The sequence below is a fragment of the Pseudomonas fluorescens genome, assembly GCF_902497895.1.
Classification (GTDB): Bacteria; Pseudomonadota; Gammaproteobacteria; order Pseudomonadales; family Pseudomonadaceae; genus Aquipseudomonas; species Aquipseudomonas fluorescens_BP.
Genome location: NZ_CABVHQ010000024.1, coordinates 1 through 57671 on the forward strand (window position 1 = coordinate 1; position 57671 = coordinate 57671).

50 protein-coding genes and 1 pseudogene (1 of these 51 running past the window's edge) are annotated in these 57671 nt (G+C 60.4%); 23 read left to right on the top strand and 28 right to left on the bottom strand.

The window, feature by feature from the left end:
- Positions 1–280 precede the first annotated feature (280 nt).
- A complete protein-coding gene (locus tag F8N21_RS13975) occupies positions 281–1465 on the bottom strand; it encodes a porin (RefSeq protein WP_150642694.1) in 1185 nt (394 codons plus the stop codon).
- A 408-nt stretch (positions 1466–1873) separates the two neighbouring features.
- Positions 1874–2908, bottom strand: a complete 1035-nt coding sequence (locus tag F8N21_RS13980; RefSeq protein ID WP_150642695.1) for an Ldh family oxidoreductase — start codon at positions 2906–2908, stop codon at positions 1874–1876.
- Between the two features lie 143 nt (positions 2909–3051).
- Here F8N21_RS13980 and F8N21_RS13985 point away from each other — a divergent pair, with 143 nt between their 5' ends.
- The 10 genes from F8N21_RS13985 (at position 3052) to F8N21_RS14030 (ending at position 12471) form a co-directional block, all read left to right on the top strand.
- A complete protein-coding gene (locus tag F8N21_RS13985) occupies positions 3052–3927 on the top strand; it encodes a MurR/RpiR family transcriptional regulator (protein ID WP_150642696.1) in 876 nt (291 codons plus the stop codon).
- Positions 3928–3939: 12 nt separating this feature from the next.
- Positions 3940–4695 (top strand): transporter substrate-binding domain-containing protein, encoded by a 756-nt coding sequence (locus tag F8N21_RS13990; protein ID WP_150642697.1) that lies wholly within the window; start codon positions 3940–3942, stop codon positions 4693–4695.
- A 112-nt stretch (positions 4696–4807) separates the two neighbouring features.
- Positions 4808–5527 carry an ABC transporter permease gene (locus F8N21_RS13995; protein WP_150642698.1) on the top strand — a complete coding sequence of 240 codons (720 nt, stop codon included), beginning with the start codon at positions 4808–4810 and terminating at the stop codon, positions 5525–5527.
- Positions 5524–6234 carry an ABC transporter permease gene (locus F8N21_RS14000; protein WP_150642699.1) on the top strand — a complete coding sequence of 237 codons (711 nt, stop codon included), beginning with the start codon at positions 5524–5526 and terminating at the stop codon, positions 6232–6234. The genes F8N21_RS13995 and F8N21_RS14000 overlap by 4 nt, the downstream gene beginning before the upstream one ends.
- A 49-nt stretch (positions 6235–6283) precedes the next feature.
- Complete coding sequence (locus F8N21_RS14005) at positions 6284–7525, top strand: NAD(P)/FAD-dependent oxidoreductase (RefSeq protein ID WP_150642700.1); 1242 nt, start codon at positions 6284–6286, stop codon at positions 7523–7525.
- A gap of 17 nt (positions 7526–7542) precedes the next feature.
- The gene (locus F8N21_RS14010) at positions 7543–8331 is read left to right on the top strand and encodes an amino acid ABC transporter ATP-binding protein (protein ID WP_150642701.1); all 789 of its coding nucleotides are present in this window, start codon (positions 7543–7545) and stop codon (positions 8329–8331) included.
- Between the two features lie 203 nt (positions 8332–8534).
- Positions 8535–9275, top strand: coding sequence for a response regulator (locus tag F8N21_RS14015; RefSeq protein WP_150642702.1), 741 nt, complete (start codon positions 8535–8537; stop codon positions 9273–9275).
- Positions 9272–10579, top strand: a complete 1308-nt coding sequence (locus F8N21_RS14020; protein WP_150642703.1) for a sensor histidine kinase — start codon at positions 9272–9274, stop codon at positions 10577–10579. The genes F8N21_RS14015 and F8N21_RS14020 overlap by 4 nt, the downstream gene beginning before the upstream one ends.
- Before the next feature lie 247 nt (positions 10580–10826).
- Positions 10827–11708, top strand: a complete 882-nt coding sequence (locus F8N21_RS14025; RefSeq protein ID WP_412071646.1) for a DUF692 domain-containing protein — start codon at positions 10827–10829, stop codon at positions 11706–11708.
- Positions 11701–12471 carry a DUF2063 domain-containing protein gene (locus F8N21_RS14030; protein WP_150642704.1) on the top strand — a complete coding sequence of 257 codons (771 nt, stop codon included), beginning with the start codon at positions 11701–11703 and terminating at the stop codon, positions 12469–12471. Before F8N21_RS14025 ends, F8N21_RS14030 begins: the two co-directional genes overlap by 8 nt.
- A 118-nt stretch (positions 12472–12589) precedes the next feature.
- On the opposite strand, the gene F8N21_RS14035 is transcribed toward F8N21_RS14030, so the two are convergent.
- Both F8N21_RS14035 and F8N21_RS14040 read right to left on the bottom strand, forming a co-directional pair.
- The gene (locus tag F8N21_RS14035; protein WP_150642705.1) at positions 12590–13339 is read right to left on the bottom strand and encodes a hypothetical protein; all 750 of its coding nucleotides are present in this window, start codon (positions 13337–13339) and stop codon (positions 12590–12592) included.
- A 425-nt stretch (positions 13340–13764) separates the two neighbouring features.
- Positions 13765–14778, bottom strand: coding sequence for an AraC family transcriptional regulator (locus F8N21_RS14040; RefSeq protein WP_150642706.1), 1014 nt, complete (start codon positions 14776–14778; stop codon positions 13765–13767).
- A 225-nt stretch (positions 14779–15003) separates the two neighbouring features.
- On the opposite strand from F8N21_RS14040, the gene F8N21_RS14045 reads away from it, so the two are divergent.
- From F8N21_RS14045 to F8N21_RS14055, 3 genes are read left to right on the top strand one after another with little or no spacing between them, the layout of a single operon-like run.
- Positions 15004–16188, top strand: a complete 1185-nt coding sequence (locus tag F8N21_RS14045; protein ID WP_150642707.1) for an acetyl-CoA C-acyltransferase family protein — start codon at positions 15004–15006, stop codon at positions 16186–16188.
- A gap of 18 nt (positions 16189–16206) precedes the next feature.
- Positions 16207–17058: a 3-hydroxybutyryl-CoA dehydrogenase gene (locus F8N21_RS14050; RefSeq protein WP_150642708.1), complete on the top strand. Its 852-nt coding sequence runs from the start codon at positions 16207–16209 to the stop codon at positions 17056–17058.
- Positions 17045–17662, top strand: a complete 618-nt coding sequence (locus F8N21_RS14055) for a TetR/AcrR family transcriptional regulator (protein ID WP_150642709.1) — start codon at positions 17045–17047, stop codon at positions 17660–17662. Before F8N21_RS14050 ends, F8N21_RS14055 begins: the two co-directional genes overlap by 14 nt.
- A 229-nt stretch (positions 17663–17891) precedes the next feature.
- Here the strand turns inward: F8N21_RS14055 and F8N21_RS14060 are convergent, their stop codons facing one another.
- Positions 17892–18704: a class I SAM-dependent methyltransferase gene (locus F8N21_RS14060; RefSeq protein WP_150642710.1), complete on the bottom strand. Its 813-nt coding sequence runs from the start codon at positions 18702–18704 to the stop codon at positions 17892–17894.
- 91 nt (positions 18705–18795) lie between these two features.
- A complete protein-coding gene (locus tag F8N21_RS14065) occupies positions 18796–19068 on the bottom strand; it encodes a DUF4242 domain-containing protein (RefSeq protein ID WP_150642711.1) in 273 nt (90 codons plus the stop codon).
- A gap of 238 nt (positions 19069–19306) precedes the next feature.
- On the opposite strand from F8N21_RS14065, the gene F8N21_RS14070 reads away from it, so the two are divergent.
- Both F8N21_RS14070 and F8N21_RS14075 read left to right on the top strand, forming a co-directional pair.
- Positions 19307–20290, top strand: coding sequence for an AraC family transcriptional regulator (locus F8N21_RS14070; protein WP_150642712.1), 984 nt, complete (start codon positions 19307–19309; stop codon positions 20288–20290).
- Positions 20291–20322: 32 nt separating this feature from the next.
- Complete coding sequence (locus F8N21_RS14075; protein WP_150642713.1) at positions 20323–20703, top strand: VOC family protein; 381 nt, start codon at positions 20323–20325, stop codon at positions 20701–20703.
- A gap of 140 nt (positions 20704–20843) precedes the next feature.
- Here the strand turns inward: F8N21_RS14075 and F8N21_RS14080 are convergent, their stop codons facing one another.
- The gene (locus F8N21_RS14080; protein ID WP_150642714.1) at positions 20844–21635 is read right to left on the bottom strand and encodes a substrate-binding domain-containing protein; all 792 of its coding nucleotides are present in this window, start codon (positions 21633–21635) and stop codon (positions 20844–20846) included.
- A gap of 389 nt (positions 21636–22024) precedes the next feature.
- On the opposite strand from F8N21_RS14080, the gene F8N21_RS14085 reads away from it, so the two are divergent.
- Together F8N21_RS14085 and F8N21_RS14090 are read left to right on the top strand one after the other, a co-directional pair.
- Positions 22025–22519: a GNAT family N-acetyltransferase gene (locus F8N21_RS14085; RefSeq protein ID WP_150642715.1), complete on the top strand. Its 495-nt coding sequence runs from the start codon at positions 22025–22027 to the stop codon at positions 22517–22519.
- A gap of 138 nt (positions 22520–22657) precedes the next feature.
- Positions 22658–26194 carry a hypothetical protein gene (locus F8N21_RS14090; protein ID WP_150642716.1) on the top strand — a complete coding sequence of 1179 codons (3537 nt, stop codon included), beginning with the start codon at positions 22658–22660 and terminating at the stop codon, positions 26192–26194.
- Positions 26195–26463: 269 nt separating this feature from the next.
- Here F8N21_RS14090 and F8N21_RS14095 read toward each other — a convergent pair whose 3' ends face one another.
- The 4 genes from F8N21_RS14095 to F8N21_RS14110 are packed head-to-tail and all read right to left on the bottom strand — an operon-like array spanning position 26464 to position 29966.
- Entirely contained in the window at positions 26464–27072 is a 609-nt protein-coding gene (locus F8N21_RS14095) for a membrane integrity-associated transporter subunit PqiC (RefSeq protein WP_150642717.1), read from the bottom strand.
- Positions 27073–27077: 5 nt separating this feature from the next.
- Positions 27078–28751 carry an intermembrane transport protein PqiB gene (locus tag F8N21_RS14100; protein WP_150642718.1) on the bottom strand — a complete coding sequence of 558 codons (1674 nt, stop codon included), beginning with the start codon at positions 28749–28751 and terminating at the stop codon, positions 27078–27080.
- Entirely contained in the window at positions 28744–29358 is a 615-nt protein-coding gene (locus F8N21_RS14105; RefSeq protein ID WP_150642719.1) for a paraquat-inducible protein A, read from the bottom strand. The genes F8N21_RS14100 and F8N21_RS14105 overlap by 8 nt, the downstream gene beginning before the upstream one ends.
- Positions 29355–29966 (bottom strand): paraquat-inducible protein A, encoded by a 612-nt coding sequence (locus F8N21_RS14110; RefSeq protein WP_150642720.1) that lies wholly within the window; start codon positions 29964–29966, stop codon positions 29355–29357. The genes F8N21_RS14105 and F8N21_RS14110 overlap by 4 nt, the downstream gene beginning before the upstream one ends.
- A 504-nt stretch (positions 29967–30470) precedes the next feature.
- Here F8N21_RS14110 and F8N21_RS14115 point away from each other — a divergent pair.
- Positions 30471–31679, top strand: coding sequence for a serine hydrolase domain-containing protein (locus tag F8N21_RS14115; protein ID WP_150642760.1), 1209 nt, complete (start codon positions 30471–30473; stop codon positions 31677–31679).
- Positions 31680–31855: 176 nt separating this feature from the next.
- On the opposite strand, the gene F8N21_RS14125 is transcribed toward F8N21_RS14115, so the two are convergent.
- The gene (locus F8N21_RS14125; RefSeq protein WP_150642721.1) at positions 31856–34141 is read right to left on the bottom strand and encodes a helicase C-terminal domain-containing protein; all 2286 of its coding nucleotides are present in this window, start codon (positions 34139–34141) and stop codon (positions 31856–31858) included.
- Complete coding sequence (locus tag F8N21_RS14130; RefSeq protein WP_150642722.1) at positions 34138–35790, bottom strand: VRR-NUC domain-containing protein; 1653 nt, start codon at positions 35788–35790, stop codon at positions 34138–34140. The genes F8N21_RS14125 and F8N21_RS14130 overlap by 4 nt, the downstream gene beginning before the upstream one ends.
- Before the next feature lie 220 nt (positions 35791–36010).
- On the opposite strand from F8N21_RS14130, the gene F8N21_RS14135 reads away from it, so the two are divergent.
- Entirely contained in the window at positions 36011–36235 is a 225-nt protein-coding gene (locus F8N21_RS14135; RefSeq protein WP_150642723.1) for a YgdI/YgdR family lipoprotein, read from the top strand.
- Between the two features lie 512 nt (positions 36236–36747).
- Here F8N21_RS14135 and F8N21_RS14145 read toward each other — a convergent pair.
- Positions 36748–37206 (bottom strand): REP-associated tyrosine transposase, encoded by a 459-nt coding sequence (locus F8N21_RS14145; RefSeq protein ID WP_150642724.1) that lies wholly within the window; start codon positions 37204–37206, stop codon positions 36748–36750.
- Between the two features lie 311 nt (positions 37207–37517).
- On the opposite strand from F8N21_RS14145, the gene F8N21_RS14150 reads away from it, so the two are divergent.
- On the top strand, positions 37518–37790 hold the full coding sequence (locus F8N21_RS14150) for a DUF1652 domain-containing protein (protein ID WP_150642725.1): 273 nt from the start codon (positions 37518–37520) through the stop codon (positions 37788–37790).
- Between the two features lie 133 nt (positions 37791–37923).
- Here the strand turns inward: F8N21_RS14150 and F8N21_RS14155 are convergent, their stop codons facing one another.
- Positions 37924–40398 carry a UvrD-helicase domain-containing protein gene (locus tag F8N21_RS14155; protein WP_150642726.1) on the bottom strand — a complete coding sequence of 825 codons (2475 nt, stop codon included), beginning with the start codon at positions 40396–40398 and terminating at the stop codon, positions 37924–37926.
- Between the two features lie 273 nt (positions 40399–40671).
- On the opposite strand from F8N21_RS14155, the gene F8N21_RS14160 reads away from it, so the two are divergent.
- Positions 40672–41367: a pirin family protein gene (locus F8N21_RS14160; RefSeq protein WP_150642727.1), complete on the top strand. Its 696-nt coding sequence runs from the start codon at positions 40672–40674 to the stop codon at positions 41365–41367.
- Between the two features lie 263 nt (positions 41368–41630).
- Here F8N21_RS14160 and pgm read toward each other — a convergent pair whose 3' ends face one another.
- The 4 genes and pseudogenes from pgm to F8N21_RS14180 form a co-directional block, all read right to left on the bottom strand.
- Entirely contained in the window at positions 41631–43277 is a 1647-nt protein-coding gene (pgm, locus tag F8N21_RS14165; protein WP_150642728.1) for a phosphoglucomutase (alpha-D-glucose-1,6-bisphosphate-dependent), read from the bottom strand.
- A gap of 105 nt (positions 43278–43382) precedes the next feature.
- Positions 43383–44786: pseudogene (locus F8N21_RS14170) on the bottom strand (PLP-dependent aminotransferase family protein).
- 94 nt (positions 44787–44880) lie between these two features.
- Complete coding sequence (locus F8N21_RS14175) at positions 44881–46383, bottom strand: hypothetical protein (RefSeq protein ID WP_191624324.1); 1503 nt, start codon at positions 46381–46383, stop codon at positions 44881–44883.
- A 670-nt stretch (positions 46384–47053) separates the two neighbouring features.
- Positions 47054–48076, bottom strand: coding sequence for a zinc-dependent alcohol dehydrogenase family protein (locus F8N21_RS14180; protein ID WP_150642729.1), 1023 nt, complete (start codon positions 48074–48076; stop codon positions 47054–47056).
- Between the two features lie 284 nt (positions 48077–48360).
- Here F8N21_RS14180 and F8N21_RS14185 point away from each other — a divergent pair, with 284 nt between their 5' ends.
- Together F8N21_RS14185 and F8N21_RS14190 are read left to right on the top strand one after the other, a co-directional pair.
- Entirely contained in the window at positions 48361–49275 is a 915-nt protein-coding gene (locus F8N21_RS14185) for a LysR family transcriptional regulator (RefSeq protein ID WP_150642730.1), read from the top strand.
- Positions 49276–49386: 111 nt separating this feature from the next.
- A complete protein-coding gene (locus F8N21_RS14190; RefSeq protein WP_150642731.1) occupies positions 49387–50718 on the top strand; it encodes an amidohydrolase in 1332 nt (443 codons plus the stop codon).
- A gap of 137 nt (positions 50719–50855) precedes the next feature.
- Here the strand turns inward: F8N21_RS14190 and F8N21_RS14195 are convergent, their stop codons facing one another.
- The 9 genes from F8N21_RS14195 to F8N21_RS14235 all read right to left on the bottom strand — a co-directional run.
- A complete protein-coding gene (locus F8N21_RS14195) occupies positions 50856–51149 on the bottom strand; it encodes a GYD domain-containing protein (protein ID WP_150642732.1) in 294 nt (97 codons plus the stop codon).
- A 113-nt stretch (positions 51150–51262) separates the two neighbouring features.
- Positions 51263–52090, bottom strand: a complete 828-nt coding sequence (locus F8N21_RS14200; RefSeq protein ID WP_150642733.1) for a 3-keto-5-aminohexanoate cleavage protein — start codon at positions 52088–52090, stop codon at positions 51263–51265.
- A gap of 84 nt (positions 52091–52174) precedes the next feature.
- A complete protein-coding gene (locus F8N21_RS14205; protein WP_150642734.1) occupies positions 52175–52960 on the bottom strand; it encodes a 1,6-dihydroxycyclohexa-2,4-diene-1-carboxylate dehydrogenase in 786 nt (261 codons plus the stop codon).
- Entirely contained in the window at positions 52957–53973 is a 1017-nt protein-coding gene (gene benC / locus F8N21_RS14210) for a benzoate 1,2-dioxygenase electron transfer component BenC (RefSeq protein ID WP_150642735.1), read from the bottom strand. Before benC ends, F8N21_RS14205 begins: the two co-directional genes overlap by 4 nt.
- Before the next feature lie 34 nt (positions 53974–54007).
- Positions 54008–54493, bottom strand: coding sequence for a benzoate 1,2-dioxygenase small subunit (gene benB / locus F8N21_RS14215; protein ID WP_224788219.1), 486 nt, complete (start codon positions 54491–54493; stop codon positions 54008–54010).
- The gene (gene benA, locus F8N21_RS14220; protein WP_224788222.1) at positions 54480–55817 is read right to left on the bottom strand and encodes a benzoate 1,2-dioxygenase large subunit; all 1338 of its coding nucleotides are present in this window, start codon (positions 55815–55817) and stop codon (positions 54480–54482) included. Before benA ends, benB begins: the two co-directional genes overlap by 14 nt.
- A 220-nt stretch (positions 55818–56037) precedes the next feature.
- Positions 56038–56952, bottom strand: coding sequence for a dioxygenase (locus F8N21_RS14225; RefSeq protein WP_150642738.1), 915 nt, complete (start codon positions 56950–56952; stop codon positions 56038–56040).
- Positions 56953–56979: 27 nt separating this feature from the next.
- Positions 56980–57105: a muconolactone Delta-isomerase family protein gene (locus F8N21_RS14230; protein WP_150642739.1), complete on the bottom strand. Its 126-nt coding sequence runs from the start codon at positions 57103–57105 to the stop codon at positions 56980–56982.
- 11 nt (positions 57106–57116) lie between these two features.
- On the bottom strand, positions 57117–57671 hold the 3' end of the coding sequence (locus F8N21_RS14235) for a muconate cycloisomerase family protein (RefSeq protein WP_224788220.1). 669 nt of this gene lie beyond the right edge of the window; 555 of the gene's 1224 nt are visible here — the last part of the coding sequence; its start codon lies beyond the right edge, outside the window; the stop codon is at positions 57117–57119.

A 57671-nucleotide genomic window follows, 5' to 3' on the forward strand; every position in this document is an offset into this window, starting at 1 on the left:
CACCCTACCTGTGGCGAGGGGGCTTGCCCCCGCTGGGTCGCGAAGCGGCCCTAAAACCGGCAATCTCGGTTTTCCAGGTAGAACGCATCCGCCGGTTTTACGACTGCTGCGCAGCCGAGCGGGGGCAAGCCCCCTCGCCACAGTATTCGGCAGCCCTTAAAAGATGCGTAGATACCTATGCCCCTTGGGGAGAGGGTTGGGGTGAGGGGTGGATTGCGGATCAGCACACAGGACCCAGCCCACACCGCGATGCGCGCAGCGCGGGCGGATCCGGCGGGGGTTACCAGGTCAGCACGGCGCCGAGGGCGACGGTGTCGGTGTTTTCATTCTGGGCGACGGTGTCGTGGCCTTCGATTTCAAACTGGTTGTATTCGGCCACCAGCTTGAGGTTGTCATTGACGTCATGGAACAGCGCGATCCCGCGGGTTTCATAATCCGCGCCGCTGCCGACCACGCCGTTGCCGTCGTCCTTGGTCTTGCCGTAGGACAGCGCCAGGCGGTTTTTGCCGAGTTTGTAGGAGCCCTGCACCAGGTAGCCGTCGCTGTCGACTTCACGCAAGGTCGCTTCGCCGGCGTTGTTGGTGAAGAACGGGTTGATGCCCTTGGCCTGGAAACCCGAACCGGTCAGCGAGAAGCCGCCCATTTTCGCCTGCACGCCGTAGCCGACGCCTTTGGAGGTGATCGACTGCACGCTGGAGTCGGTGTTTTCCGAAGTCTGGTAGCTGCCGTTGACCCAGCTGTAGATCTTCGCGCCACCGACGTCGAACTGGTAGGTGATCTCGCTCTCGGTCCGCGGGTTTTCCTGGTAGGCCTTGCCCAACGCGCTGTCATCGTTGGTGTCCACCGGATCCATGATCCCCACCGCGATGCGCAGGCCTTCCATGACCGGTGTGCGGTAGGTGATCTGCGAGGTCGGGAACGGGTACGGGTAGCCGGTGCCGATGTTGCCGAACGACACCCCGCCGCCATCCACCAGCCCCAGGGTGTCGCTGACCTGGCCATAACCGGCGAGCATCTCGTCGAGCAGGATGTTGGAGCGGGCGAACAGCCCGAAGTCTTTACCAATCAGCACTTCGCCCCAGCCCGGATTGCCCACGGTGCCGTAGAACTGCCGCACATCAATGGCGGTGTCGGTGCCGTTGGTTTCACTGTCGTTGATGGTCACCCAGAACGATGCCCGCGCACCGAGCTTCAAGTCTTCGACTTGCTTGCCCATGTTGAAACCCAGGTAGTTGGGCAAGAAGCCCATCTTGACCCGTGCCTGCCGACGGTCGAACTGCTCGCCCTCACGGTCGACGTCGCTGTTGACGTAGAAGGCGTTGATATAGCCATCGGTGGAGAAAGTGGTCTGATCCTTGTCGTACAGCATGATTTCGGCCTGGGCCATGGAACTCATGCCAAGGGCCGACAGACTGGCAATCAACGCAGGCAAGAAACAGTGCTGGAAATTCTTATTGTTGTGCATGGCGCGCTCCGCAACCGGGGGACTTGATGTCGGAGGCGATTATCGAAAGGCCGGGTCGTGCCTGACATGCTGCCTTGGCGGCAATTGGCAGCTGCTTTAGGTTGGCGAGAGTGACCCGGCAAGTTCGGTGTAAGACCAGACTGCTACGAGGTGCGAAACTTAAGGCTTACGAGCGTGGGTCGATGGGATGATCGACCCGTCCGCCTCCTACATCTCCCGTAGCAGCTGCCGAAGGCTGCGTTCGGCCGCGAAGCGGTCGCAATATGGCAAACCGCGTCTGTGCTGGAGGAATGGGGCTGCAGGTTTTACGACTGCTTCGCAGCCCGAACGCAGCCTCGCAGGCTCGGCAGCTGCTACACGAGCCGAACGCAGGCTGCGCCAGCTGCTACGAAGCGCGTTGTACCTGAGTCACTGCGCCAGTTCACGCAACTTTTTCAGTTCCGCAGCAGCCAGGGGAATACCTGTGCTGCGGGATTTTTCCCGGGTCAGATAACGCCTGTCACCGGGCATGCGCTCCAGCCCGACGGCGTGCATCTGCCGCACCAGTTCTGCGCTGCGGCTGGCGAAGCTGTTGTTGCCGCCGGCCTTGCTCGGGTCGATCAGGATCAGCAGCTGACCGGTCCAGGGGGTTTGCGCGCCGGGGTGTTTCGACCAGTCGAATTCGAAGGAAAAATTGCCTCCGGTCAGCGCCGCGGCCAGCAGTTCAACCATCATCGACAGCGCCGAGCCCTTGTGTCCGCCAAAGGGCAGCAAGGCACCCCCCGCAAGGATCGCCTGCGGGTCTTGGGTCGGTTGGCCCTGGCTGTCGACGCCCATGCCCGGCGGCAATTGTTCGCCTTTGCGCGCAGCGATCTGCACATCGCCATGGGCAATGGCGCTGGTGGCCAGGTCGAAAACAATCGGCTCGCCGCTGGCACGGGGCGCGGCAAAGGCAATCGGGTTGGTGCCGAACAACGGCCGCTGCGCGCCATGGGGCACCACGCAGGTCATGCTATTGACCACACTCAGGGCCACCAGCCCCTGCCTGGCGAAGGGTTCGACGTCTGGCCACAACGCGGCGAAATGATGCGAGTTGCGAATCGCCAATACCGCGATCCCGGCGCTGCGGGCCTTTTCGATCAGCAGCTCACGGGCGGCAGCCAGTGCCGGCTGGGCAAAACCATTGGCGGCATCCACCCGCACGAAACCCGAGGCCAGATCTTCGACAATCGGCTGCGCCTGGCCATCGACCCAACCACTGGCCAGCGACGACAAGTAACCGGGAATGCGAAACACCCCATGACTATGGGAGCCATCACGCTGCGCCCTGGCGCAGTTGTCGGCGAGGATCCGGGCGACCTCGGTGGAGGTGCCGTGGCGCTCGAAGACCTGTTGCAGCAACTGGCTCAACTCGGCCAGACCAAGATGCTCTACCTCGGGCGATACAGGGGCGGATTGGGACATTGCGAAGCTCCGGAGACATTGTTATTGGGAGTGGGCTATAGCGGCCTGACTATCCAGTCATGCCAGTTATCTGTCAAATATTGACTTAATGACAGAAAACATTCACCTTCTGCTCAAGCGCTGAATAACAATAGGAAACAGCCTTGAGCCAGCCCATCAAACAACGTCTTGAAAGCAGCTTGTCGACCGCCGCCGCCTCGGGCCGGGCGATCGCCAATTACATGCTGGCCAACCTCTACGAATTGCCCTTCCAGACCTCGGCGGATATCGCCGCCAAGCTGGGCGTCAGCGAGTCCACCGTCGGGCGCTTCTGCCGCTCCATCGGCTACAGCCACTTCAAAGACCTGAAAAACGACCTGAAAACCGATCTGGGCGAAGGTCCGTGGCTGGTCGGTGAGCGTTTGCAGGAATTCCGCCAGCAGTCCAACCAGAGCCCCCAAGGCTTGCCGCGCAGTTTCGAGCTGGAAGTCGGCGCGCTGATGAAAGTCTACGAATACAGCCTGACCCCGACCTGGCAAACCGTCAGCCAGCGCCTGGCCACAAGGCGCAAGGTGTTTGTCGCCGGTTTCCAGACCGAACGCGGTATCGCCGCATCCATGGTGCATCTGCTGCAGTACCTGCGCGATGGCGTGCAGTTGGTGGATGGCGCCGCCGGGCATTACGCCGACGTGTTGCTGAGCAACCCCGAGGAGTGCGCGCTGGTGGTGTTCGAAGCCCGGCGTTATTCCCGTCACGCCCTGAATCTGTGTCGCAAGGCTCGCGAAGCCGGGATCCCGGTGACTCTGGTCACCGACACCTTCTGCGACTGGGCCGAACAGAACGCCGATGAAGTGTTCCGCGTGCCCACCGAGTTCAACCTGTTCTGGGAGTCCACGGCGGCGATGCTGTCGCTGGTGCACCTGCTGGTCAACGAGGTGTGCAAGCAGCTGGGCCCCGAAGTCGAAAGACGTCTTGAAGCAACCGCTGCCTTACATAACGAGTTCGTTGGATATACATCCTCACCAGGACCAAAACAATAATCGAGGTGTCACTTGAAAAACGTCATTCACTTTGCAGCTACCTGCGCAATGGTTATCGCCGGAATCTCGGGGGCCCAGGCTGAGGTGCTGAAAATCGCTACCGAAGGCGCTTACCCACCGTTCAACTATGTGGACTCGGACAATAAGCTGCACGGCTTCGACGTCGATATCGCCAACGCCCTGTGCGAACGCATGAAAGTCGAGTGCACGATCGTCGCCCAGGATTGGGAAGGCATCATCCCGGCGCTGATGGCGAAGAAATACGATGCGGTAATCGCCTCAATGATTGCCACCGATGAGCGCAAAAAGAAGATCGCCTTTACCAATCACTACTACCGTACCCCGCTCTCGGTCGCGGTGGCCAAGGACTCGGCCATCACCGACGCCCAGACCCGATTCAAAGGCCTGACGGTCGGCGCCCAGTCGTCTTCGACCCAGGCGATCTACGCCGAAGATCATTACGCCCCGGCCGGTGCCGACGTGAAGTTCTACCCAACGCTGGACGAAGCCAACAGCGACCTCGCCGCCGGCCGGCTGGACGGGGTGATTGCTGACAAGTTTCCGCTGCTGGCCTGGGCCGAAAGCACCGGCAAGGATTGCTGCAAGATTATCGGCGACGTCAATGGCACCACCGCCGACGCCTCGATCGCCGTGCGCCAGGAGGACAACGCCCTGCGTGAGCGGCTGAACAAGGCCCTGGACGAGATCGTCGCCGACGGCACCTACAAAAAGATCTCCAGCCGCTACTTCGCTTTCGATATCTACTGAGCCCTCGGGTCCGCGGCACTGGCCCCGGACCTTCTTTCCTGACATCCCTGCCCCGCGTTCGCCTTGAGCGCGGCGGCGGCGTGCAGGCTTAATTTCGCGAGAGGGTTCGGGCATGTTCGAACATCTGTCACTGTTATCTTTCGCCAGCGGCGGCTGGGGCTCGGCCTTGCTGGCCGGTGCCCTGGTGACCATCGCCCTGGCCCTCAGCTGCGTGCCGATCGGCTTGCCGCTGGGTCTCGGCGTGGCCCTGGCAGCCCGCTCCAAACGCCGCTGGTTGCGGACTTCGGCCACGGTATTCTCCACGGTGTTCCGTGGACTGCCCGAGCTGCTGACCCTGCTGATCATTTACTACGGTTGCCAGATCGCTGCGCAGAAAATCCTCGCCGCCATGGGCTACCAGACCGAGGTGACGATCAATACCTTCGTCGCGGCAATGATCGCCTTCAGCCTGGTGTTCGCCGCGTTTTCCAGCGAAATCTGGCTGGGCGCCTTCAAGACTGTGCCCAAGGGCCAGTTCGAGGCCGCCGCGGCGCTGGGTTTGTCCAAGGGCACGACCTTTCGCAAGGTGGTCCTGCCACAACTGGCGCGCATTGCCCTGCCGGGCCTGTCGAATAACTGGTTGTCGCTGCTCAAGGACACCTCGCTGGTGTCGACCATTTCCCTGGTGGACCTGATGCGCCAGACCAACCTGGCAGTCAGCGTGACCAAGGAACCGATGTTCTTCTATGCCGTGGCCTGCTTCGGTTACCTGTTTTTCTCGGCATTGTCCGGTCGTTTGTTCCATTTTCTCGAACAGTACTTCAGCCGCCATCAACGGAGTGCCCGGCCATGAGCTTCGATGATCTGTTGAATCTGTTCCTCAGCCCCGAGCTGCTCGAACGCTACGGCCCGCGCTTTATCGACGGCTTGCTGGTGACCGGCAAGTTGGTGGCGATTTCCTTCACCCTCGGCGCCCTGCTCGGCCTGCTGATCGCTCTGGGCCGGTTGTCGAGCAACCGGTTTTTGCGCAGCTTCACCGGCGCTTATGTGTACTTTTTCCGTGGCTCGCCGCTGCTCGCCCAGTTGTTTATGCTGTATTACGGCCTGGGTTCATTCAAAGGTTTCTGGCAGGACGTCGGCCTCTGGTGGTTCTTCCGCGATGCCTGGTTCTGCACCCTGCTGGCCTTCACCCTGAACACCGCGGCCTATCAGGCCGAGATCCTGCGCGGCGCCCTGCTGGCCGTTGCCCAGGGCCAGCGCGAGGCGTCGATAGCCCTGAGCCTGTCGCGCTGGACCACGTTTCGCAAAGTCATCCTGCCGCAGTCGTTGCTGGTGGCCATCGGGCCGCTGGGCAACGAGCTGATCCTGATGATCAAGGCCAGCGCCATTGCTTCGCTGGTGACCATCTATGACTTGATGGGCGTGACCAAGCTGGCCTTCTCCCGCAGCTTCGACTTCCAGATCTACCTGTGGGCCGCCGTGCTCTACCTGCTGATCGTCGAAGTGGTGCGCCGCAGCCTGAAACTGATCGAAGGCCGTCTCGGCCGTCATCTGAACTGATCCGATTTTACCGGGCCGCCCAGGCAGCCCACGTACCAGGGATTTACCCATGCATTGCGAAACCATCGTTCTCGGCGCCGGGATTGTCGGCGTCAGCACCGCCCTGCAATTGCAGGCCCGCGGCCGCAAAGTGGTGCTGCTCGACCGCGAGCAACCGGGCAACGGCACCAGCCATGGCAACGCCGGGCTGATCGAGCGTGCCAGCGTCATCCCCTATGCCTTTCCGCGCCAGCTCACCAAGCTGCTGCGTTACGGCCTCAATCAACAGTCGGATGTGCGCTACAGCCTGCGCTACCTGCCCAAGGCCGGCCCGTGGCTGTTGCAATACTGGCGCCATTCCGGGCCCAAAGGCCTGGCTGCGGCGACCCGCGCCATGTTGCCGCTGGTGGAACGCTGCGTCAGTGAGCACGAGCTGCTGGCTGAACCGGCGGGCATGAATGGCCTGATCCAGGGCGGCGGCTGGATCGAAGCCTTCAACGATCAGGCGGCATTCGAACAAGCCCGGCAGGACGCGCTGGACCTGAGCGAGTACGGATTGAATTATGCGGTGCTCGACCGGCAGCGGATTCACCAACTCGAGCCCGGATTGCACGCCGATGTGGTGGGAGGCCTGCACTGGCTGGACCCCAAGACCGTCAGCGATCCCGGTGGCCTGACCCGTGGTTACGCCGAACTGTTCCAGAAGCGCGGCGGGACTTTTGTCCTCGGCGATGCCCTGAGCCTGCGCCAGAACAATGGTCAATGGCAGGTGCACAGCGAGCAAGGACTGATCACCGGCAATGAAGCGGTGGTCGCCCTCGGGCCACAGGCCCGGGGCATTTTCGAACCTCTGGGCTATCGTATTCCGCTGGCGATCAAGCGCGGCTACCACATGCACTACGCGGCCAAACCCGGGGTCCGGATGCAGCATCCGATTCTCGACCCAGTCGGCGGTTACGTCCTGGCGCCGATGGTGCAAGGCATTCGTTTGACCACCGGCATCGAATTCGCCGACAGCGATGACCCCATCAACGAAATCCAGCTGCGCCGCTGCGAAGAACTGGCGCTGCATTTCTACCCGCTGGGTGAGCGCCTGGATGCCGAACCCTGGCTCGGTCGCCGGCCGTGTCTGCCGGACATGTGCCCGGTGATTGGCCCGGCCAGTCGCCATCCCGGATTGTGGTTCAACTTCGGCCATGCACACCACGGCCTGACCCTGGGCCCTGTCAGCGGGCGCCTGCTGGCCGAGATGATGACCGGCAGCCTGCCGTTTACCGACCCGACACCCTACAGCGCCGAGCGCTTCCACTGATCGCTGGAGAGACAAGCATGCAATCTGCCACTGCCCTGCTGCAAACCCCGACGATCGCCGCCCCTGACACGCGCAAGGTGGTGGTCGATATCGCCGGCCTGAACAAGTTCTACGGCGCCTTCCATGTGCTGCATGACATCGACCTGCAAGTCCGCGAAGGCGAACGCATCGTGCTCTGCGGCCCGTCCGGCTCCGGAAAATCGACGCTGATCCGTTGCATCAATCGCCTGGAAATCGCCGAGAAAGGCCGGATCCTGATCGACGCCACCGACCTCTCGCAGAACACCCGACAGGCCGCCAAAGTCCGCAGCGAAGTGGGCATGGTGTTCCAACACTTCAACCTGTTCCCGCACATGAGTGTGCTCGACAACTGCACCCTGGCGCCGATCTCGGTCCGCGGTCTGCCGCGCAAGAAGGCCGAAGAACTGGCGCGTCATTACCTGAACAAGGTCGGCATCGAAAACCAGGCCGACAAATACCCCAGCCAACTCTCCGGCGGTCAGCAACAACGGGTGGCCATCGCCCGGGCGCTGTGCATGGAACCGAAGATCATGCTATTCGACGAGCCGACCTCGGCGCTGGACCCGGAAATGGTCAGTGAAGTGCTGGATGTGATGGTCAAGCTCGCCGGCAGTGGCATGACCATGCTCTGCGTCACCCACGAAATGGGCTTCGCCCGGCAAGTGGCCGAACGGGTGCTGTTTCTCGATGGCGGGAAAATCATCGAGGATGCGCCGCCGAACGACTTCTTCGGCGCGCCGAAAAGTGCCCGGGCCAAAGCCTTTCTTGCGCAGATAGTGCATTAAGGTCGGAACACTGGACAGTTTGCGGTGATCCGGATAGCTGCCGCAGGTAGCGGTTCCTGCGGCGAAATTCGGCACACAAACCGGATTTTTGCATGCTTATGTATCCACGGCGAGCTGGATACATTGCAATACAAAGGCCTGAGGGCAAGCCCGGCGAGGCTCGATATGCTGTGTCACCACCAGACACAGACAGGGCTGAGCAGATGGAACATGTCGATCACATTCTGATAGTCGATGATGATCGCGAGATCAGAGAACTGGTGGGCAACTACCTGAAGAAGAACGGTCTGCGCACCACGGTGGTCGCCGATGGGCGGCAGATGCGCAGCTTCCTCGAATCGACTCCGGTCGATCTGATCGTGCTCGACATCATGATGCCCGGCGAAGATGGCCTGATGCTCTGTCGCGAACTGCGGGCCGGCAAGCACAAGAACACCCCGGTGCTGATGCTCACCGCCCGCAGCGATGAAACCGACCGCATCATCGGCCTCGAGATGGGCGCCGACGACTACCTGGTCAAGCCCTTCGCCGCCCGTGAGTTGCTGGCGCGAATCAATGCGGTGCTGCGGCGCACGCGGATGCTGCCACCGAACCTGGTGGTCAGCGAAAGCGGGCGCTTGCTGGGTTTCGGGCGCTGGCGTCTGGACACCTCGGCCCGCCACCTGCTCGATCAGGACGGTACCCTGGTGGCCCTGAGTGGCGCCGAATATCGTCTGCTGCGGGTATTTCTTGATCATCCGCAGCGGGTGCTCAGTCGCGACCAATTGCTCAACCTGACCCAGGGCCGCGACGCCGACCTGTTCGACCGTTCCATCGACCTGCTGGTCAGCCGCCTGCGCCAGCGCCTGCTGGATGATGCCCGGGAACCGGCGTGCATCAAGACCGTGCGTAGCGAGGGCTATGTGTTCTCACTGGCGGTGGAAGTCCTCGGGGCGCCAGCATGAGATTCTCCTTGAGCTGGCCGCGCACCCTGGCGTCGCGGCTCTCGCTGATTTTCCTGGTCGGGCTGATTCTCGCTCAGGGGCTGTCGTTCGGCGCGCAGTTCTATGAACGCTACCAGAGCGCGAAATCGACCATGCTGGGCAATCTGGAAACCGATGTCTCGACCTCCATCGCCATCCTCGACCGCTTGCCGGCGGCCGAGCGCGCGGACTGGCTACGGCGTCTGGACCGGAACAACTACAGCTACTTGTTGCACGCGGGCGAATCCGGCGCACCCATGGAACGGGCTGACGCGCCGGTCGCGGCGCGTTCGATCGAGGACGCCATCGGCCATGATTACCCACTGGTATTTACCGATATCCCCGGCCCGCAGAAACATTTCCAGGCGCACCTGCGCCTCGCCGACGACAGTCCGATCACCATTGACGTCAGGCCGGCGATCATGGCGCTCTCTCCCTGGCTGCCATTTGTCCTGCTCGGCCAACTGGCCCTGTTGATCGGCTGTACCTGGCTGGCCGTGCGGATCGCCATCCGCCCGTTGACGCGGCTGGCCCGGGCCGTGGAAACCCTCGACCCTAACAACCACGCCATCCACCTGGATGAAACCGGGCCCACCGAGGTCGCCTACGCCGCGGCCGCCTTCAACGCCATGCAGGAGCGCATCGCTGCTTATCTCAAGGAACGCATGCAACTGCTGGCGGCAATCTCCCATGACCTGCAAACCCCCATCACCCGCATGAAGCTGCGGGCCGAATTCATGGAGGACTCCCCCGAGAAGGACAAGCTTTGGCAGGACCTGGGTGAAATCGAACATTTGGTTCGCGAAGGCGTGGCCTATGCCCGTAGCATCCACGGCGCTACCGAAGCCAGGTGCCGGATCGATCTGGATTCATTTCTCGACAGTCTGGTGTTCGACTATCAGGACATGGGCCAGGCGGTGCAACTGAGCGGGAAAAATGCCGCGGTGATCGATACCCGGCCCCATGCATTGCGCCGGGTGCTGGTCAATTTGCTGGACAACGCGCTGAAGTTCGCCGGAGCCGCGCAAATAGAGATCCGCACCAGGGCCGACCGGAGTCTGTCGATCCAGGTGCTGGATCGCGGCCCGGGGATAGCTGAACAGGAACTGGCCCAGGTGCTCAAGCCTTTCTACCGAGTGGAAAGCTCGCGCAATCGAAGCACCGGCGGCACCGGACTGGGCCTGGCCATCGCCCAGCAACTGGCCCAGGCCATCGGCGGCTCGCTGACCCTGCGCAACCGCGAAGGCGGTGGCCTGTGTGCGGAGCTTGAACTGGGCGGTCGGTAACAATGAATACGAGCAGGCCGTACATTCCACGTAGGACCGCATTTCACACCTAAACGACGTCTCCCCCGAGCAGGCGCCTCCCACAGGTTTGTATCGGACTGTGTATGAACCGCTGCTGATACATCTGCTTTAGTTCGCGCCGCCACAGGACACAGACCGGATACACCCCTGGGATTAACTCTGTCTACCGGCTGAGGTGTTTAGTCGGGCGCACCTCCCTGACACTGGATCAAAGGACACCACGCACATGCAGACCCATCGCTCTTCGTCCGTGCAGCAGACATCCATCGAACCTGCGCTCTCCTCCTCCCAGGCAACCGTAGGGCTTGGCTTGCGGCGTTCGCTGCTGAACCAGTTGCGGGATGCCCCCGCCGGGAATTTCGATTTTCTGGAAGTCGCGCCGGAAAACTGGATCGGCATCGGCGGTGCCCATGGCGCTGCGCTGCGGTCGCTGGCCGAACGTTATCCGTTGTCCTGTCACGGGCTGTCCCTTTCCCTGGGCGGCACCGCGCCACTGGACGTGGCTTTCCTGGAGGAAGTGCGGGTGTTTCTCGACCAGTACAAGGTGCCGCTCTACAGCGAGCATTTGAGCTACTGCAGTGACGACGGCCATCTCTACGATTTGCTGCCGCTGCCCTTCACTGAAGAGGCGGTGCATCACGTCGCGGCCCGCATTCGCCAGGCCCAGGATGTTCTGGGTCGACGCCTGGCGGTGGAAAACGTGTCCTACTATGCCGCGCCGCAACAGGATATGGACGAACTCAGCTTTACCAATGCCGTGCTCCAGGAAGCTGATTGCGACCTGCTGCTGGACGTCAACAATGTCTATGTAAACTCGGTGAATCATCGTTTCGATCCCCAGGCCTTCCTCGCAGGAATCGCCCCCGACAGGGTGGTCGCCATGCATGTCGCGGGGCACTACGACGAATCCGACGAGCTGAAAATCGACACCCATGGCGCTCCGGTCAAACCAATGGTGTGGGCATTGCTGGCGCAGGCATACGCACGGTTCGGGGCTAAACCGACCTTGCTCGAACGGGATTTCAACTTCCCGGCCTTCGACGTGCTGGTGGCCGAGCTGAACATCATTCGCCAATTGCAAACCGGTCAGGTGGTGGCCCATGGTTAATCCAGTTGCAAACTTGCATCATCAACAACTGTCACTGACCCGCTATCTGCGCGATCCCGATAGCTGCCCGCCACCGGAAGGGATGGAGCTGGCACGGGTGCAGATCTATCGCGATCTGGTCCTGGAAAACCTGCTGTCGCTGCTGAGCGGGACCTTTGCGGTATTGGTGAGCATCCTCGGCGATACCGACTGGCGAGTTCTGGTCAGGACGTTCTTGCGCGATTACCGCTCGCCCACACCGAAATTTGGCGAAATCGCCAAAGAGTTCGTGGTCTTTCTCTCTGCCGAACCTTCGGCACTCAAGCAAGGTTCCTGGCCACCGTTCATGGTCGAACTGGCCCATTACGAGTGGATCGAGATGGCACTCCAGCAGGATGAAGCCGAGCCCCTGCCCGCCAGCGATGGCTGGTTGTTGCTGGATTGCCCGTTGCGGGTTTCAGCGCTGGCCTGGCCCCTGGCCTACAGCTGGCCGGTCCATCAGCTGGGGCCCGATTACCAACTCGAGGCGCCGCCCGCCCAACCGACCTTGCTGTTGATTCGTCGTTCGGCCGACTGGAGCGTACGTTTTTCCGAGCTCAGCCCACTGGCCTGGCGACTGTTGCAACGCATCGAACAGTTCCCTGAACTATCGGGGCGTGTCCAGTTGCAGGAACTGGCCGTCGAGGCCGGGGCCACCGACCTCAGCGATTTCATGGACAGCGGCCTGATCCTGCTCCAGCAGATGCATGCCGAGGGAGTCATTGGCATAGAGACTACGCACTGATACGGATTCAGGGAATCGCCCTACTTCTTAGAAGATCCCCGGATAGGCGCCACCGTCCAGCAACAGGTTCTGCCCGGTGAGATACCCGGCGTGGCGCTGCCGAAAGCCTCGGCAAGCGCTATTGCACCGGCAGGAAATTCATAAACAGCAGGCTCTGGGCGTAGTTGAGGCCGATTCGGCGATAACGCTCATCGAGCATTTGCGTGAGCAAGTCCAGGCGCGCGACGATTTTACCGAACTCCACGGCGAAGCTCAGGTTGCTGCCCTCCTCCGAGATTTCATTGGAGAACAGCAGCAGCTCGCCATTGGCATTCTGGCGCTGGCTGAGCAGCCAGGTAGCTTTCTCGATATTGCGCGCGGCGTTGCTGACGAATTGCGCGTTGATCACGTCGGTGATGTAGAACTCCTGCCGACCGCCGTGGGCAGTGATCAACATGCTGCCGATCGCGTAAATGAAGGCGCCGACCCGGTCGCCGAGAAATTCCGGGCTCAGGGCGTAACTGAGCGCCGCCAGGTTCCGTCGTTCGCCCAATTGCGGCAGCGGTTGGCGCTGCTCGATGACGTTACGCACCTCGCGCTCGGCGGTGCGCGCATCGAGGAACCCGGACTTGCGCCACTCGGCGGGATTGCGCTGGTAGAGCTTGTTCATCAACAGATAGAGGCTTAGCAGGTTGTCCTGCATGCTCAGGGTGGCGATGCGATCGACACTGGTCTGAAACAATTCCGCAGGGGTTCCCTCGCTGAGCTGGGTAGCCACGTCCCGGCCCTGCTGTTGGCTGCAACCGCCGGCGCAGAGCAGCAGCACGCCGCTGAGCAGTAATGGATGGCGAAGAAATCGCGTGACGACAGGGAGAACAGCGTTGGCCATTGGCAGGGTCTTGAACAATCCGGATGCGATGGGAGTCGCCGCATCCTGGCCAAGAGTAGAACCGTAAAACGTGAAAAAGTGCGATGGCCTGGCGAGGGGCTTGCCCCAATGCCAGTCAGTTAAGGAGTTCAGGCTCAACGCTATCCCCCGTAGCAGCTGGCGAAGCCTGCGTTCGGCTGCGAAGCAGTCGTAAAATCAGGCACTGCGGTATTCCAGACAAACCGTGCAAGCAGGATCTGCGACTGCTTCGCAGCCGAACGCAGCCTTCGGCAGCTGCTACGGTTCGCGTAACGTCTTAACTGACTGGAATTGGGGCAAGCCCCTCGCCACAGGAAGCCTGAATAGTCGCGGTGTTCGCTTCGCGGGCAAGTCGGATCGCCGCACCGCCGTTCCCACAGGGCTTTGCGTTTGTCACAGGTTCAGCCTCAGCCCTTATCCTGAAACCTCGCCCGATACCGCCCCGGACTCTCCCCCGTCCATTTCTTGAAGGCCCGGTGGAACGCGCTGGGCTCCTGGAAGCCGGTCTGTTCGGCAATTTCGGTGATGCTCACCCGGGTCTGGCGCAGCTGTTCAAAGGCCATGCCCCGGCGCACTTCGTCCTTGATCTCCTGAAACGAACAACCTTCGCGCTCCAGCTTGCGTCGAAAGGTGCTGGGGCTCATCCGTTGTTCCTCGGCAAAAGTTTGCAGCGTCGGCCATTCACTGTAGTGGCTGCTGCGCAAGCGCTGATGGACCTGCGCCGCGAGGCCGTGCTGGTTACGAAAACGAATCACCAGCCATTGCGGCGCACTGCGCAGGAACACCTTCAGCGAGGACAGGTCCTGGACCACCGGCAGGCGCAGGTAGCGACTGGCGAATTCGATTTCGGTGCGCTCGGCGCCGAACGTCAGGTTGGCGCCCCAGAGCAGCGGATCATCCGTGAGCGGCACACGCTGATGGCGAAAATCCACGCGGTCGATGGGGATTCGCCGCCCTCCCAGCCAGCACAGCAGGCTGAACATCAACACCAGGAAGGTCTCTTCGCCGAAAACACTGGCCTGCGGGTTGTAGCAGCGGGTCTGCAAGCTGATGACCGCCCGTTTGCCGCGCACACTCAGGCTGCCGCGAAAATCCCGGAGGAACAGCGCAAAGTTGGCCAGGCACTGGCGCATGGCTTTTTCCAGGTTCGGCTCCTGGATCAACGCCCGGCAAATCAAGGCGAAACTGCCGGGCGGCATGCCGTGGGAGTCGAGCTGGAAAAATTCGTCGTCCAGTTCGCGAATCTGGATCAGCCATAACGCGGCGAACGCACTGGCCGGGACTCGCGCCTGGGGCTGATCCATCAGCGCCGGATCGATGCCCGCCTGCTCCAGTACCGCCCGCAGTCGCAACGGATCGTCACGCAGTGCATGGACCATGGCATGCACAAAATAGACAGCAACCGAGTCCTTTTCGCGCATTTGAATGCTGTTCTCCTCATCGCCTGAAATGGCAAAAAACATCAGCTCTGCTGAACAGTTATGGCATAGGCGCGGTGGCGCTGCCGGCTCTAGACTCGTTACCAGGAAAGGCGTTTCAGCGAGTACCCGTGGCCATCGTCCCATGCCGGACGGCGCCCATGGTACGCCAGTCGCCGAGGCGCCGACTATTCAGCTAACGAATCCACCCTGATTCAGAGAGTCGATATGAACAATTCCGATATTTTCGTCGTCAGCGCCGCGCGCTCCGCCATTGGCAGCTTCGGCGGGTCGCTTAAAGATGTCTCGCCTATCCAGTTGGCGACCGACGTTTGCCGCGCCGCCATTCAACGTTCGGGCCTTGCCCCTGAGCATATCGGGCATGCGGTGATGGGCCATGTAATCCCTACCGAAGCTCGCGATGCTTACCTCTCCAGGGCCGTGGCGATGAATGCCGGGCTGCCGAAAGAAACCCCGGCGTTCAATGTCAACCGTCTGTGCGGTTCCGGTTTGCAAGCGATCGTCAGCGCCGCGCAAAGTCTGCTGCTGGGCGATGCGGGGGCCGTAATGGCCGGTGGCGTCGAGTCCATGAGTCGCGGCGCTTACTTGCTGCCTCAGGCGCGTTGGGGTGCCCGCATGGGCGATATCCAGGGCATCGACCTAATGCTGGGCGTTCTGCATGACCCGTTTGCCGGCTTCCATATGGGCATCACCGCGGAAAACATCGCCGAGCAGTACGGCATCAGTCGGCAGATGCAGGATGACCTGGCCTTGCTCAGCCAGCAACGGGCCGCCCGGGCCATAGCCGAAGGACGCTTTGTCGAGCAGATCGTGCCGATTGAAGTGCCTACCCGCAAAGGCACGCTGTCGTTCGCCACTGACGAGCACGTGCGAGGGGATGTCAGCGCAGAGCAGCTGAGCGGTATGAAACCGGCCTTCAAGAAAGATGGCAGCGTCACTGCCGGCAACGCCTCCGGCCTCAATGACGGTGCCGCGGCATTGATCATGGCCACCGGTCAGGTTGTCCGTGAGCAAGGTCTCAAGCCTATAGCCCGCCTGGTCGGTTACGCGCACGCCGGGGTCGAGCCGTCGCTGATGGGGCTGGGACCGATTCCCGCGACTCGCCTGGTGCTCAAGCGCGCTGGCCTGACCGTTGCCGACCTGGATGTCATCGAATCAAACGAGGCGTTCGCCGCGCAAGCCTGTGCCGTGGCGCAAGAACTGGGTTTCGATCCGCAGAAGGTCAACCCGAACGGTTCGGGTATCTCCCTGGGTCACCCAGTAGGAGCCACCGGCGCGATTATCGCGACCAAGGCCATTTACGAACTGCAGCGCTGTCAGGGCCGTTATGCCCTGGCGACCATGTGCATTGGCGGCGGCCAAGGCATTGCCGTGCTGTTCGAACGCGTTTAATCAAGGAATTGACCTGAGATGAATCTGCACACTATCGGCTTGATCGGCGCTGGCACCATGGGCAACGGCATTGCGCAAATCTGCGCCCTGGCCGGCATCAATGTGACCTTGCTGGACATCTCCGAGGCTGCGCTGGAAAAAGCCCTGGCGACGGTGAGCAAGAATCTGGATCGGCAAATCGCCAAACAGCTGCTGTCCGAGAAACAAAAGCTGGAAGCGCTGCAGCGGATTCAGACCAGCACTGACTATGCCACGCTGGAAAGCGCGCAATTGGTGATCGAAGCCGCCACCGAAAACCTCGACCTGAAACTGCGGGTGCTGCAGCAAATCGCCGCTCAGGTCAGTGCCGACTGTGTGATCGCTTCGAATACTTCTTCGTTGTCGATCACTCAACTCGCAGCCAGCGTCAGTCAGCCGGAGCGCTTCATCGGCCTGCATTTCTTCAATCCGGTGCCGATGATGGGCCTGATCGAAGTCATTCGCGGCCTGCAGACCAGTGATGGGACTCACGCCCTGGCGCTGGAACTGGCGCAACGCCTGGGCAAGACCGCCATCACCGCCGGCAACCGCCCGGGTTTTGTGGTCAACCGGATTCTGGTGCCGATGATCAACGAAGCGATTCTGGTACTCCAGGAAGGGCTGGCCAGCGCCGATGACATCGACGCCGGCATGCGCCTGGGCTGCAATCAGCCGATCGGACCGCTGGCCCTGGCCGACCTGATCGGCCTCGATACCGTGCTGGCGATTCTCGAGGCCTTCTACGACGGCTTCAATGACAGCAAGTACCGTCCGGCACCCTTGCTTAAAGAGATGGTCGCCGCCGGTTACCTGGGGCGTAAAAGCGGGCGCGGCTTCCATGCTTATGCCTGAACGCTGTTCCCGCCTGGCGCAGCATCGCGACAAGGCGCTCGAGCTGTTCGCCAGGAAGGGTTTCGGCCAGGTTGGCATGCGTGAGCTGGCGACCTACCTGGGGCTCACTCCTGGGTCGCTGTATCATCACTATCCGAGCAAGCAGCATTTGCTGCTTGATCTGATCGAAGAGTTCTACGAAGAGCTGCTGGCCACCCTGCAGCGAATCGGCAAAGGCCCACGCCGTGCTCGCAATATTCAGGCGGTGATCCATGCGCACCTGAAATTGCATCGGGAAATGCCCGAGCACTATCGCCTGGTCGAGCGCGACAGTTGCTGTCTGAACGAAGATCAACAGCAGCGGGTCAAGGAATTGCGCGAGCAATACCAATGCCGGCTGCTGGCGATTCTCGGGCACCGCACGGCACTGACCGAACAGAGCCTGCTGGCCGCCGGACACGCGATTGCCTCCTTGCTCAATAGCGCCCCGTCCTGGTTGGCCCAGCACAGTCTCGACGACCAGCAGCGCGACGAGCTGCTGGAAACCCTGGTGACTGGCGCGATAGAACGCCTGCTCGCGCCCTGCCCGCCAAGGGCGGCCTGCCTTCAGGCGGCGGTGGCCTGAGGGAAAGGATCGCAGGCTTCGGCAGCTCCTACGCCGACCGTGGCTGGCAAAAAGATTGGCGAGATACCGCAATTCTGCCAGGTACACACAACCCCCTGTAGGAGCTGCCGCAGGCTGCGATCTTTTCCGCGAATGACGCGTTTGCCGGGCAGGCGCGAAGATCAAAAGATCGCAGCCTGCGGCAGCTCCTACGCCGACCACGTACATCCGCGATTTCACGCGATGCGTTTCAACGCCTAGTGATCACCACCTCCAGATATTCACCGGGCACCACTAGCGAATCCGGGCCGGCCCGGTTCAGGCTGTTCAGCAGTTCGGTCAGGTCGTGTTCCAGGGCCAGGGCAGCGTCGGCCTCAAGCGCCGCAAAGGCCTTGTGAACCGGTCCGTACCAGGTGCGAAACACCTCGATGAAATGCGCGGCGGAGCGGTACCTGAAATTGAACATCCGGCGCGTTACCGCGATCTTGGCGGCGCGGTCAGCGAACAGTGTCTGCAGATGGGCCTCGGTGCCCCACAGCGAAGGCGGTTGCGCGCCGGCCGGTGGCGGAAGATGGCGCCCGAGGGTCTTGAACATCTGCCCGATAAACCCTTCCGGGGTCCAGTTGGCAAGGCCGATCCTGCCCCCAGGCCGACACACCCGCGCCAGCTCGGCGGCCGCTTTCGCCTGGTCGGGTGTAAACATCACGCCAAAGGTCGACAGCACTACGTCGAAACTTGCGTCCTCGAAAGGCAGCGCTTCGGCGTCAGCCACCTGGAAGGTCACTTCCAGGCGCTCGGCCCTCGCCCGGTCCTCGCCGCGTTCGAGCAGCGCTGGCACGTAATCGGTCGAGGTCACCTTGCAGCCTCGACGCGCCGCGGCCAGCGTCGCGTTGCCATTGCCGGCCGCGACGTCAAGCACCTGCTCATCGCAACGCAGGTCGCAGGCCTCGGCCAACTGCTCGCCGACTATCTGCAACTTGGTGCCGATCACCGCATAGTCGCCACTGGCCCAGGCAACCTTCTGACGGCTTTTCAGGGCGTTCAAATCAATTGGGGTACTCATGAGTTCTGGCTCCGAATGGGAGGGCGTAGATTTCGTACAAAGGCCGGACTGTCGATCAGCCGCGGCCTCTGCAAAACCTGATTGAACGCCGCTACTCCGCCGTTGTGGGATCAATGATCGAGGTGACCTGGGAAACCCGGTTGATGGGGAAACTGCCTTGCCTGGCGTGTGCCCTGACCAGCTCCTCGTTCGGTGCGATATACACGCAGTAAAATTTGTCGCCGGTGACGTAGCTTTGCAGCCACTGCACTTCTGGTCCCAACTCGCTAATGACCTTGCAGGACTTTTGCGAAAGGGCTTTCAGATCTCGCTCCGTAAGGCTTCCGGCTCCCGGAATATCCCGTTCAATAACAAACTTCGGCATGGCAACCTCCACTTGTTGGATGACCGGGGCAGGCAGTTACCCCGTCGCACAACTATCGCGCTCGAGCACCGTGGCGTCCTGCCCGATCGTCGGCAAGGTCTGCCCGATCGTCCGGACATTGCCCGTCCCGCGGCCACGCGCTCACAATCGGAAAAGCCCGGCCAATGGGGAGATCAGCCATGGCAGCCCAGTTCATTGACGAAACCTCGCTCCCCCTGGCGCAGTGGAGCAACGGCTGATGGACGCCCTGTCGCAGACCTTGGGCGTGGTTCACTTGGTGGGCGCGATCTTTATCAATGCCAGGTTCACCGCGCCCTGGTGCTATCAGTCACCCAGAGCCGACTCGGTGGCCCCATTGCTGGAGCCTGACGCCGAGCGGGTGGTGATCTTCCACCTGATCACCGAAGGCGAGTGTTATGTCGAACTCGACAACCAGCCGCCGCTGCTTTTGACCGCCGGCGACGTGGTGATTTTTCCCCAGGGTGATGCCCATCGCATGAGCTCGCAACCCGGACTTGCGCCCGCCAAAGGTGGGCGTCTGGCGGCGGTGCTGTCGCGCCGTCCACGGCAATTGAACTACGGCGGTGGCGGCCCGGCAACCCGCCTGGTGTGTGGCTATCTGGCCTGCGATACCCGCCTGGCGGGGATGCTGATGGCGGGGTTGCCGCCGCTGGTCAAGGTCAATGTGCGCGGCTCGAGTGCCGGTATCTGGCTGGAATCCTCGGTGCGTTACGCCCTGGCCGAGGCCCGTTCCCCGCGGCCCGGCGGTGCCGGGGTGCTGGCGAAATTGGCCGAGGTGCTGTTCATCGAGGTGTTGCGCCTGTACATGAGTGAACAAAGTGAGGGTCGTACCGGTTGGCTTGCCGGGGTCCGTGACCGGATCGTCGGTGCCGCCTTGAACTCGCTGCACAAAAGCCCCGCCCAAGCCTGGACCCTGGATGAACTGGCGCGCACCGCGGGCACCTCAAGGTCGGTGCTTGCGCAACGCTTTCAACAACTGGTGGGCAGTTCGCCCATGCAGTACCTGGCGCAGTGGCGCATGCAACTGGCGGCCAATCTTTTGCGCCGCAGTAATGCTTCGTTGACGCATATCGCAGAGCAAGTGGGTTATCAGACCGATACCGCCTTCAGCCGGGCCTTTCGCCGTGAGTTTGGCGCTCCGCCCGCGGCATGGCGGCGCAGTCAGTCGGCGACCACTCGTGGAAAATCGAATGTCGCCTAAGCTGAAGGTGAGCCTGGGAGGAGGATTCCCGCGTGAGCGTACAGCTGAACCACACCATCGTCTGGTGCCGCGACAAGCACCGGTCATCGTCCTTTCTCGTGGAGCTCCTGGGCCTGCCCCGCCCTGCCCCATTCGGTCCGATGCTGATCGTCCAGCTGGATAACGGCGTCTCCCTCGACTATTACGACGAGGATGGCGAGATCGCTTCCCAGCACTATGCGTTCCTGATCGGCGAGGACGACTTCGACCCGATCTTCGCCCGGATACAGGCCCAGGGGCTGCCCTACTGGGCCGACCCCGGCAAGCGGCGAGCGAATGCAATAAACCGCCTGGATGGCGGTCGCCGGGTGTATTTCGATGATCCCGACGGCCATCTGCTGGAGATTTTCACTCAGCCCCAGGCCGTGACGTAACGAATCACATCGTTCTGCAATTGCTCGAAGGACAGGGCTGGTTGATTCATCACGGCATCTCGATAGCTCGGTGTCTCTTTTTAGATAACCGTGGCGACGCCGTCCAACAAGGAATGTTGTCACCCCCGGATAACCAAAAGTTATTCAAGGGGCAGCCGACTGTTGAGATCCGCTACCGAAACCATGCGATGGGGGCCGACATCAGCGGCGTATTGACTGACCACCTGGCGGCTCATTCTGACAATGCTCTCCACCAGTTCCAGGCCCACCCCGGCGCGCCACGAGGCGACAACATCCAGTTGCGGCAAGCGGCTGCCCGGTTCCAGCTGAATCAGTTCGCCGCTGGCCAGGGGCTCGGCCACCAGCGCGGCCGGCAAGGCGCCGATGCCGAAGCCGTCGCGAATCAGCCGGGTCATGGCCGACACCGAATTGACGCAACTGACCCGCGGTGCATTGATGCCATGGGCATGCAGCAGGTTGAGTACATCCTGATGCGCTCGCGAGTGTTTGACGAAGGTGATGATGCGTTCACCGGCCATCTCGACCAGCGAGGCATAGGGCCGGGCATAGATCGAGTGGCTGGCGGCGATCCAGTGCATCGGGTAATGGGCCAGCTCGAGGTTGCGCACGCTGTCGTGGCGGATCAGGTCGGTCTGGAACACGATATCCAGATAGCCCTTCTGCAGCTGGTCGCAGAGATTGCGCGCGGCGTCGGCGGTGATCTCGATTTCCACGGCAGGAAAGGTTTGCATCAGGGTCGACATCAACGGGCTGAGCCAGGTATGGATCACCGTGTCCATCACGCCGATGCGCACCAGCCTCTTCTGCGGGCTGGAGATCGCTGCCTGGGTGCTGAACATTTTCTCCGCGGTCCGGCTGAAGCTTTGCCGGCGGGCGACCCAGACGAAGGTTTCGAGGAATTTGAGGTTCATGGCGGCTCTGGTGGCTCTTGTGGCATTGGTGATACTCGGGTGGCGGTCACTGTTCTCCCACAGAGAACCGTGTTGGTCGCGTTGCAATTGTTACTCCAGAGTCCGCCTCCATGGGTATCAAATTTTTTATGCATAACACCGCTTTTTCCCGTTTGACGCCGCTTTGCCTCGACAAGGAATCCGCTCCACGACGCAGGCGACTCCCACACCAGGTCACCTTTGAGATAACGGGTGCACATAAAACTTGTAGGAGCTGCCGCAGGCTGCGATCTTTTGGGAACAGCCAATGCTTGACTGACCGGCATCAGGGCTGGCCATGATCGTGGACTTTCGGCGCCTGGCCAGCGAGAGCCGCCATGACCCCGCAAACTGCAAGCAGGAGCTCCCCGATGCTCTCGATAGAACTGCACAACGCCCAGCGCGATGAACTCGAATGCATCGAGAACCTGATGCAGTTCTATATGTACGACTTCAGCGAGTGGCTGGCGCTGGAGTTCGGCGAGCATGGTTTTTTCAGCATCCAGCCCAAACTCGACTACTGGCGAAAACCCTCGACCCGCCCTTTCCTGATCAAGGCTGACGGGGAGCTGGCCGGCTTCGTGACCATTGACGACGAGGTTCGCTCACAAGGCGCGCAGTACAATATCGGCTACTTTTTTGTCAGCCGCCGCTATCGCGGTCAAGGCGTCGCCAGGTTTGTGGTGTCGGCATTGCTGAAGAAATTTCCCGGTCAGTGGCAGATTTTCCACATCGACGCCAATCAGCCGGCGCGCGCATTCTGGGCCAGGGTCATCCCCGACCTCACCAAAGGTGAATTCACTCGACATCAGCTGTCGGTCGATGGATATGCCTGCACCCTGTTCAGGTTCCAATGCGGGGGCTGAGCGTATCCGGCTGCAGGATAAAATCGCAGGCATCAGTGACGACTCCGGCCCCTTGGCGCACCCCTCGAGTTGAGCGGGTGCCCAGGTTGGGTCTATACCTTAGGAGTACCGGTCGGCCCGACACCTGAGGGATAGGCCATGGACAACAGCAAGGATTCAGGCAGCAACCTGGGCTTCTGGCTGCCAGGCAGCGCGATCATCCTCAGCCTGGTGGTATCGACCTTCGCTCTCACCCGTGAGCCTTTCCTCGAGTCGCGCCCCATCGGTGGCCAATTCCAGGCGCAACTGCCCATAGAAGCCCGCTTGTGGCAGGACCCCTTCGATGCGCTCGAGCGCTATCGCAAAAAACTCAAGGACAGCAAATTCCCAGGCTCGGAATGCAGTAGCACGCTTTCCGGCAAGTCAGCGGTACCTGGTACCTCACCCGCGCAGGAAGCGCCTCCGGACATCATGGTGGCGTTGGTCGAGGGTGGGCCGTATGCCGATGAGGTGGAACTGCGCCGGCGCATTCGCTACGCCACCCTGGCGGGGTTCAAGAATTCCCGCATGGTCCCGGAAGACGAGCAGCACATCCGTTGCCTGGCCCTTGCAAACGATCTGGCGGGCGATCCGCAAACCACCGAAACCGATCCGCAACGCGCTGAGCTCCCCTATGAAACCTTCGTCGCCGACCCGTTCGATCCCCCTACGGACGTTGACGACATCCAGCATCCGGCTGACCGGACCATGCTGTTCTGGGTCAAGCAGGAGTATCTGGGTTCGGACCCGTTGCAAAAGCTCGAGGTCTTGCGCCACACCCTGGCCTGTAAAGTCGGCCAGGCGTACGGCGCGCCGCAAGCGTGCGACGCGCAGCCCGACAGTACGTTACTCAAGGTAGTCGGCCCCTCCAACTCGACAATGCTCCGGGATATGTACTGGCAGGAGGCCCAGGGCACGCTAGTGCCCCATATCGAGATTTACTCGCCACTGGCCACGGCCGACAAAAAAATGTTGATGCGTGGCTTCACCAAGGCCGGTTCTCCCGAAGAAATATCGGCGGAGCCAACCCGGTATAAGGAGTCAATGAACCTGCTGCGCACGGTCAGCGACGACGGCACCATGACACGCCTGCTCCTGGAGGAACTGAAGCTGCGTCGAGTAGACCCGGCTGCCGGTGTGCAATGCGCCAAAGGCGCGACCCTGCGGGTCGGAATGCCTTGCGGTCCCGAGGGCAGGCGCGCCAATCGCATTGCGCTGATCTCCGAGTGGGACAGCTTCTACAGCCGCGCACTGATCGAGAGCTTCAAGTCGCAGGTTGCCGAGAGCGCTCGTATCGGCCACGAAGACGGGGCATTGGTCGATGAATGGGTGCTGCGCTTCAGCTATCTGCGTGGCCTGGACGGACGCCTTCCGGAGGAAGCCCCGAGCGGCGACAAGGCCACCGCCAAGGATGCCAGCAAGGACAGCAACCAGCTGGATCTCAGCCCCCTCGAGAAGTCCGATGGCAATTCCCAGCTCGATTACCTGCGCCGCCTCGCCGATTACATCGTGCTCGAGGACGAGGCTTATCGCCGAAATGGTGAAAGTGGAATCGGCGCCATTGGCGTGCTGGGCGTCGACACCTACGACAAGTTGCTGGTCTTGCAGGCTCTCAAGAGCCGGATGCCCAACAAGGTGTTTTTCTCCACCGATCTTGACGCGCGCATGTTGCAGCGCGGGCAGGCGCAGACCACCCGCAACCTGGTGCTGGCCGCGCCCTATGGGCTGACGCTGACCCGCGCCCTGCAACAGGACGTGCCACCGTTTCGCGACAGTTTGCAGAGCGCGGTGTTCATCGCGGTGCTGGCCGCCCAAGCGCCCCAGAGTTTCGACGCCAAGCGGGCGAAATTCGATTATTCGAAGTCGGGGCTGCTCTCGCCTGGCATTTATGAAGTGGGCATCAGTGGCTTCATCCCGCTGGCGAGCCGGTTGACCGCATCCCGCGCCGAGGATTGCGCAGCCCCGCTCCGTGCGCGGCCAGGCCGGGTCAGCACTATACGTGCGCAGGACATCATGGCCCTGCGCTGCCTGCAGGATCCGTCGCCGCCGCCGTATCCCGAACTGTCCCAAACGGTGCGCAACAAGTTCGAAGAGCGACAGTCGTACTTTTGGGCCGGGCCGCTGTCGCTGATCCTGCTGGTCCTGGCGATTTTCCTCGGCTGGTGGTGGACTAATGAGCAATCGCCCGACAACAGCCTGCCACCTTGGGTGCGCGGCGTGCCGCTGGCACTTTATGTGGCGTCCGGGCTGTCGGCCTGGGTCGCCACCCAGTACTGGCGCGTGGAGTTCATGTGGATCACCTTCGTGTTGATCCTGCTGGGGATCATTTGCTCAGGGCTTATCCGCCGCTCCCGGCGCCAGTCGGCTCCTTGCGAAGGCCCACCCGCCCCCGTCGTGGCCAGAGGGTTGTTCGACTCGTCGGCGTGGTACATCGCGGTGCCGATCGTGGCATTTATCCTGGCGCTGCTATGGGCGTTCCAGATCCGCCACACCTTGACGGGCGGCGGACTGGGCGAACCGATGTTCCTGTTCGAGGGCATCAGCGCCTGGCCAACGGTGGCGCTGCGCCTGCTCGCAGTGCTGATCTCCATCTCGGCGCTGGCCTGGGGCTGGCGCAGCCTGCGCGTCAGCCGGATCGAGATCGAGACCGCCTATCACTTGCGCCCTTACCTGCGCAGCCGTCGAACGAGTCTGTGGCGGCAGTTTCCGCGCTTCGTTCAGGGCGCAAAAAGGCGCACATGGCATCAATGGTTCGAAGAACTGGGGCATCGCCTGTTCCTGGTGCTGTTCCCGCTCTCATCCACCAGCATTGCCAGAACACAGCCCAGGGCATGGGCTGCTCTTCCCCGGTCCGGTGATGCGGACGGACGCACGATCATCTCTTTCCTGCGCTTCTGGAGGGAGCACTGCGTGAGCGGTACCTTCGGTGCCCGCATGCTGCGCGCCGTCCTCGCCACCTGGATTTTTGTGGTGGTCACCAGCGTGCTCTTTGTGCTGTGGCCCATGGAAGGGGTTCCGGTGCGCGGAGAATCGCCGGTCTGGAGGTTGAGCTGGATGGTTCCAACCCTGGTTTTCCAACTGCTGGTGTTCTGGGTGGTGGATGCCAATCGCCTACTGGCGCGATTTATCCGCCAACTCAGCAGCTATCACGCGATCTGGCCAAAAAAATTGCAGGATGAGCATGAGAAAATTTTTGGTATCCGTGACCATGCCTGTATCGACGACTGGGTGGACACGATGTTGATCGCCAGGCGTAGCGCGGCGGTCAACCGTCTGATCTATGCCCCGACGGTAGTCCTGTTGATCCTGATGGCGTCTCGCAGCAGTGTGTTCGACAACTGGCCGACACCGCCCAGCGTGGTCCTCTCATTCCTGCTCACCGCGCTGGTGCTGCTGATCAGCGCGTTGTCGCTGCGCCGTGCCGCGGAAAAGGCACGAGCCGCGGCCTTGCAGCGAGTTGATAGCTACCTGTTGGAAACACCCGCCAGCACACCAGGTTATGACAAGTTCCGGATGATCCGCGAACGCATCGCGGCGCTCAATACCGGCGCCTTCTCACGCTACTCGGAAGAGCCGCTGGTGCGCGCGCTTTTGCTGGCGCTGACCGGCATTGGCGGTTCGGCCATCGTCGATGCGTTGAGTTATGCGAAGTTCTAGGAGTCGGCGGACGGGGCATCAAGGGCATGGGTATCTACACATCTCGAAAGGCTAGAACTCCCGTAGCAGCTGTCGAGTAGAACGAGGCAGCGTCCGAGGACGGAGTCCTCGTAAAAGCTGTGCTCGCGGTTTATCTGCAACTCCGAGGTGCAGGGTTTTACGGCTGCTTCGCAGCCGGACGCTGCCTCGTTCTACTCGACAGCTGCTACGCCCTACGCCCTACGCCCTGCCAAGCATCAAAAAATGTGTAGACACCTATGCATCAAGGGCTAAGGACAGCCTGTCCCCCGCTTTGTTGACCAGTTGCGGGCGGTACCGGCAATGATGCCCGCCAGTTGCCCGATGGCCCGCTGATGGGCCAGCACCACATCCGGCACCCCGGGACCGGCAGGTTGGCGGATGACGCTACTGCAGGTCAGGCTCCGGGTTTTTTCGCCAGCGCCGCGCAGGCTGATACTCCAGACCGCATCGATCAAGGCGTATTGACCCGGCAGTGAGTCGAAACGCCGGACGTCGGTTTGCAGCGAGAGAACGTCGCGGCCGGGAACCTTGGGTAAGCCCGCCAGATCGCGGGTACCCAGCTTGAGCTCCATCTGGCTGGCCAGGGCGTCATGGAACTCATCGGCCAGCGGCGCGCTCCAGCGCTCGGTTTCAAGGATCGCCAAGGCTCCGCTACTCTGGCGGATCACCACCTGCGGCTGGTCGACCTGGACCGGGATACGCACCGGTTGCATCTCGAACTGGAAAGCTGACCCGGCTGCATTCGTGCGCGTTGCACTGTCCGTCGCGGTCGGCACCAGGGTGTAGTAATGGGTCGGCGCCGACGTGCAGGCGCTCAGGCCCAGGGTGGCGAAAAAGGCCAGGGAGCGAATAGTCATGGGGTTCATTCCTGGTCAATGTCTCGAGAGGATGAAGACGATGATTTATATCCATCGGGCTTGTTGTCTTTGATCCGTCCGCGAATCAGCGCCTCGGGATGCCGGCCCAGGAAGTCGGTCAGCACCCGCACCGAACGCGCGGTACGCTGGACCTCATCCATGGCCTGACCAAATTGCTGGCGCTGCGGTGAATCCTCGGAAAAGCTGTCATTGGCCGAAGCCACGGTCTTCTTGGCCTGTACCAGGGTATCGCGCATCTGCGGCAGCACTTCGCCATTGACCTGTTTGAGGGTCTTCTGCAGGTCGCCGAGGGTGCCATTGAGGTTGGCGGCAATCTGGTCGATCGGCAGCTTGCTGATCTTGTCGACGACGGCTTGCAGTTGCTCCTGAAGTTTATCCAGGCTGCCCGGTATCGTTGGAATCTCTATAGGTCGTGCCGCCACGTCGAAGTTCACCGGGGTGGCGTTCGGGACAAAATCCAGGGCGATGTAAAGTTGGCCGGTGATCAGGTTGCCGGTCCTGGCCTGGGCTCTGAGCCCCCGCGCGACGAACTGGCCCATTACTTGTACCGCCAGGTTTTCGTCGTTGACGTCGCGGTTCTTCAACATTTTTTCATGGGCCTTACCCAGCCTGCTGGGATAAATCACCGCGCCAATGATGGTGGGGAAGCTTTTCTTGACCTCGTCATAGTCCAGGTCAACCGATACCACCCGACCCAGGTTCACCCCGTGAAATTCCACCGGCGCATTGACCACCAGACCCCGCAAGGGCTGATCGAAGCGCATGCGGATGTAGCGTGCCTCGCCATCGGCCGGAGCCATGGCGGTTTGCTGGTCGTTGAACAGGGTGAACTGGGTGTTTTCTTCCGCGATCACGGGATTGGGGCTGTACTTGGGCTCAACGAACGCGATCCCGCCGGCCAGAATCGAGGCCAGCGACTCGGTGTTCACTTTCAGGCCGTCGGCGGCCAGGCTGACATCCACCCCGCTGGCGTTCCAGAATCGGCTGTCGCGGGTCACGAACCGGTCGTTCGGGGCATGGATAAAGATCTGCACCTCAACGCTTTTGCCGTCATCGGCGAGCTTATAGGACACCACTTCACCGACCGGAATACGTCGATAGTAGACGCTCGAGCCGATATCCAGCGAGCCGAGGTCGTCGGTTTTCAAACTGTAACGGGTGCCTTGCTCACCGTAGATAATCGAAGGCGGCGTTTCGAGGCCGACAAACTTTTTTTGCGGTTTGTTCGACTCGCTGGCATCGGCACCGATAAAGGACCCGGACAATAGCGTATCGATCCCCGAGATACCTTGGGCGCCGATACGCGGCCGCACGACCCAGAAGCGCGTATTTTCAGTAGCAAAGGATTTGGCGAATCCTTCGAGGTCGATGATCACGTCGACATGGCTTTGGTCCTCGCGCAAGGTAATCGAGGTCACCTTGCCGATGACCACGTTCTTGTATTTGACCTGGGTCTTGTTCGCCACCAGCCCTTCGGCCGTCAGGAAACTCACGGTAATCTGTGGTCCAGCCGTCCTGGCGTTATGGATCACCATGGACAACCCGACCAGGGCTGCGACAATCGGCACCAGCCATACCAGGGACACATTGAAACGTCGCCGCTTGACCTCGGGGGTACCTGGAGCCGGCGCGGCGGTGGAACTTGGATGATCAGGCATTTTCAACCTCTGCGTCCCAGATGAGCCGGGGATCAAAACTCATGGCAGCGAACATCGTCATAACCACCACCAGACCGAAAAATAGAATACCGATCCGCGGATCGATGGTACTGAGGGATTTGAATTGCACCAGGGCAGCGATTACGGCCACCACCAGCACGTCGAGCATCGACCAGTAACCGATCACTTCGATCAGTCGATAGAGCTTCGCCCGCTCGCGCATGGCCCAGCGACTGCGGCGCTGGCAGGTGATCAGCAACGTGCCGAGCACCAGGAATTTCATGCAGGGCACTGCCACGCTGGCAATAAAGATAACCAGCGCCAGGTCCCACTCGCCGGCGTTCCAGAACTCGACGATCCCGCTGAAGATGGTGTTTTCGCTGCCGCTGCCAAAGATGTCGGTGTACATCACCGGCAGCACGTTGGCCGGGATGTAGAAGACCAGGCTGGCCAGCAAAAATGCCCAGGTACGCGCAATGCTATTGGGTTTGCGTCGATGCAGGGGTGATTCGCAACGAGCACAGCTTGGGTCCGCCGCCGGGCAGACCTGGCCGCAGGTATGGCACAAGGTCAGATTCAACTGGCTGGCATAGGGCGGCATATTCATCGAATGACGTCCTCCAGGTCTTTCCACAGCCTGCGGATGCCTTTACCGGAAATCAGGATGATCAGCACGGTGAGCATGGCCAGCGCCCACAATCCCGTCCCCGGATGCACATCGAGCATGCCCGCCAGTTTGATGATGGCCACCAGAATGCCCAGCAAGCACACTTCGAGCATGCTCCAGGGCCGCAGGTGTTCCAGGGCGCGCATGCAGTTCTTGAATCCGGGAGCCGCGCGCCCGGCCAGGGCAAAGCCGAGCACCCAGCACGACAGGCAGATTTGCAGGAGTGGCGCGAGGATGATCGCCAGCCCCGTCACCGCCGCAATCACGCTGATCTCGCCTTGCGCCAGGGCTTGCACCGACTGCCACAGCGTCGCTTGATTACTCAGGCCTTGCAGGCTGATGGTCATGATCGGGAACGCGTTGGCGAACACGAACAACAGCGCGGCGCTGATGGACAGTGCCAGCAGTTGTTGAATGCTGAACGGGTCGGGGCGATCCAGAATGGCTGCGCAACGAATGCAACGAGCCGTCTGGGCCTTCGCCAGAGGGACTGCCTTGTACACCGAGTCGCAGTGCTCGCAGATGATCCAGGCAGGAGAAGATGTCATAGGCTCGACTGAGTCATAGGAAGATCCGTTTCTCGGGACTGCAGACTATCGTCTGATTCCAGGGGCGATTTACTCTGTGGAGTCTAGTGCGAGGCGGCTTTAACGCCAGTCAGGCGAGGAACAGCCAGATCCGGATTTTTGGTTGATTCGGAATCCACCCCTCACCCCAACCCTCTCCCCAAGGGGGAGAGGGAGCTGATCTTGAGTGTCTATCGAGTTGCTGCGACCTGTGAAACCAAGTCGATTAAGGATTCAGCCTAGTACTTTCAGGTCGCAGTACATCCGCAGAAACCCACATTCTGCCCCCTCGCCCCCTTGGGGCGGTCCGACGTTTCGGGAGGGTTGGGGTGAGGGGTGGATTTTGAGCCTGGTGGAGATCAACAACCCGGCAAGAGCTGAAGGCATGAACCGACTTGTCGAACGAAGACAGCGTGTTAGCCTCCAATGGCGCAAATAGCAGTAACCGAACAACAGAGAGTTGTCATGTTCAGTTTTATCAAAACCATGAATATTCCCGCCCAATGCCTTGCCGCCGTGACCGCCTTCTTCTGCGGTTCGCTGGCCAGCGCCGACACTGGTCAGCCCGAGCTGGCCGGGCGTCTCGACGGGGTGATCGAGCGCGCCGTCGCCGAGCAGCGGATCGTCGGTACTGTGGTGATAGTCCTTCGCGACGGTCAGGTGGTTTACCGCCGGGCCGCCGGTTTCGCCGATCGCGAGGCGGCCAGCCCGATGACCCAGGACACGATTTTCCGTCTCGCCTCCGTCACCAAACCGATAGTCTCGGCCGCAACCATGCGCCTGGTCGAGCAAGGCCGCTTGTCTCTGGATGATCGGGTCAGTCGCTGGCTGCCAGATTTTCGGCCCCAACTGGCCGACGGCAGCGAACCGGACATCCGCATCCGCCAGCTGCTCAACCATACAGCCGGCCTGAGTTATGGTTTGCTGGAAACCGAGCACGGGCCTTATCGCACCGCGGGGGTCTCGGATGGCCTGGCTGAACCGGATATCAGCCTTGAGGAAAACCTCAAGCGCATAACCAGCGTGCCTCTGAGCTATCCGCCGGGCACCCAGTGGCGGTATTCCATGGCTACCGATGTGTTGGGCGCGGTGTTGCAAAAAGTCACGGGGCAGAGCCTGCCGATGCTGGTCGAAGCGTTGGTCACCGGCCCGGCCGGCATGCGCGATACAGCGTTCTCGGTGGGCGATATCCAGCGCCTCTCGGCGGTGTACAGCGACGGCCATCCGGTGCCGATGCGAATGGCCGATGAGGCTGTGATCAAATCCGGCGAAAGCAGCACGCTGTTCTCCTTGAAACGGATTCTCGACCCTCAGGCCTACCCGTCAGGCGGTGCCGGCATGGCCGGGACCGCCGGGGATTTCAGCAGCTTTCTGGAAATCCTGCGCCAGGGCGGCGGGTCTATCCTGTCACCCGGTAGCGTGCAGTCGATGATGAGCGATAAGGTCGGGCCCCAGGCGCAGACCCAGGGGCCGGGTTGGGGCTTCGGTTACGGCTGGGCGGTGCTGGATGATCCGTCGCTGACGAAAACCCCACAGTCCAAGGGCACGATTCAGTGGGGCGGTGCCTATGGTCACAGCTGGTTTGTCGATCCGCTGGCGAAGCTGACCGTGGTGGCCCTGACCAATACCGCGTTCGAAGGCATGTCCGGGGCGTTTACGCGGGAGATTCGAGATGCGGTGTATCCGGCGCAATGAGGGGGCTCAATGCGAGTCAGTGAAAGCGTTACGCGAACCGTCGTAGCAGCTGCCGAGCCTGCGAGGCTGCGTTCGGCCGCGCAGCGGTCGTAAAATCAGGCACTGCGGTATTCCAGACACACCGTGGAAGCAGAATTTACGACTGCTGCGCAGCCGAACGCAGCCTTCGGCAGCTGCTACGGGGAATGTGCGGAGTCAGCCGCGAATTGTCTGACTGACCACCACCGTGGCAGCAATTGCTGCACCCTGGCTTGCGCAAAGCGGTCGTCGATCAACATCACCACGCCGCGGTCTTGCTGGGTACGGATCACCCTGCCGGCGGCCTGCACCACCTTCTGGACACCAGGAAACAGGTAGGTGTAGTCATAACCGGCGCCGAAGATCGCGGCCATGCGCTGTTTCAGCTGCTCGTTTACCGGGTTCAGCTGGGCTAGCCCCAAGGTGGCGATAAAGGCGCCGATCAAGCGTGCGCCGGGCAAGTCGATGCCTTCGCCAAACGCCCCGCCGAGCACCGCAAAGCCGACACCCTGGCTGCTGGTGGTGAATTGCTCGAGAAAGGCCTGACGTTGCCCTTCGTCCATGCCCCGCGATTGTGACCACAGCTTGATATACGGGTATTTCTCGGCCAGCAACTGCTCCACCTGCTGCAAATAATCGAAGCTGCTGAAGAACGCCAGGTAGTTGCCCGGACGCTGTTCAAACTGCGCGGCGATCAATTCGACGATGGGCGCCAGCGATGCCTGGCGATGCACGAAACGGGTGGAGATCCGGCTGACGATATGCACATCCAGTTGGTCAGCGCTGAACGGTGACTCGACATCCACCCAGACGGTGTCAGTCGGCAGCCCGAGTAAATCCCCATAGTAGTGCCGAGGGGTCAGGGTCGCGGAAAACAGCACGCTGCTGCGAGCCGCCGCCAGCCTGGGGCGGATGAAACCGGCGGGCACCACGTTGCGCAGGCACAACTGCGAGACACTGCGTTTGGTGCTCAACTCACGCTTGCTGATATCGAACAGGAACTGCTCATCGAACAGCTCGGCGACCCGGGAAAACTGCAGCGCCTCGAAATAGAAACCCTGCAGCGCACTGTCCAGCCCCTGGGGATGGTCGTTGAGGTAATCACCGAAGGCGGCGATGCACAGCGACAGCGCCTGCAGCAGTTTTTCCGGAGTCCGGGCGTAGGCCTGATAGGGCCGGATCTGCTCTTTGTGCAGGGCATTCCATTCACGGTTCAAGCGCTGCAAGGACTTCTTCAACGGGTCTGGCGCGCTGTGGCGCACGCTGTTCAAGGTCGATTGATCAAGGCTCGCGCTGTACATCTGCCGACCGCGCTCGACCAGGTTATGGGCCTCGTCGACCAGTACCGCGACCCGCCACTGGTTGAGTTGCGCCAGCCCGAACAGCAAGGCGCTGAAGTCGAAATAGTAGTTGTAGTCGGCCACCACCACATCAGCCCAGCGGGCCATTTCCTGGCTCAGGTAATAGGGGCAGACCTCATGCTTGAGGGCGATTTGCCGCAGCCTGGCTTGATCCCAGACCTTAGATTGAGTGGCCTCCTGGCGGGCCGCCGGCAGACGATCATAAAAGCCCTTGGCCAAGGGGCAGGATTCACCGTGGCAGGCTTTGTCCAGGTGCTCGCAGGCCTTGTCCCGCGCCACCAGCTCGAGCACCCGCAATGGCAGCTGCGGCGCGCTGTCGTGGATCACCCGGGCGGCATCGAGGGCGAGTTGCCGGCCCGGAGTCTTGGCGGTGAGGAAAAACACCTTGTCCAGTTGCTGCGGTACCAGCGCCTTGAGCATCGGAAACAGCGTACCCACGGTCTTGCCAATGCCGGTTGGCGCCTGGGCCATCAGGCAGCGGCCGGTACTCACCGCCTTGAACACCGATTCCGCCAGGTGGCGTTGGCCCGGGCGAAAGTCAGGGTGAGGAAAACGCAATAGCTGCGCCGCCTGATTACGCGCCTCGCGATGGGCCATTTCCTGCTCGGCCCACTGCAAGAACAGGCTGCAATGGCGATTGAAGAACGGCTCCAGATCCGCAGCGCTCCAGGCTTCCACCAGCCGGGTTTCCTTTTCGCTGACGATATCGAAATACACCAGCGCCAGGCTGATTTCGGGCAGCTGCAATTGCTGGCACATCAACCAGCCATAGATTTTCGCCTGAGCCCAGTGCAGCTGACGATGATTGGCCGGCATGGCGTTCAGGTCGCCGCGATAAGTTTTCACTTCTTCGAGCTGGTTCTGGCCGGGGTCGTAGCCGTCCGCCCTGCCCCTGACCCGCAATTGCCGGAACTGGCCCTCGAGCGCGACTTCGGTTTGATAACCCGGGTTACGTCGCGAGGCGACGGTGCGGTGACCGACGATGCCTTCCAGCGCCGTCGGCGACGGGGTAAAGCGCAAGTCGAGATCACCGACCTTGGCGGTGAACTCGCACAAGGCACGTACCGCGATGCTGTAGTTCACGTGCCCTGCTCCGCCCATTGCACATAACAGACGGCCACCGGCATCTGATGTTGCTGACAGAAATCCAGCCAGCGCAATTGGTTGTCCTGCAGCCGATCCCCCGGGCCTTTGACTTCGATCATGCGGTAGGTTTTCTGCCGCGGCCAGAACTGGATCAGGTCCGGCATGCCGGCGCGGTTGGCCTTGATGTCCAGCAGCAAGCGATTGAACCAGTGCTTGAGGTGTTCGGCCGGCAGGCAATCGAGGGCCTGCTCGAGCAAGTCCTCGGTCAAGACGCCCCAGAACACGAATGGCGACTGCACGCCCCACTTGGCTACGTAACGCTGGCGGATGGTCTCGAGATAACGCCCGTCGTCCAGTTCCGCCAGGCAGGCCCGGAACAGCTCGGCGCGCCGCGCATGAAAGTCCTCGTTGAGCAGGTCCACCGGTCCGCGCTGGAACGGGTGAAAAAACGCCCCGGGCAACGGCGCAAAGATCGCCGGCCAGCACAGCAGCCCGAACAGCGAATTGATCAGGCCGTTCTCGACATAGTGCACCGGTGCCTGGGCGTCATCGAGGTGGGCCTGGACATGCAGTTCGACCGACAACGCCGGGTCGGTTCTTGGCAGGTTGAGATCCAGGCGCAACATATCCCGCGCCACCGTTCGCGGCATGGCCGGGCCACCGAGCTTGCGCCGCAGCCTTGGCAGGACACGCAGCAGTTGCTGTTGCTCGGCGGCGCTTTCCGGGAACTGTCCGGCGTGGCTGGCCAGCTCCATTGCCAGCGGATACTTGCCGCTGCGCTCAAGCACCCGGATCAAACGCAGCCTGGCGCCGGGATAAGCGCAGGTGCGATAGATGGCCAGCGCCGCCGGCAACTCGTCGATTCGTTCGCAGTGCTGACCGAGCTGGAACAACAGTCTGGCGCGACGCCGCTCAAGCCAGGGGTTGTCGGTCTGCAGCGCATTGATCTGCTCAAGCACTTCGCTCACTGATTCGCCGGCCTCGAAGCATTCCTGGCAGTGCTGCAGGTACACAAAGCCATCCACGTCGTCCCGGCTGCGCAAGCCACGGGATTCGGCGCAAAACTCGACTTTTTCGTAGGTAAAGATCCCCAGGTCCGCCAGCACGAACTCCGACCAGTCCTGGTAGAGGTTGCCAAAGAACATCAACCGCAGCCGGTCGCACAGGCCCATGATGGTCAGGGTAAACAGCCGGTCGTCCAGGGTCGGACACCATTGCTTGAAGGTTTGGATTTCGCTGAACTGCCCGCTCAGGCAGGCAAGCCATGCGGTTTTTTTCGCCTTGGGCTGATCGATCGCGAAGTTGAAGCACTGGAGTATTTCCTGTTTCAACAGCACATCGCACAGCTCTTCAATGCTCAGCAGCGCCTGCTCATCAACCCAGCCCAGCCGCAGCAAGGGTTCGACCGCAGGCAAAATCTCGCCAATTTCCTGATAACACAGTTTGCCGGCGCGAAACCGCAGGCCCTTGCGCATCACCATTCTGACCAGCAATGCCTGGGAGGCTTGGGGAAGATGCCTGAAGTCGAGCATGAACTGCTGCTCTTGCGCGCTCAGCATATCGGCGTAACGTTGCGCAAGCCAATCAAGCACTTGCACGAAGTTGTCAAGGTAATAGAAAGGATTGTCGAGCGGGTTGGAAGTCACGGATCTAGCGCGCCACGGTAGCTGGATACTGGTTATGCGTACAGATAGCAGCTCAAGCCCCGGGCTTGCAAACGGTATTGGATAAGCGGCTGAATCAGCGGCTTTTTTCTTTCGGGCAGAGAACTTTCGCTCAGCTGACTACACAAAAGGCCATCAGCCTTTTATACATGATTCGCTTCAGCCGAAGCGGTCGAATGATCTTTCAAGGAGAGTTTTGTCCATGAACATCAAAATACTGGGTTTTCCTCTGGCGGTAGCAGCGCTTCTGGCATTGGCCGGTTGCGCTTCGCCGACAATAGTGACGATGCAGGATGGCACTCAGTACCTGACCAAGGATGCACCGAAAACCAAGACCAAAGACGGTTTCTACGAGTTCGAAGACATATCCGGCAGGAAGGTCAAGGTCAACGCGGATGATGTCGCTACTGTGCGCGAGGAAGACTGAAATCTGGCTCCGCACATTCCTCCGTAGCAGGCGGCTTAGCCTGCATCCGGCTACGCATGGAGTGCCTTCGTAGCGTGGGATATGCGCATGACACGCGTTCCGTAGCAGCTGGCGAAGCCTGCGTCCGGCCGCGCAGCGGTCGTAAAACCAGACAGCGCGGTGTTTCAGGCGGATCGTGCAAGCAGACTTTACGACTGCTGCGCAGCCGAACGCAGCCTGGCGGCAGCTGCTACGGAGTATGCGCATGGCGTGCGGTATGCGCATGGCGTGCCTTTCGTAGCAGCTGGCGAAGCCTGCGTCCGGCCGCGCAGCGGTCGTAAAACCAGACAGCGCGGTGTTTCAGGCGGATCGTGCAAGCAGGCTTTACGACTGCTGCGCAGCCGAACGCAGCCTGGCGGCAGCTGCTACGGAGTATGCGCATGGCGTGCGGTATGCGCATGGCGTGCCTTCGTAGCAGCTGGCGAAGCCTGCGTCCGGCCGCGCAGCGGTCGTAAAATCAGACACTTCAGGTATCAAAGCCAGCACGCATCCCACAATGGATAATCGTGAACACGCTTGACCAGGCCTGCTCGAAGGGGATTGCAGACAACGTAACGGGCAAGATCTTTTACATCCTCATCCTGACGCGCTGCACGGTCGTGATAACCCTTTTGCCATAAGCGCCCTCGCCGCCCCATTGCTTGATTCACCGTCAAACTGCTGCGCGATTTTACCCGACACATCAGCTCGGCCAGCGTCCTTCCTCTAAGCTGGAGCAACCAATGAAAATGATCTGGCATCACCACCCAAGCCAATGAATCTGCCCAGTCGTCTTCCTGCGCAAGCCGAAACTGCTCCACCACCAACCGTCCCAGACGCCAATCGGCAAAAACCGGCTGACGCTGATGAACAACTACGCTCAGCAGATAGATTCGCCCCACCTCTGAAACACGGCCAATCCGCAGCCGCTCCGCATTTGTCGAAACAGGCATTCCCTTGCCTCCTAACATACAGACAGGAGGCAAAGAAATTACACCGCTGACAACTGCTTTAGAGACCGAACACTTGAGGAAATGTTACCTATCAACTCCCCCTACGAAATGGCGACTGGGATCGGCCTATTGATCGCTCAAACATGACTTGCGTCATAGTTTCTCAAGGCAATCGCCAAACGGCCTGAAAAAATCCTCCTGCTTCTCGCCAGCGATGCTACTTTTAACAGCTCTACAGGTTGGACCAGTGAAGGCCCTTCCGTTCCTACCGCGAGTTTAAGGAAGTGCTCAATGAACAAGGTGGGCAACATATGAATAAAGTCTTTTCCAAGGTCACCTTTCCCAATGCCTGCCAGCTCATGCGCTGGCATTTTCATCCAATGGGCTTCGAGGCCAGCATGGATGCACCCGGCAGCATGATCGCCCGGTTATTCGATCGCGCCAGCGGCGAAACCATGATTGCCATTGCCGGTATCCCTTGCGCCACGGTAATGAACGCCGCCGATGTCGAACGAATAATCGAAGCGGTAGAAGACGAACTTGAATCCTTTATCCCACCCATGGGCTTGAGAAGTTTCGGTTAACCATTGCAATCCTGACAAAGAGCCCACATTTCGTGGGCTTTTTGCTGGATGGTAGGAGCTGCCGCAGGCTGCGATCTTTTGATCTTGATCTTCGGCGGTCTTCAAATCGCCAAAAGATCGCAGCCTGCGGCTCCTACGCCTGGACCTTCATCCCGCGCTGATCGGCGAAGAACGCCTTGTCCTTGGCAATCCGGTCGGAGGCCTTGGGCACATTGGCCGCCTGGGCATCCTGACTATCGACATACCAGTAGCAATGCTTGACCGCGCGAGTGATGCCGACGTACGCCAGGCGCAGGATTTCGTCTTTCTGGGCACTGTCATAAGGTTCTGCATCGCCATCCCTGGCCAGCCCGGCCATTCGATAGACCTGGTTCTTGTAAGGTGAACGGGTCAGATGCTGACAATCGCCCAGCAGGAAAACCGCATCAGCCTGCAAGCCTTTGGAGCTGTGGTAAGTCAGCTGTTTCAGCCGTCGCTCTTCAAGCGGCAACCTAGAATCCACATTAACTACAGACTGAATATGCTCTTCTATCAATAACTTATCGCTGCTTTTTCGAAACAACATCAAGATCGAATCACCGTTTCGGTAGTGTTCGATCAGGCGTTTGGCCAGCCCTTGGTCGTCGCGATCCATGACGTTTACCGGCAGCAACGCCTTGGGTTCGCCGCTGGCCCTGGCCTTTTTCCCGGCAATCGCCGGCGCAGCGCGGACGATATGCTCTGCCGCATCAATGATGTGCTGATGGCTGCGGTAGTTGTCGCTGAGCATGACCCGGGTGGTAGCGGGTGACGGGAATTCCTTGTTGAACTCCATGAAATATTTCGGCGAACTGCCGCGCCAGCCATAGATCGATTGCCAGTCATCGCCCACGCACAGCAGCGATGACCGCTGGGCGCCCCGGCCGACATGCATGGCCGGGCCGCGGCTGCGGATTTCCCGCAGGCTGGCGCGGATCCAGGAGACGATTTGCGGCGAAACGTCCTGGAACTCGTCAATCATCAAGTGCGACAAGGGTCTGAGCAGCTGATCACTCAGCAACTTGAGGTTTTCCGGCGAATGCTCGCTGAACAAGGCGAACATACGGTTATAGGTCATGATCGGTGGCGATTGATCGAGCAAGTGATCTTCCAGCGCGCGCCAGTACAGGCTCAGGGCTTCGAAGAAGTAACGATCAGGATCGTCCTTGGCAAAGCTCATCTGGCCGACCGCAGCGGGTACATCCAGCCCCAGGTTCTCGATAAAACTGGCAGCGGCGACAAAACAATCCAGCAGCGGCGCGGAACTCAGCTCGCCCTTGACCTTGTAATCGAAACCCGGACCGGCGCTGGCATCCCCCGCCAGAGAGGCTACAACCCGCTTCGCCGACTCATAACTATCAAGCCATATCAAAGGCTTACGACAGAAAGCTTGAAACAGTGTGCGCTTGACCGCCCACTCCGCGCGGACCGACAACTTGGCTCCCGGCCGGCTGATCTGCGCGTTCTCGCGGGGATCGAAACCCAATACCACCCAGGCATCCAGCTCGGCAATGTAGCCGTGGCAGTGGAATGAGGCGCCATTGATCTCGAACGTCTGGCGGTTGGGCTCGATACCCTTGATCGGCCAGGCACCCGCGCGAAACCACAGGTCTTCGAGGGTGTCACAGAGTTCTTCGTCGCGTTTGGCCGCAAGCTCGGTCACCGCCATGCGCTTTTGCACGTCCGGGTGATCACGCTCCAATTCCTTGAGTTGCAAGGCGTGCCGGGACAGCGGTTTGATCAGTTCGCGCAAACGTTCATCGCGGGTATGCAAGGCGTGGTAACAGGCATTCAGTTGCTGACGCTGGGCGTCGTTGATCCGCAGGTCGAACGGATTGCTGTCAGCGACGTCATCACCTTGCGGGGAACGGCCGTTGAGGTTCTCGAACGCCTGCAACTGAGCGAACCCCGGCAGGCTGCGAACCATGGGCAGGATTCTGGAGTGGAAGGTTCGCACCACCTCCCGGGCATCCTTGAGACTGAGTGTGCGACCCCAGAGGGCAAACATCTCTACCAGCTTGTTGATGAAGTCCTTGCGCGACTCGCGTGTGAAGGTCACCACGGTCAACGAGTCCAACTCAAACCCCAGGTAATGGGTCAGCAATAGAATGCGCAGCACCAGCGAGGTCGACTTGCCCGCCCCCGCGCCGGCAATCACCGAGGTCGAGGGGGTATCGCTGAAGATCATCTTCCACTGGGCCGCACTGGGCTGCGCTGGTGGTGGGAGCAATCGGGCGACATCGGCCTTGATGCGTTTCTTCAACTCGGCACTGAGGGGCAGGCGCCAGTCGTCGAACAGGTTGTCATCGATACCCGGTGCCGGGTGCTCGGTGCAGCGCGAGTCGCGAATCAGCAGGACCTGGCGACCTTCCTCGAGGCCTTCGAGCTTGCCTTCTTTATAGCCGTAATCCACGCCGGCGCTATGTCCGCTGCGAAAGCCGTCCGCCTGACCATGCAGCCAGGACGCGCGATGCTGGGCGCGCAGACGAGTCAGGCCATGACCGAAGAACCGGGCGGCCAGCCGCTTGAGCAGCGGCATTTCGGCCAGTGGTAGCAGCTCGGGGGGCAGATCGGGGGTGTGTTGCGGCACGCTGACTCCAGGGTGTGAGGCTGTTGAGCCTATGGTCGCTGCATTTGCCCATGACTTCTAGTGAAATGCTTATCTGTCATTGGCTTAAGCGATGAACTGAATGCTGAGCGGTAGATTTTCGGCACTAAACCAATCAACTAATTAGATTGGTTTGAGGAATTTTTTCCGCTTTTTATCGATATTGGCTTATTGGATGATGCTCGCCATCAACCACGGGTTTAGTTTTGCGGCTCAAGCGTTAAGCCCCATGACGAACCTTTACCGGAGACGATCATGCTTGAACTCAGACCTTTCAAATCCCTGGGCGGCGCGCACCATGGCTGGCTGGATGCCCATCACCACTTTTCGTTCGCCGAATACCATGACCCCAAGCGCATGAACTGGGGCAACCTGCGAGTCTGGAACGATGACGTGATTGCCCCCGGCACCGGTTTCCCAAAACACCCGCACCGTGACATGGAAATCATCACCTACGTTCGCGAAGGTGCGATTACCCACGAAGACAATCTGGGCAACAAAGGTCGCACCGAAGCCGGTGATGTTCAGGTAATGAGTGCCGGGACCGGGATCGCTCATAGTGAGTACAACCTGGAATCGACCGAGACCCGAATCTTCCAGATCTGGATCATCCCGAACGAGGCCGGCTCGGCACCATCCTGGGGGGCCAAGCCATTTCCCAAGGGGCAGCGCGAAGGTTTTGTAACCCTGGCCAGCGGCAAGGCCGGCGACGATCAAAGCCTGCGGATACGCGCCGATGCGCGGCTGGTGGCGGCCAACCTGAAAGCCGGTGAAAGTGCCGAGTACCGCCTGGACAGTGGTCGTCGGGCGTACCTGGTGCCAGCCACCGGCCTCATTGAAGTCAATGGCTTGCGCGCAGAAGCTCGAGACGGGGTTGCGGTGGAACATGAGCAGGTGCTGCGAGTGACGGCCATCGAAGACAGTGAAATCGTCCTGGTGGATCTGGCTTGATCCTTTAAATGCGGGACGAAAAAAAAGGGCGACCGGTTGGGTCGCCCCTTTTTCGTTTAGGCTGGAATCTCTATTGACTGTGCCGCCGCCTTCGCGCAAACAGCATATTCCCCCGTAGCAGCTGGCGAAGCCTGCGTTCGGCTGCGCAGCAGTCGTAAATCCTGCTTCCACGGTGTGTCTGAAGTACCGCAGCGTTTGATTTTACGACTGCTGCGCAGCCGAACGCAGCCTTCGGCAGCTGCTACGGACCGCGTGGCCCTCAATCATTTCACCGCAATTGCACCATCCACCAATACCTGAGCTTCGGCCACCAGCTGCTTGAGGTGTTCCTCGCCAATAAAGCTTTCAGCATAAATCTTGTAGATGTCTTCAGTGCCCGAAGGCCGCGCCGCGAACCAGCCGTTCTCGGTCATGACTTTCAGGCCACCGATGGCCTGGTCGTTGCCGGGGGCATGGCTGAGGATGCTCTGAATGGTTTCGCCAGCCAATTGCGTCGACTTGACCTGCTCCGGCGACAGTTTGCCGAGCAAGGCTTTTTGCGCGGGCGTGGCCTTGGCATCGACGCGCACCGCGAAAGGTTCACCCAGCTCATCGGTCAAGGCCCGATAGATCTGGCCAGGGTCGCGGCCGGTACGAGCGGTCATCTCTGCCGCCAACAGCGCCGGGATCAGGCCATCCTTGTCGGTGCTCCAGACGCCGCCGTCCTTGCGCAGGAACGAGGCGCCGGCGCTTTCTTCACCGCCGAAGCCCAGGGAACCGTCGAACAGACCATCGGCAAACCATTTGAAACCCACCGGCACTTCATACAGTCGGCGGTCCAGACGTTTGGCGACTCGGTCGATCAAACCGCTGCTGACCACGGTCTTGCCCACGGCAGCATCGGCCCGCCATTGCGGACGATTCTGGAACAGGTAGTCGATGGACACCGCCAGATAGTTGTTCGGCGCCAGCAAGCCGCCGGACGGGGTGACGATACCGTGGCGATCATGGTCCGGATCACAGCCGAATGCCACGTCGAAACGGTCCTTGAGGCCGATCAGGCCTTGCATGGCGTAACTGGAAGAGGGGTCCATGCGGATCTGCCCGTCCCAGTCCACGCACATGAAGCGGAACGTCGGATCAACCTGGGTGTTGACCACTTCCAGATCCAGGCGGTAATGCTCGGCAATCGCCGACCAGTAGCGCACCCCTGCTCCGCCCAGCGGGTCGACGCCCAGATGCAGCTTGGCGCCACGGATAACGTCCAGGTCGATCACATTGATCAGGTCGGCAACGTAGGTATTGAGGTAGTCGTGACGATGGGTAGTGCTGGCCTTGAGTGCCTGCTCGTAGCTGATGCGCTTGACGCCCGCGAGCTTGTTGGCCAGCAGTTCATTGGCCTTGGCTTCGATCCACTTGGTGATGTGGGTATCGGCCGGCCCGCCATTGGGCGGGTTGTACTTGTAGCCACCGCTTTGCGGCGGGTTATGGGAAGGCGTGATAACGATGCCGTCGGCCAGCCCTGAGGTGCGGCCGCGGTTGTAGCACAGAATGGCGTGGGAAATCGCCGGCGTCGGGGTGTATTCGTCGCCTTCGGCGATCATCACCGTCACCCCGTTTGCCGCGAGCACCTCCAGCGCGCTGGTGCCGGCGGGCGTCGACAGCGCGTGGGTATCGATCCCGACAAACAGTGGACCATCAATACCTTGGGCTTCGCGATACAGACAGATAGCCTGGCTGATGGCCAGCACATGCCATTCATTGAAGCTCGAGTCGAAGGAGCTGCCGCGGTGTCCCGAAGTGCCAAAAGCCACCCGCTGGGTGGAGACTGCCGCATCCGGTTGATGGGTGTAATAGGCCGTCACCAGTCGCGGGATATCGACCAACAATTCTACCGGTGCCGGTTTGCCCGCAAAAGGACTGATTGTCATGCAAAACCTCTGGATAGGGTGGTTCATGGATAGGCAAGCAGTTTACTGGCACTTTGACCGCAGTGCGACGCTATCTATCCCGCCGACAGGATTTGTCAGCTGTACCTACTCAAGCATTTCCAGACGCAAGGCATCCGCCAGACAGCTCAGCGCTGCATCCAGATCATGGGTGCCGCTGCAGCAGGCGTGACTCAACCTCAGGCTCTGGGAGTGAAGCCCGTGAATGCTGAACAGCTCCCCTGGAGCCACGAGAATCCGTTGATTGAGCATACGCTGGAACACTCGACGCACATCCACCGGGCGCAAGGAACGCACCCACACCGTAGCACCGCCGGCAGGCAGGATGAACTGCAGGGAGTCGGCCAGCCGTTCGTGCAGCAGTTGGGTCATATGCTGCATGCGTTCTTTCAACATACGCCGCAGTACCTGCAGGTGTTGATCGAATCGGCCACTGGTATACAACCGGGCAATGGCCTTCTGACGAATGGGCGACAAGCGAAAGGAGCGCAACAGAAAATGTCGCTGCAGTTCGGCGCTCGAATGACGGGAAAGCAGATACCCATAGGGTGCTTCAGGACCGATTATTTTCTCGAAGGTGGAAAACACCATCAGCCGTTCGGCGTCCACCAGATCACGAAAGCGCCATTGGATCTGTTCAAACGCCAGTTCCCCGTAGATGTCGTTCTCCAGCACCCAGCAATCATGCAGCTCCAGCAACTGCGCCACACGACGTCTATCGCTCGCGGGCATCAGGCTGCCCATCGGCATGCTGATGCCCGAGGACAGCATCACCAGACGCACCACTTCACTCTCCAGCAGGTGGCTGAGCGCATCCAGGTCCAGGCAGCCATTGTCTTGCAGTGGCAGCTCGAGCACCCGCACCCCGGCGGTCTGCAGCAAACGCAGAATCCCCCAGTCACAGGGCGATTCCACCACCACCGTAGCACCCGCGAGCCCAAGCACCGCGATCAGAATCTCCAATACACCGCGCAGGTCGGCGCCGATGTAAACATCGTCGGCATGCCAGCAGCGCACTGGCGACGAGGTGTAACGGGCCGCCAGGGCCGTGCGCAATTCCAACTCGCCACAAGGCTGCGACAGCGACTGAAGCTGGCGTGGATACTGGCGCACCAATTCACGCTCCAACAGCAATAGCGGGCTATCCAGAGACAGCAGAAAAGCCGGTTCGTCACAGCTCAATACCAACATATCCGGGTGCCGGGCACTGACATAAACGGTTTCAAGCAGGTCATTGCCGCTGACGTATGGACTGCTGGAAGATACCGGCAGCGCATAGTAACCAGACTTGGCGACCGAATAGACCCGCCCCTCCTTCTCCAGCAATGGCTAGGCATACTGAATAGTCGAGATGGAGACATTCAGCCGCTCCGCCAAATGCCGCAACGAAGGCAACTTGACGCGAGCCTCGGTCCCCACCTCACTGATCAAATGGGTCAGATAACGGTACACGGCCTGGTAAGCGAAGTCGGTTTGTCTGCCTCCTTTCATGGGTAAGGACCCATCCGTGGGGAGTTGCCGGTTGCCCGTCGGTAAACCTGCAAGCAGGGAGACACTTTCCTTGGACCTCTCAACTCGACCCTCCTCAACTTCCAGCCGACTCTTCGCTGGTCAAGCCACCGCTATCGGGAGTGAGGCGTGGGCCCGCATAGCGCTCAAGATCCGTTAAGTCGATCGAGACCTGGTCCGCCGCGGACAACGGGCACATGCGGTAAAGCTTGCTCAGCAAGCCAATGGACAGGCCGCTGACATCGACCATCCACTGCAAGACCTGCTCCGCCGCCGACCGTGTCTGCAGCGCTTTATGCAACTCGGGCAGCGCTACCAGCATGCCCGGGTGATGACAGCGCAGGAAACGCTCAAGGCCGGCGCCGGCGTTGACAAAGGGGCTGAACAACAGGCAAACCAGCTGTGTCTCATTCAGGCCCAGGGTTTGCTGGGCATAACTGCTCGCCAGTGCGCGACGCTCCTCGATCCGCTGCGGATTGCCATAGGCTGAAAGCATCTGCTCTATAACCTTTTCCGGCAGGTTCTTCTTGCGCATCAAGAGTGCGGCCGATTGCAGGTACTGGCAAACCCCCTCCTCATAGCTGCGGCCGTCTACGAACTGGGTGCGCAAGCCGTGGGTGTGGGCCGACAACAGAGGGCTCACGTATTCGGTGTCGCTGACCTGCGAGGTCAATTGATCGAACTGGAATCCGAGGAATTCGCTGAGCAACGGCCAGCGATCTTCCAGCTCCCCCCTCACCAGATCATGCAGACCAAGGTAGGCGACCTGTCGACGGGCCTGAAAATCCTCGTTGTGCGGCACCTCTTCCTGATCCTGAACCTGATCGTGGTCCTGGTCCGCACAGAGCTGGTAAAAATAGTCTTGCCCGTAAGAGGTCAGCACACTGAACAGATCTTCGAAATCCAGTGCCGGGGTGCCCTCGCTAGGTAAGCCGATGGTGCGTGCGGCGCTTGAGAAACCGGTCAAATAGCGTCTTTGCTCATGAGGTGAGTCACTGCTGACCAACACATCGACGCCATCGCCCCAGCGAGCCATCCGGCCATAGAAGGCGCCCATGGATAAGTAACAGTCATTACGAAAGGTCGAGCGTTTCACGCCCGGCGCAAGGTGGCAGCTAAGCAGCATGTTTCGCCGATTCAGCTCGCGACCTTCATCGCACAGGGGGGACAGATGACTGAACGGCAGCACATTTTCCCCCTCGAGCATCAATACCTCCACTCGCGGGTCGTCATAGACAAACAAACTGCTGTAGCTGCGATGAACATTGGCCATGGCCGTCTGGCTCATCCCCGCGTGACGCAAGGTGGCCACTCGCAGGTTGAAGGTGGCCGGAGCCCTGCCGGCAATGCTCAATTGGGCGGCGCGCACGAATCCCAGGGTATAGCTGCTGTCCCTGGTTCCCGGGTGGACCACCAGCACCCTGAATTGATTGATGCGCTCGATTCCCCCTGCCGCGACGATCAGCCGCTGGATAAAAAGCTGCAATGCAGTGCGCTCTGCCCGGGAGTAAAAACCCAGCAAGCGATGCAATACCTGTTGATAAACGTAGTTCATTGCTTGATCGTGAATATCGCTCATTGTCGTTACACCTGAAATATAGAAGTCAGTTTCAAACAGGCCATCTCCGGCCCTGCCTCGGCTGCTGTTCTGGAGAAAGCAAGAGTGCCCACTGGCGCAGGCATCAGTTACCAAATGTTAACATGCTGGCGAAGTGCCAAGCCTGTCAGAAAGTAGATGAATACTACCTAGGAGACTTCCTACAACTTCCTACAAACAATGAGTACATAAAATAAAGAAGCTGCACAGCAACAGCCCCATCGGGAACTAATCGTACAACGCTTAGTTCCCGGCATCGCCGCTCAAACCCTTGCACAGCAAGGGGCCCATGAAAAAACCCGAGGCACGATACCAATAACCCATGAACTTCAAACATGACTCATTCCTTGAGATGAAAGTGATCATGCAATTATCAAGGCTTATATAATGATTGGAAGATACAGATCCGTACAAAAAACCAGTTCAGTTAGCGGACAGCTTGAATATTCCGAGCTCTATACAATCCGGGTCATGGGGCAATAATGCCTGCTGTGGGCGCATGAAGAGTCGAGCGAATACTGGGACTATAAGGATATTCAACCCGCCCTGGCGAATGGGGCGGGAGACTGACAGGAGGGGGACTAATGGGGACGGGGCAATGCACTGCAGCAAAAACGCCAGAGTCTTTTGCAAGTGACTCTGGCGAAGGTTATCAAGCCGGCTCGACCTGGAGCGCAACCCGTTCGCGACATGGGCATTCGTCCATGTAACGGTGGGCTTCGACAAACTCATTGAACGGGAAGACCCGGGTCTTGAGCGGCAGCAGCACGCGATCCGCGGTCATCTGATTGATGTCGCGCAACGCCCGTTGCAACGCCACCTGATCCTGAATGATGCCCAGCTCCGGCTTGCCGGTGAAGTTGCCGATGCAATGCACAAAGAACTGAATGTTCTTCTGGAACGCCGCACAGGCCGGGAACGGTGTCTGGTTGCCGCCTTGCAGGCCGTACAACACCAGGCTGCCGCGCGGCGCCAGAACATCGCCAAGCAGCGACATCTGCGGCCCGCCAAGGCCGTCGAAGACCACATCGACACCACGATTGTCGGTGTACTTGTTAATCTGCATCAGCAGATCCTGTTCTTCGGTAACGATCACCTTCTCGGCACCGAGGGACAGCAGATAGTCACGTTCCTCAGCCGTCTTGGTGGCAGCGATCACCCGCACGCCCAGGGCTTTACCCAACTGCACAAAGGACGGACCGGCACAGTGGCTGGCATCGGTCACCAGGGCAAACTGACCCGGCTTGACCCGCGCCAGGTCGGCATAGGCAAAGTAGGCGATCAGCAGAGGCGTGTAGTGCACACTGGCTTCAATCGGGCTGAGGACGTCGGGATAACGGGTCAGCGCCGAGCGTGGCAGAACGATCTGCTCGCCGTAGACCGGGTAATCATTCGGGCTCTCAGCCGGGAAGCTGGCGACCTTGTCACCCACTTCCAGGTCATCCACGCCCTCGCCGACTGCCGTCACCACACCGGCCATTTCATGACCCAGTCCCGAAGGCAGGCGAGCATGGGACGATGCCAGGTTCTGACGCCAGAGCACGTCATACCAACTGATGCCTATCGCCTCGACACGCACCTGCACTTCGCCCGGCGCAGGCAGCGCCGGCGCATGCTCTTCGCATTTGAGCACCTCGGCTGGACCAAACTTGTGAAAACGGATCGTGCGGGACATCGCAAACCTCGTCAAAAAATAACCTTCTAATGCCATGAACTCTATCTGGGCTTTCTGACCAAGACCATCAGTGGCTATTAATAGTCGACATGCCTGTCATTGATTCCGCAACTCCTGCCACGACGTCTAATGCCGTAGGAAACCGAACCAGCTTTGTAGGAAAACTGAATTACCCGGTGCAGAGTAGCAGCCTTTCCTCGTAAGATTCATGCCGGCCATTGTTATCAAATGGCCGTTCTCGTCAAGTTTGCTGATTCACCTTGCTGATTTTGCCAGGACTCAAGATGAACCGTAATGACCTGCGTCGTGTCGACCTGAACCTGTTGATCGTGTTCGAAACATTGATGCATGAACGCAGTGTGACCCGTGCTGCGGAGAAACTGTTCCTCGGCCAGCCGGCCATCAGCGCGGCCTTGTCACGCCTGCGCAGTCTATTCGACGACCCGCTGTTCGTGCGCACCGGGCGCAGCATGGAACCTTCCGCCCGGGCGGTGGAAATCTTCGCCCTGCTCTCGCCGGCGCTGGATTCGATCTCCACTGCGGTGAGCCGCGCCTCGGAGTTCGACCCGGCGACCAGCACCGCGGTGTTTCGAATCGGACTGTCGGACGACGTCGAGTTTGCCCTGCTGCCAATGCTGCTCAAACGCCTGCGCGCCGAATCGCCGGGCATTGTGCTGGTGGTGCGGCGGGTCAACTACATATTGATGCCGGGGATGCTGGCGTCTGGCGAAATCTCGATCGGCGTCAGCTACACCACCGATCTGCCAGCCAACGCCAAACGCAAGGTCCTGCGCCGCAGCCTGCCGAAACTGCTGCGCGCCGACAGCATGCCCGGGGCCTTGAGCCTGGATGACTTCTGCGCCCGTCCCCATGCCCTGGTGTCGTTTGCCGGCGACCTCAGCGGGTTTATCGATGAGGAGCTGGAGAAACTCGGGCGCAAACGGCATGTGGTGCTCGCTGTCCCGCAGTTCAATGGTTTAAGCACGCTGCTGGCGGGTACCGACATCGTCGCCACCGTGCCCGACTACACCGCCGAGGCGCTGACCGCCGCCGGAGGCGTTCGCGCCGAAGACCCGCCGCTGCCCACCCGCACTTTCGAATTGCACATGGCCTGGCGTGGTTCCCAGGACAATGATCCGGGCGAGCGCTGGTTGCGGTCGCGGATACAGATGTTCTTTGGGGATCCGGACAGCCTCTGAAAAGGGTTGCCAAATCGACCTCTCAGGCCCTGATTGGCTCCAGGGCGTTCTCAATCAGATCTTTTGTAGCGACTGCTACAGGGCGCTGCATCAATGTCAGGAGTTGAAACAATGCGATCACTCAAACCTCCAAAGTTGCTGGCCTGTCTGCTGCTGGGCCTCACCGGTGCCGCCCAGGCACAACCACCCGGCGCACTTGAGGAGCAGGCTTACAGCCGTGCTGCAGCCGTGGAGCAGAAGCTGATTGAATGGCGCCGCGATATTCACCAACATCCAGAACTGGGCGACCAGGAGACGCGCACCGCCAAGCTGGTGGCTGACCACCTGCGCAAGCTCGGCCTTGAGGTTCACACTGGCATTGCGCGCACCGGCGTGGTGGGCATTCTCGACGGTGGCAAGCCTGGGCCTACCGTGGCACTACGCGCCGACATGGACGCCCTGCCGGTCAAGGAACCGGAGGGCCTGCCATTCGCCTCCAAGGCCCGCGGCACCTATCAGGGCAAGGAAGTGGACGTTATGCACGCCTGCGGCCACGATGCTCACACCGCCATGCTGATGGCCACGGCCGAAGTGCTGGCGGGCATGCGCGAGAAGCTGCCTGGCAAGGTGATGTTCATCTTCCAGCCTGCGGAAGAGGGATCGAGCCAGGTCATGCCCGGCCAGAACAAGCTTTGGGGTGCGCAGCTGATGCTGCAAGAGGGGGTGTTCGACAAGCTTAAACCCGATGCGGTCTTCGCTGTGCACGTCATGCCTGGACGATCAGGGGAGCTCAGCTGGCGCACTGGCGCGACCACTGCCAGCAGCGATGACCTGCAGATCACCGTCACCGGCAAGCAGGGTCATGGCGGCATGCCCTGGAACACCGTCGACCCTGTAGTGACCGCAGCCCAAGTGCTCACCGGCCTGCAGACCGTGGTGAGCCGCCGGACCAATCTGACGCAGTCGCCAGCGGTGGTCACCGTCGGCATGATCCAGGGCGGCAGCGCCCCCAACATTATCCCGGAGCAAGTACAAATGGCCGGCACCATTCGTACCTACGACGAGAAGGTCCGTGCGCAGGTCGCTCGCGACGTGAAACTCACCGCCGAGAAGATCGCCGAAAGCGCGGACGCCAAGGCTGAGGTTTCGGTGGTCCCGGCTTATGGCACTACGATGAACGACGAAAAGCTCGCGGGGCAAATGGCTCCCGTGTTTGCCCGGGCGGCCTCTGGCAAGGTTGCCACTACCCCGCTGGTCGGTGCCTCCGAGGACTTCTCCTTTTTCGCCCAACAAGTGCCTGGGCTTTATTTCTTCCTTGGCGTAACTCCGGATGGCCAAGACCCGGCGACCGCCGCGCCTAACCATAATCCGCAATTCTTCGTGGATGAAAGCGCGCTAGTCGTCGGAGCACGGGCGCTGTCAGGGGTGACCATCCAGTTTCTGGAGACAGGGAAAGAGGGATGATAGTCCCGAGCGCTCAATAAATATCAGATGTCTCGACGGCGGGCGGGTCAGTTGCCTAACGGCATCGGCCCTGACTCGCCTCCCTTGCGTCACCTTCACGCCCACCGGGATGGGCTTTGCATTGTCACATCACACCCTCACTGCAGCTCGCTCAACACACGCTCCATTTCCTGCTCGCTGAGCGCGCGCAGCGTCGTTGTGCGCAGATTTCCTTGTGCCGCCACGGCCACAGCTGCCTTCATGACGGTCTCGTCATCGGGAGCGTCGATTATCAGCACAGCATCGTACTGACCCATCGTCCAGAAAAACTCCCGGGCATTCACGCCAAGGCTTGCAAACAGCTCCTGTACCGCCCGGCCCCGCGTGACGGTGTCCTTCGCGTTGCGTGCCCCCTGATCGGTCCAATTCGCCAACAGCACGTACTTCGCCATTTCATCCTCCTTACTCAGGTCGTCAGAAAGCCTGGCTGTTTACTGCAGCAACTCACTATAGCAGCGGCTTTTCATGTGGTACCTCGGTTATCCAAACGTGATCGTGCGCGGCATCATGCCGGCAATCCCAGTATCAACCGCGCCTCGGCGGGCGTGGCTGCCCGGGCGTCATGGCTGGCACATCGTTCAACAGCGATCCCTACCAGCTCTGCGTTGCTCTTGGCAAGCCGATCCTTGCTGATTCGAATATTGTCTTCCAGCCCTGTCCGAACCGCGTCGCCATTGCGTTTCAGCACCCAGTCGATCACATCGGTCTGGTACCGGCCGATGCCGGCCGCCGTCCATGTCGCCTTGGGCAGGACGCGCTTGAGTTCACCGAGCAGAATATCAAGCAAGTGTTCTTCCACCGGCATGGCATTTTTTATCCCCATCACGAACTGCACGTGCGGATGATCGGTCAGCAAACCGCTGTCGACCAGGCGTTGGGTTCCATAGATATGCGACAGATCGAAAATTTCGATCTCTGGCACGACCCCATTCTCTTTCATGCGTGTTGCCAATTCCACGACCAGTGCTGGCGCATTCTCGTAGACCATAGTGGGAAAATTGACCGACCCTGTGGCTAGCGACGCCATGTCTGGCTTGAGTGAAAGCGGATTTGCGCGCGCGCTTTGATCGCGGCCCCGGCCACCCGTTGAAAACTGTACGATCATCCCCGGACAGTGTTTGCGCACGCCCTCCAGAACTTGCCCAAATAAAGCAGGTTCCGAAGACGAGCTTTCATCAGGGTTACGAACATGAAGATGGACCAGTGATGCGCCTGCTTCGAACGCTTTATGCGTCGATTCGATCTGTTCGCTAGCGGTCACGGGAATGGCCGGATTATCCTTTTTACGTGGCACCGATCCGGTGATCGCCACGGCAATGACTACTGGCCTCATAAAAATCTCCTTTCAGTTCAGTTTGCGATCCAGCTGAATGAAGGGCGGCATTTGGCCGAACTGCGCTCGTCGCTAAAGGTGTCTTTAGCCGAGGTCGCCGCCGCCCACAGGCAGTACGGATCCGGTAATGTAGGACGACTCGTCGGATGCAAAAAACAGGATCGGTGCCACCTGCTCGTCTATCGAGCCGTAACGATGCATCAGGCTCGACGCTGTGGTCTGGTCGACAATCGCCTGATACCAGACTTTTTCCTGCGGGGTCTGCTTGCTGGCGTTGCGCGCAATCTTGCGTGGCGGAGCATCGGTGCCACCCGGCGCGGTGGCATTGATGCGGATGCCATTATTGGCGTGCTCCATCGCCAAGGACGCCGTCAGCGCATTCACGCCGCCCTTGGCCGCCGCGTACGGAACGCGATGGATGCTGCGCGTGGCGACCGATGACACATTGACGATCACGCCCTTCTTTTTTTTGAGCATGAACGGGAGCACAGCGCGGCAGCACCACAGCGTGGGAAACAGCGAACGCCGGATTTCGGCCTCGATCTGCACCTCTTCGTAATGCTCAAAGGGCTTGGCCCAGATTGTGCCCCCAACGTTGTTGATCAGCACATCGATCCGCTTGAACTTTTCCAGACACTCGGCCATTACAGCCTGTGCTCCCGCGAAGGTCTCGAGGTCAGCCTGGAAAGCGGCTGCCTTGCCGCCGCTTCCGGTTATTTCGGCCAACACCTCGTTGACGATGTCGGAGCGGTCTACCGCCAGCACAGTGCCACCCTCGGCCGCTACACGTAGCGCCACACCACGACCGATGCCCTGTGCGGCGCCAGTGACGATCACGACCTTGTCGTGGAAGCGATTAGGGTGATTCATGCTGTGCGCGCCTCGTTGTCCGACGAGAACTTCTCGAACAGGAAGTTCTTCGGGGTAACGCCCACACCCGCGATCCACTTGCGCACGCCTTCGACCATGGGCGGCGGACCGCAGACATAGACGTCAACGCTGCCGTCGTGAAGGTCACCGGCCGACAGGTGATCGGTCACATAGCCGAGTTTTGGGTGTCCACTTTCGCGGTCGACCACGCAGGTGAAGAATTCGAAGTTCGGCATGATTGACTTGATCTCGGCCAGCGTGTCGAGCTCAACCAGGTCGTCGTTCGTGTTGACACCGTAGGCCAGCCGGATCGGTTGCGTGGTCGGGTTGTCCTTCAGCCACAGCAGCATCGACAGGAACGGCGCGAGCCCCGTGCCACCGGCAAGCATCAGGATCGGGCGCACCGTCGGGCGCAGGTAGAAGCTGCCATAGGGGCCGGTGAACATCATGAAATCATCTGGCTGGGCCTTGTTGCGCATGTAAGTGCTCATCAGGCCGTCGGGAACGTCGCGGATCAAGAAGGACAATTGCGTCTGGTTCGGCGCCGAGCTGAACGAGTACGAGCGCGTCTCTTTGGTGCCCGGCACCTGCAGGTTCACGTATTGCCCAGGCAGAAACGCGAGCGGCCGCTCTGCCTGCACCGAAAACGACACTGTCGTTGCGGAATCGCGCGCGATGTCCGTCAGTTTACCGCCGTGCGAGCCGACCACGGTCTTGCACGCTGCCGACGAAGCAGGAATGCGCACGACACAGTCCGACGTCGGCTTCATCTGGCAGGTGAGCACGTAACCGCTGGCAGCTTCGTCGTCCGTCAGGGCGTCCTCGATATATTCGCCCATCGTGAAGTCGCCGCTCTCGCAATGGGATTTGCAGGTGCCGCAGGCGCCGTCGCGACAGTCAAGCGGGATATTGATCTTGGCCCGGTAGGCAGCGTCACAGACCAGTTCGTCGGCGTTGCACGGAATGATCCGTGACACCCCGTCTTCAAATTGCAGCGCAATGTTGTAGTTCATGAGATCGCCTTTCTCGGCTGAAATCCGGTGACCGTCAAATGTGGTAGATGTCGAGCAAGTGGTGAATGTAGTCGTTCTTCAACACTACGTACTTGCGCTTGATTAGAGGCTGGTCGCCTGAGGTATCGAGCGTGTATTGAGAGGTTCCGAAATACAGGTCGACGATGTCGTAGCGGAAGCTGTGCGTCGTCCAGTTGAACGTCAGTTCACAGTTCTTCTCGTCCTGGGACAGCACCTCAATGTTGCTGATCGAATGACCGGTACGGGTATCTGGCGTGGATGCACTGGAGCGGTCGGTCTCGATGCGGAAGACCCGATCTTCCAGCCCCTGCTTGCTGGGATAATAGATCAGCGAGACTTCGTTGTGCGGATCCGTCGTCAGTGTGTCGTCATCGTCCCAAGAGGGCATGAAGAACTCGACATCGGGCGCGTAGAACGCCAGCCAGTCGGCCCAGCGGTGTTCATCCAGGGCACGGGCTTCCTGATACAGAAAGGTCTGAATGGCTTCATAAGACAGCATCATTGACCTCCCCCAGGGCTTGCTCGGCCGCGTAGGCCTTTTTCATGGTCTCCAGCCAGAAATCGTGTTGCCCGAGGTACAAGCCCTCGTCCTCGGTCTTGACGCAACTCAGCTCTGGCTTCAGGCCGATCAGGTCGGCATTCTCATCGGCACCCTTGATCCAGTGTGCCGCGCCGCGGCTCATGTCGTTCCACTTCACGGCGCGCGCCTGATAGCCGAGCTGGCACGAGCGGAACTCCTCCAGGTCATCGGGAGTCGCCATGCCGGAGGCATTGAAGAAGTCTTCGTATTGCCGCAGGCGCCGCTCGCGCGCCTCGGCCGGCTCGCCCTTCGGTGCGATGCAATAGATCGTGGCTTCACTCTTGTTCACCGAGATCGGCCGCACCACGCGAATCTGCGAGCTGAACTGGTCCATCAGGTAGACGTTCGGGTACAGGCACAGGTTGCGCGACTTGCCCAGCATCCAGTCCGCCCGCGCTTCGCCGAACTTATCGACCCATTCAGCACGCTGGGTATACAGCGGCCGGTCTTCAGGGTTGGACCAGTTGGTCCACAGCAGGATATGGCCGTTCTTGAACGAATACGAGCCACCCCCCTGCTGGGCCCATTTGCCGGCGTTCATCGCCTTGACGGTGTCGACCTTGCCGTCGGCGCTGCGCCGGCTGGTGGTGGCGGCGTAGTTCCAGTGCACCGCAGACACGTGGTAGCCGTCGGCGCCGTTCTCGGTCTGCAATTTCCAGTTGCCGTCGAAGCTGTAGGTCGACGAGCCACGTAGGACCTCGATGCCGTCGGGTGACTGATCAACGATCATGTCGATGATCTTGGCCGCCTCGCCGAGATGTTCGGTCAACGGCAACACATCTGGGTTGACGCTACCGAACAGGAAGCCCCGGTAGCTTTCGAAGGCCCCGAGCTTCTTCATGTCATGGCTGCCCTCGCAGTTGAAGCTCGGCGGGTAGCCCGCCTCAGCGTTCTGGTCCTTGACCTTGAGCAGCTTGCCGCTGTTGTTGAAAGTCCAGCCGTGGAAAGGGCAGGTAAAGCTGGATTTGTTGCCCTTCTTGTGCCTGCACAGAATGGCGCCACGATGCGTGCAGGTGTTTGCAAGCGCATTGAGCTTGCCGTCCTTGCTGCGCGTGATGACGACCGGCTGACGGCCGATGTACACGGTCAGAAAGTCGTTGACTTTGGGGATCTGGCTTTCGTGCGCGAGGTAAACCCAGTTGCCCTCGAAGATGTACTTCATCTCCAGTTCGAACAGCTGTTCGTCGGTGAAAACAGACCGGTCCAGCCGATAGGCGTGGTTGACCGGGTCGTCTACGAGCATGGCTTCGAGCTGCTTGAGGTTTATCACGCTGATCTCCTGTGTGCTGTCGGAATCGAACGTACACCCGTGTGAGCGTTTGATGCGTTGAATCGTGAATCGTCAAGGTATGAGTTCATTCCCACCACCGAAGCATAGTCCTGCATCGGCACTGGGTTAATTCATATTGCTCTGGCGAGTCGCTGGGCGCCAATGTCACCTGCTCCAATGCTGGCCTTCAGGCTTAAGCAGTTACCCGTGCCATGCGGGAAGCGGGCGACGCTTCGCTCTCATTGACGGCTTTTTGCATCACGAAATTGAAGCGCGAACGGGTAAATGGCGCGTTGATACCCAGCGACTCGTAACCGACCGGTGGCACATTACGCTCCAGCTCCACGATCAGGCCGTCGCGTGTGGCGAAGGCAAAGTCGTCGTCAATGTAGGTGTCACCTGGAATGTTGACCTGCGTGGTCAGAGTCCGCAGACCTGGGGCTGCGATCAGGAAGTGGATGTGCGCCGGGCGGTTACCGTGTCGGCCCAGCGCGTCAAACAACTCCGAAGTCGGGCTGTCGGGCGGAATCCCGTAGCCGGGCGGCAGGTAGCTGCGAAAGCGGTAATGACCCTGTGCATCGGTTTCGATCTGGCGACGCAGCTCGTAGGGCTTCATACCGGGGAAGAAATGCGAATACCCACCTTTCTCATTGGCATGCCACACATCGACCAGAGCCCCGGCTACCGGTTTACCTTCCAGGTCAAGCACCTGACCTTCCATGACCAGCAGTTCGCCTTTGGGCTCGCCTTCGTCCAGGCGCGCTTCGCCGTGGGACCGCGGAGCACCAGCGATGAACAGCGGACCCTCAATTGCACGCGGCGTACCACCCGTGCGGCCGGCCTTCTGGTCGGCTTCATCGGCACGAATGTCGAGCAGGCGGTCAAAGCCCAGGCCGGCGGTGATCAGACCAATCTGTCCGCTCTGGCTCGTGCGGGTCAGCCAGTCCATAGCCTTCCAGAATTCGTCGGCACTCACATCCATGTCATCGATGGTTTTGAACAGGTCGGTGACGATACGCTGGGTGAGCGCGCGCACGCGCGGGTTGCCAGCGGCGATCTGCCTGGTGTTTACCAATTCGAGCAATTGATTCTGGGTGAGTTCAGTCATGACGGGGTCCCCTAAGGGTGGTTTTGATTAATAGCAGATGGGTGAGCTGCGAGCGGGGTCACCTTTGGCTTTTTCACGGGCCTTGATTTCATCGGCCTGCTCAAGCGGCAGGTCGCGCGCAATGTTCACATCCATCCGAACCAGATAAAGCATGGGCGCTCTCCTTAGAGAGGTTCAGGTGCGTTGGCCAGATCGATATGCACCGGAGTAAGGCCCTGGCGGGCACGGTCAAAGCGTTCCAGCTGAGCGGGAACAATCTCGACGCCAAAGCCCGGTCCGTCTGGGAGTTGCAGTTCAAAGTCCACGATGGGCATTTGCTGCTCGACGATATCGTCTACCAGCAGTTGCGGGCCAAACAACTCGCAGCCATGGTGCTGCGGGCCCAGGGTCGCGAACACATGCGCCGAGGCGGCGCTGCCGAGTGACGTTTCCAGCATGGTGCCGCCGTACCAGCCAATATCGGCCGCCTCGGCTATCGTCGCCACCTGGCGGGTGCGGATCAGGCCGCCGTGTTTGGCCACTTTTAGAGAGAACACGTGGCTGGCCTGCGCGCGGGCCAGAAGCAACGCGTCTTGCGGGGTGCACACGGTTTCGTCGGCCATGATGCAGGCGCGGTCTCCCAGCGTGGCGCTCAGGATTTTGAGCGCTTCGACATTCCACTTGGCCACCGGCTGCTCAATCAGGGTGACGCCGGCGTCAATCATCTGAGGCAGGAAGCG

What these genes read in the sequence shown, in the direction of transcription:
- F8N21_RS13975 (WP_150642694.1), bottom strand. Translation starts at nt 1,465, where the DNA reads ATGCACAACAATAAGAATTTCCAGCACTGTTTCTTGCCTGCGTTGATT.
- F8N21_RS13980 (WP_150642695.1), bottom strand. Translation starts at nt 2,908, where the DNA reads ATGTCCCAATCCGCCCCTGTATCGCCCGAGGTAGAGCATCTTGGTCTG.
- F8N21_RS13995 (WP_150642698.1), top strand. Translation starts at nt 4,808, where the DNA reads ATGTTCGAACATCTGTCACTGTTATCTTTCGCCAGCGGCGGCTGGGGC.
- F8N21_RS14000 (WP_150642699.1), top strand. Translation starts at nt 5,524, where the DNA reads ATGAGCTTCGATGATCTGTTGAATCTGTTCCTCAGCCCCGAGCTGCTC.
- F8N21_RS14005 (WP_150642700.1), top strand. Translation starts at nt 6,284, where the DNA reads ATGCATTGCGAAACCATCGTTCTCGGCGCCGGGATTGTCGGCGTCAGC.
- F8N21_RS14010 (WP_150642701.1), top strand. Translation starts at nt 7,543, where the DNA reads ATGCAATCTGCCACTGCCCTGCTGCAAACCCCGACGATCGCCGCCCCT.
- F8N21_RS14015 (WP_150642702.1), top strand. Translation starts at nt 8,535, where the DNA reads ATGGAACATGTCGATCACATTCTGATAGTCGATGATGATCGCGAGATC.
- F8N21_RS14020 (WP_150642703.1), top strand. Translation starts at nt 9,272, where the DNA reads ATGAGATTCTCCTTGAGCTGGCCGCGCACCCTGGCGTCGCGGCTCTCG.
- F8N21_RS14025 (WP_412071646.1), top strand. Translation starts at nt 10,827, where the DNA reads ATGCAGACCCATCGCTCTTCGTCCGTGCAGCAGACATCCATCGAACCT.
- F8N21_RS14030 (WP_150642704.1), top strand. Translation starts at nt 11,701, where the DNA reads ATGGTTAATCCAGTTGCAAACTTGCATCATCAACAACTGTCACTGACC.
- F8N21_RS14035 (WP_150642705.1), bottom strand. Translation starts at nt 13,339, where the DNA reads ATGGCCAACGCTGTTCTCCCTGTCGTCACGCGATTTCTTCGCCATCCA.
- F8N21_RS14040 (WP_150642706.1), bottom strand. Translation starts at nt 14,778, where the DNA reads ATGCGCGAAAAGGACTCGGTTGCTGTCTATTTTGTGCATGCCATGGTC.
- F8N21_RS14045 (WP_150642707.1), top strand. Translation starts at nt 15,004, where the DNA reads ATGAACAATTCCGATATTTTCGTCGTCAGCGCCGCGCGCTCCGCCATT.
- F8N21_RS14050 (WP_150642708.1), top strand. Translation starts at nt 16,207, where the DNA reads ATGAATCTGCACACTATCGGCTTGATCGGCGCTGGCACCATGGGCAAC.
- F8N21_RS14055 (WP_150642709.1), top strand. Translation starts at nt 17,045, where the DNA reads ATGCTTATGCCTGAACGCTGTTCCCGCCTGGCGCAGCATCGCGACAAG.
- F8N21_RS14060 (WP_150642710.1), bottom strand. Translation starts at nt 18,704, where the DNA reads ATGAGTACCCCAATTGATTTGAACGCCCTGAAAAGCCGTCAGAAGGTT.
- F8N21_RS14065 (WP_150642711.1), bottom strand. Translation starts at nt 19,068, where the DNA reads ATGCCGAAGTTTGTTATTGAACGGGATATTCCGGGAGCCGGAAGCCTT.
- F8N21_RS14070 (WP_150642712.1), top strand. Translation starts at nt 19,307, where the DNA reads ATGGACGCCCTGTCGCAGACCTTGGGCGTGGTTCACTTGGTGGGCGCG.
- F8N21_RS14080 (WP_150642714.1), bottom strand. Translation starts at nt 21,635, where the DNA reads ATGAACCTCAAATTCCTCGAAACCTTCGTCTGGGTCGCCCGCCGGCAA.
- F8N21_RS14085 (WP_150642715.1), top strand. Translation starts at nt 22,025, where the DNA reads ATGCTCTCGATAGAACTGCACAACGCCCAGCGCGATGAACTCGAATGC.
- F8N21_RS14090 (WP_150642716.1), top strand. Translation starts at nt 22,658, where the DNA reads ATGGACAACAGCAAGGATTCAGGCAGCAACCTGGGCTTCTGGCTGCCA.
- F8N21_RS14095 (WP_150642717.1), bottom strand. Translation starts at nt 27,072, where the DNA reads ATGACTATTCGCTCCCTGGCCTTTTTCGCCACCCTGGGCCTGAGCGCC.
- F8N21_RS14100 (WP_150642718.1), bottom strand. Translation starts at nt 28,751, where the DNA reads ATGCCTGATCATCCAAGTTCCACCGCCGCGCCGGCTCCAGGTACCCCC.
- F8N21_RS14105 (WP_150642719.1), bottom strand. Translation starts at nt 29,358, where the DNA reads ATGAATATGCCGCCCTATGCCAGCCAGTTGAATCTGACCTTGTGCCAT.
- F8N21_RS14110 (WP_150642720.1), bottom strand. Translation starts at nt 29,966, where the DNA reads ATGACATCTTCTCCTGCCTGGATCATCTGCGAGCACTGCGACTCGGTG.
- F8N21_RS14115 (WP_150642760.1), top strand. Translation starts at nt 30,471, where the DNA reads ATGAATATTCCCGCCCAATGCCTTGCCGCCGTGACCGCCTTCTTCTGC.
- F8N21_RS14135 (WP_150642723.1), top strand. Translation starts at nt 36,011, where the DNA reads ATGAACATCAAAATACTGGGTTTTCCTCTGGCGGTAGCAGCGCTTCTG.
- F8N21_RS14145 (WP_150642724.1), bottom strand. Translation starts at nt 37,206, where the DNA reads ATGCCTGTTTCGACAAATGCGGAGCGGCTGCGGATTGGCCGTGTTTCA.
- F8N21_RS14150 (WP_150642725.1), top strand. Translation starts at nt 37,518, where the DNA reads ATGAATAAAGTCTTTTCCAAGGTCACCTTTCCCAATGCCTGCCAGCTC.
- F8N21_RS14160 (WP_150642727.1), top strand. Translation starts at nt 40,672, where the DNA reads ATGCTTGAACTCAGACCTTTCAAATCCCTGGGCGGCGCGCACCATGGC.
- pgm (WP_150642728.1), bottom strand. Translation starts at nt 43,277, where the DNA reads ATGACAATCAGTCCTTTTGCGGGCAAACCGGCACCGGTAGAATTGTTG.
- F8N21_RS14175 (WP_191624324.1), bottom strand. Translation starts at nt 46,383, where the DNA reads ATGAGCGATATTCACGATCAAGCAATGAACTACGTTTATCAACAGGTA.
- F8N21_RS14180 (WP_150642729.1), bottom strand. Translation starts at nt 48,076, where the DNA reads ATGTCCCGCACGATCCGTTTTCACAAGTTTGGTCCAGCCGAGGTGCTC.
- F8N21_RS14185 (WP_150642730.1), top strand. Translation starts at nt 48,361, where the DNA reads ATGAACCGTAATGACCTGCGTCGTGTCGACCTGAACCTGTTGATCGTG.
- F8N21_RS14190 (WP_150642731.1), top strand. Translation starts at nt 49,387, where the DNA reads ATGCGATCACTCAAACCTCCAAAGTTGCTGGCCTGTCTGCTGCTGGGC.
- F8N21_RS14195 (WP_150642732.1), bottom strand. Translation starts at nt 51,149, where the DNA reads ATGGCGAAGTACGTGCTGTTGGCGAATTGGACCGATCAGGGGGCACGC.
- F8N21_RS14200 (WP_150642733.1), bottom strand. Translation starts at nt 52,090, where the DNA reads ATGAGGCCAGTAGTCATTGCCGTGGCGATCACCGGATCGGTGCCACGT.
- F8N21_RS14205 (WP_150642734.1), bottom strand. Translation starts at nt 52,960, where the DNA reads ATGAATCACCCTAATCGCTTCCACGACAAGGTCGTGATCGTCACTGGC.
- benC (WP_150642735.1), bottom strand. Translation starts at nt 53,973, where the DNA reads ATGAACTACAACATTGCGCTGCAATTTGAAGACGGGGTGTCACGGATC.
- benB (WP_224788219.1), bottom strand. Translation starts at nt 54,493, where the DNA reads ATGCTGTCTTATGAAGCCATTCAGACCTTTCTGTATCAGGAAGCCCGT.
- benA (WP_224788222.1), bottom strand. Translation starts at nt 55,817, where the DNA reads ATGCTCGTAGACGACCCGGTCAACCACGCCTATCGGCTGGACCGGTCT.
- F8N21_RS14225 (WP_150642738.1), bottom strand. Translation starts at nt 56,952, where the DNA reads ATGACTGAACTCACCCAGAATCAATTGCTCGAATTGGTAAACACCAGG.
- F8N21_RS14230 (WP_150642739.1), bottom strand. Translation starts at nt 57,105, where the DNA reads ATGCTTTATCTGGTTCGGATGGATGTGAACATTGCGCGCGACCTGCCG.